This window comes from Agromyces mediolanus, assembly GCF_023715325.1.
GTDB lineage: Bacteria > Actinomycetota > Actinomycetes > Actinomycetales > Microbacteriaceae > Agromyces > Agromyces mediolanus_A.
On the sequence record NZ_JAMBNX010000003.1, the window covers coordinates 168,611 to 224,603 of the forward strand.

Annotated in this window: 56 protein-coding genes (2 of these 56 cut by a window edge); 7 read left to right on the forward strand and 49 right to left on the reverse strand. The window is 71.6% G+C overall.

Going from position 1 to position 55,993, the window contains the following annotated elements; translation table 11 throughout:
- From trpB to pyrR, 24 genes are all read right to left on the reverse strand, one after another.
- Nucleotides 1–1,114: the 5' portion of a tryptophan synthase subunit beta gene (gene trpB, locus M3147_RS06990; protein ID WP_251202751.1), read on the reverse strand. It extends 92 nt beyond the left edge of the window; only the first 1,114 of its 1,206 coding nucleotides appear in the window; the start codon lies at nt 1,112–1,114; the stop codon falls past the left edge of the window.
- 1 nt (nt 1,115) lies between these two features.
- Entirely contained in the window at nt 1,116–1,886 is a 771-nt protein-coding gene (trpC, locus tag M3147_RS06995) for an indole-3-glycerol phosphate synthase TrpC (RefSeq protein WP_251202752.1), read from the reverse strand.
- 2 nt (nt 1,887–1,888) lie between these two features.
- On the reverse strand, nt 1,889–2,119 hold the full coding sequence (locus M3147_RS07000) for a DUF6704 family protein (RefSeq protein ID WP_251202753.1): 231 nt from the start codon (nt 2,117–2,119) through the stop codon (nt 1,889–1,891).
- A 31-nt stretch (nt 2,120–2,150) separates the two neighbouring features.
- On the reverse strand, nt 2,151–2,858 hold the full coding sequence (locus M3147_RS07005) for a Trp biosynthesis-associated membrane protein (protein ID WP_251202754.1): 708 nt from the start codon (nt 2,856–2,858) through the stop codon (nt 2,151–2,153).
- The gene (locus M3147_RS07010; protein WP_251202755.1) at nt 2,855–4,384 is read right to left on the reverse strand and encodes an anthranilate synthase component I; all 1,530 of its coding nucleotides are present in this window, start codon (nt 4,382–4,384) and stop codon (nt 2,855–2,857) included. The genes M3147_RS07005 and M3147_RS07010 overlap by 4 nt, the downstream gene beginning before the upstream one ends.
- On the reverse strand, nt 4,381–4,761 hold the full coding sequence (gene hisI / locus M3147_RS07015; RefSeq protein ID WP_251202756.1) for a phosphoribosyl-AMP cyclohydrolase: 381 nt from the start codon (nt 4,759–4,761) through the stop codon (nt 4,381–4,383). Before hisI ends, M3147_RS07010 begins: the two co-directional genes overlap by 4 nt.
- The gene (gene hisF, locus M3147_RS07020; RefSeq protein WP_251202757.1) at nt 4,758–5,519 is read right to left on the reverse strand and encodes an imidazole glycerol phosphate synthase subunit HisF; all 762 of its coding nucleotides are present in this window, start codon (nt 5,517–5,519) and stop codon (nt 4,758–4,760) included. Before hisF ends, hisI begins: the two co-directional genes overlap by 4 nt.
- A 10-nt stretch (nt 5,520–5,529) precedes the next feature.
- Nucleotides 5,530–6,369: an ATP phosphoribosyltransferase gene (hisG, locus tag M3147_RS07025; protein ID WP_251202957.1), complete on the reverse strand. Its 840-nt coding sequence runs from the start codon at nt 6,367–6,369 to the stop codon at nt 5,530–5,532.
- A 44-nt stretch (nt 6,370–6,413) separates the two neighbouring features.
- A complete protein-coding gene (locus M3147_RS07030) occupies nt 6,414–6,677 on the reverse strand; it encodes a phosphoribosyl-ATP diphosphatase (protein WP_251202758.1) in 264 nt (87 codons plus the stop codon).
- Nucleotides 6,678–6,686: 9 nt separating this feature from the next.
- Nucleotides 6,687–7,355: a ribulose-phosphate 3-epimerase gene (gene rpe, locus M3147_RS07035; protein ID WP_251202759.1), complete on the reverse strand. Its 669-nt coding sequence runs from the start codon at nt 7,353–7,355 to the stop codon at nt 6,687–6,689.
- A gap of 38 nt (nt 7,356–7,393) precedes the next feature.
- Nucleotides 7,394–8,818, reverse strand: coding sequence for a transcription antitermination factor NusB (locus M3147_RS07040; protein ID WP_251202760.1), 1,425 nt, complete (start codon nt 8,816–8,818; stop codon nt 7,394–7,396).
- A 57-nt stretch (nt 8,819–8,875) separates the two neighbouring features.
- Nucleotides 8,876–9,802 carry a methionyl-tRNA formyltransferase gene (gene fmt, locus M3147_RS07045; RefSeq protein ID WP_251202958.1) on the reverse strand — a complete coding sequence of 309 codons (927 nt, stop codon included), beginning with the start codon at nt 9,800–9,802 and terminating at the stop codon, nt 8,876–8,878.
- Nucleotides 9,803–9,896: 94 nt separating this feature from the next.
- Nucleotides 9,897–11,852, reverse strand: coding sequence for a primosomal protein N' (locus M3147_RS07050; RefSeq protein ID WP_251202761.1), 1,956 nt, complete (start codon nt 11,850–11,852; stop codon nt 9,897–9,899).
- A 1-nt stretch (nt 11,853) separates the two neighbouring features.
- The gene (metK, locus tag M3147_RS07055) at nt 11,854–13,047 is read right to left on the reverse strand and encodes a methionine adenosyltransferase (protein ID WP_251202762.1); all 1,194 of its coding nucleotides are present in this window, start codon (nt 13,045–13,047) and stop codon (nt 11,854–11,856) included.
- A 2-nt stretch (nt 13,048–13,049) separates the two neighbouring features.
- Nucleotides 13,050–14,294 (reverse strand): bifunctional phosphopantothenoylcysteine decarboxylase/phosphopantothenate--cysteine ligase CoaBC, encoded by a 1,245-nt coding sequence (gene coaBC, locus M3147_RS07060; protein ID WP_251202959.1) that lies wholly within the window; start codon nt 14,292–14,294, stop codon nt 13,050–13,052.
- Nucleotides 14,295–14,324: 30 nt separating this feature from the next.
- A complete protein-coding gene (gene rpoZ / locus M3147_RS07065; protein WP_189084914.1) occupies nt 14,325–14,582 on the reverse strand; it encodes a DNA-directed RNA polymerase subunit omega in 258 nt (85 codons plus the stop codon).
- 78 nt (nt 14,583–14,660) lie between these two features.
- Nucleotides 14,661–15,575: a guanylate kinase gene (gene gmk / locus M3147_RS07070; protein WP_251202763.1), complete on the reverse strand. Its 915-nt coding sequence runs from the start codon at nt 15,573–15,575 to the stop codon at nt 14,661–14,663.
- Nucleotides 15,568–16,446, reverse strand: coding sequence for an orotidine-5'-phosphate decarboxylase (gene pyrF / locus M3147_RS07075; protein ID WP_251202764.1), 879 nt, complete (start codon nt 16,444–16,446; stop codon nt 15,568–15,570). The genes gmk and pyrF overlap by 8 nt, the downstream gene beginning before the upstream one ends.
- Nucleotides 16,443–19,733: a carbamoyl-phosphate synthase large subunit gene (gene carB / locus M3147_RS07080; protein WP_251202765.1), complete on the reverse strand. Its 3,291-nt coding sequence runs from the start codon at nt 19,731–19,733 to the stop codon at nt 16,443–16,445. The genes pyrF and carB overlap by 4 nt, the downstream gene beginning before the upstream one ends.
- A complete protein-coding gene (carA, locus tag M3147_RS07085) occupies nt 19,733–20,887 on the reverse strand; it encodes a glutamine-hydrolyzing carbamoyl-phosphate synthase small subunit (protein WP_251202766.1) in 1,155 nt (384 codons plus the stop codon). The genes carB and carA overlap by 1 nt, the downstream gene beginning before the upstream one ends.
- The gene (locus M3147_RS07090) at nt 20,880–21,428 is read right to left on the reverse strand and encodes a PH-like domain-containing protein (protein ID WP_251202767.1); all 549 of its coding nucleotides are present in this window, start codon (nt 21,426–21,428) and stop codon (nt 20,880–20,882) included. Before M3147_RS07090 ends, carA begins: the two co-directional genes overlap by 8 nt.
- Nucleotides 21,421–22,758, reverse strand: coding sequence for a dihydroorotase (locus M3147_RS07095; RefSeq protein WP_251202768.1), 1,338 nt, complete (start codon nt 22,756–22,758; stop codon nt 21,421–21,423). The genes M3147_RS07090 and M3147_RS07095 overlap by 8 nt, the downstream gene beginning before the upstream one ends.
- Entirely contained in the window at nt 22,755–23,708 is a 954-nt protein-coding gene (locus M3147_RS07100) for an aspartate carbamoyltransferase catalytic subunit (RefSeq protein ID WP_251202769.1), read from the reverse strand. Before M3147_RS07100 ends, M3147_RS07095 begins: the two co-directional genes overlap by 4 nt.
- Nucleotides 23,705–24,262: a bifunctional pyr operon transcriptional regulator/uracil phosphoribosyltransferase PyrR gene (gene pyrR, locus M3147_RS07105; RefSeq protein WP_251202770.1), complete on the reverse strand. Its 558-nt coding sequence runs from the start codon at nt 24,260–24,262 to the stop codon at nt 23,705–23,707. Before pyrR ends, M3147_RS07100 begins: the two co-directional genes overlap by 4 nt.
- Nucleotides 24,263–24,447: 185 nt before the next feature.
- On the opposite strand from pyrR, the gene M3147_RS07110 reads away from it, so the two are divergent.
- Complete coding sequence (locus M3147_RS07110) at nt 24,448–25,806, forward strand: 8-oxoguanine deaminase (protein WP_251202771.1); 1,359 nt, start codon at nt 24,448–24,450, stop codon at nt 25,804–25,806.
- A gap of 70 nt (nt 25,807–25,876) precedes the next feature.
- Here M3147_RS07110 and nusB read toward each other — a convergent pair whose 3' ends face one another.
- The 13 genes from nusB to M3147_RS07175 all read right to left on the reverse strand — a co-directional run bounded on the left by nusB (nt 25,877) and on the right by M3147_RS07175 (nt 38,472).
- Nucleotides 25,877–26,290: a transcription antitermination factor NusB gene (gene nusB, locus M3147_RS07115; protein ID WP_251202772.1), complete on the reverse strand. Its 414-nt coding sequence runs from the start codon at nt 26,288–26,290 to the stop codon at nt 25,877–25,879.
- Nucleotides 26,290–26,853: an elongation factor P gene (efp, locus tag M3147_RS07120; RefSeq protein ID WP_189084903.1), complete on the reverse strand. Its 564-nt coding sequence runs from the start codon at nt 26,851–26,853 to the stop codon at nt 26,290–26,292. The genes nusB and efp overlap by 1 nt, the downstream gene beginning before the upstream one ends.
- A gap of 74 nt (nt 26,854–26,927) precedes the next feature.
- Entirely contained in the window at nt 26,928–27,365 is a 438-nt protein-coding gene (aroQ, locus tag M3147_RS07125; protein ID WP_251202773.1) for a type II 3-dehydroquinate dehydratase, read from the reverse strand.
- Nucleotides 27,366–27,408: 43 nt separating this feature from the next.
- Nucleotides 27,409–28,503, reverse strand: coding sequence for a 3-dehydroquinate synthase (gene aroB / locus M3147_RS07130; protein WP_251202774.1), 1,095 nt, complete (start codon nt 28,501–28,503; stop codon nt 27,409–27,411).
- Complete coding sequence (locus M3147_RS07135; RefSeq protein ID WP_251202775.1) at nt 28,500–29,033, reverse strand: shikimate kinase; 534 nt, start codon at nt 29,031–29,033, stop codon at nt 28,500–28,502. The genes aroB and M3147_RS07135 overlap by 4 nt, the downstream gene beginning before the upstream one ends.
- On the reverse strand, nt 29,030–30,259 hold the full coding sequence (gene aroC / locus M3147_RS07140; RefSeq protein ID WP_251202776.1) for a chorismate synthase: 1,230 nt from the start codon (nt 30,257–30,259) through the stop codon (nt 29,030–29,032). Before aroC ends, M3147_RS07135 begins: the two co-directional genes overlap by 4 nt.
- A gap of 87 nt (nt 30,260–30,346) precedes the next feature.
- Nucleotides 30,347–31,192 carry a shikimate dehydrogenase gene (locus M3147_RS07145; RefSeq protein WP_251202777.1) on the reverse strand — a complete coding sequence of 282 codons (846 nt, stop codon included), beginning with the start codon at nt 31,190–31,192 and terminating at the stop codon, nt 30,347–30,349.
- On the reverse strand, nt 31,189–32,628 hold the full coding sequence (gene mltG / locus M3147_RS07150) for an endolytic transglycosylase MltG (RefSeq protein ID WP_251202778.1): 1,440 nt from the start codon (nt 32,626–32,628) through the stop codon (nt 31,189–31,191). The genes M3147_RS07145 and mltG overlap by 4 nt, the downstream gene beginning before the upstream one ends.
- Nucleotides 32,625–33,104, reverse strand: a complete 480-nt coding sequence (gene ruvX, locus M3147_RS07155; protein ID WP_251202779.1) for a Holliday junction resolvase RuvX — start codon at nt 33,102–33,104, stop codon at nt 32,625–32,627. Before ruvX ends, mltG begins: the two co-directional genes overlap by 4 nt.
- Nucleotide 33,105: 1 nt before the next feature.
- The gene (alaS, locus tag M3147_RS07160) at nt 33,106–35,763 is read right to left on the reverse strand and encodes an alanine--tRNA ligase (RefSeq protein ID WP_251202780.1); all 2,658 of its coding nucleotides are present in this window, start codon (nt 35,761–35,763) and stop codon (nt 33,106–33,108) included.
- Nucleotides 35,764–35,833: 70 nt separating this feature from the next.
- Nucleotides 35,834–36,028: a hypothetical protein gene (locus M3147_RS07165; protein ID WP_251202781.1), complete on the reverse strand. Its 195-nt coding sequence runs from the start codon at nt 36,026–36,028 to the stop codon at nt 35,834–35,836.
- Nucleotides 36,029–36,177: 149 nt separating this feature from the next.
- Nucleotides 36,178–36,801 (reverse strand): 30S ribosomal protein S4, encoded by a 624-nt coding sequence (gene rpsD / locus M3147_RS07170; protein WP_251202782.1) that lies wholly within the window; start codon nt 36,799–36,801, stop codon nt 36,178–36,180.
- A gap of 180 nt (nt 36,802–36,981) precedes the next feature.
- Nucleotides 36,982–38,472, reverse strand: a complete 1,491-nt coding sequence (locus M3147_RS07175; RefSeq protein ID WP_251202783.1) for a replication-associated recombination protein A — start codon at nt 38,470–38,472, stop codon at nt 36,982–36,984.
- Between the two features lie 114 nt (nt 38,473–38,586).
- Here M3147_RS07175 and M3147_RS07180 point away from each other — a divergent pair, with 114 nt between their 5' ends.
- From M3147_RS07180 to M3147_RS07190, 3 genes are all read left to right on the forward strand, one after another.
- Nucleotides 38,587–39,366 (forward strand): peptidylprolyl isomerase, encoded by a 780-nt coding sequence (locus tag M3147_RS07180; protein ID WP_251202784.1) that lies wholly within the window; start codon nt 38,587–38,589, stop codon nt 39,364–39,366.
- Nucleotides 39,367–39,489: 123 nt separating this feature from the next.
- A complete protein-coding gene (locus M3147_RS07185) occupies nt 39,490–40,722 on the forward strand; it encodes a DUF349 domain-containing protein (protein WP_251202785.1) in 1,233 nt (410 codons plus the stop codon).
- A gap of 94 nt (nt 40,723–40,816) precedes the next feature.
- A complete protein-coding gene (locus M3147_RS07190; protein WP_251202786.1) occupies nt 40,817–41,362 on the forward strand; it encodes a hypothetical protein in 546 nt (181 codons plus the stop codon).
- A gap of 9 nt (nt 41,363–41,371) precedes the next feature.
- On the opposite strand, the gene M3147_RS07195 is transcribed toward M3147_RS07190, so the two are convergent.
- From M3147_RS07195 to pdxS, 11 genes are all read right to left on the reverse strand, one after another.
- Complete coding sequence (locus M3147_RS07195) at nt 41,372–43,618, reverse strand: RelA/SpoT family protein (protein ID WP_251202787.1); 2,247 nt, start codon at nt 43,616–43,618, stop codon at nt 41,372–41,374.
- Between the two features lie 67 nt (nt 43,619–43,685).
- Nucleotides 43,686–44,690, reverse strand: coding sequence for a protein translocase subunit SecF (gene secF / locus M3147_RS07200; RefSeq protein ID WP_251202788.1), 1,005 nt, complete (start codon nt 44,688–44,690; stop codon nt 43,686–43,688).
- Entirely contained in the window at nt 44,690–46,414 is a 1,725-nt protein-coding gene (gene secD, locus M3147_RS07205; protein ID WP_251202789.1) for a protein translocase subunit SecD, read from the reverse strand. Before secD ends, secF begins: the two co-directional genes overlap by 1 nt.
- A 63-nt stretch (nt 46,415–46,477) precedes the next feature.
- On the reverse strand, nt 46,478–46,888 hold the full coding sequence (yajC, locus tag M3147_RS07210) for a preprotein translocase subunit YajC (RefSeq protein WP_251202790.1): 411 nt from the start codon (nt 46,886–46,888) through the stop codon (nt 46,478–46,480).
- Nucleotides 46,889–46,959: 71 nt separating this feature from the next.
- On the reverse strand, nt 46,960–48,015 hold the full coding sequence (gene ruvB / locus M3147_RS07215) for a Holliday junction branch migration DNA helicase RuvB (RefSeq protein ID WP_251202791.1): 1,056 nt from the start codon (nt 48,013–48,015) through the stop codon (nt 46,960–46,962).
- Nucleotides 48,012–48,632, reverse strand: coding sequence for a Holliday junction branch migration protein RuvA (gene ruvA / locus M3147_RS07220; RefSeq protein ID WP_251202792.1), 621 nt, complete (start codon nt 48,630–48,632; stop codon nt 48,012–48,014). The genes ruvB and ruvA overlap by 4 nt, the downstream gene beginning before the upstream one ends.
- Complete coding sequence (ruvC, locus tag M3147_RS07225; protein ID WP_251202793.1) at nt 48,629–49,249, reverse strand: crossover junction endodeoxyribonuclease RuvC; 621 nt, start codon at nt 49,247–49,249, stop codon at nt 48,629–48,631. The genes ruvA and ruvC overlap by 4 nt, the downstream gene beginning before the upstream one ends.
- Nucleotides 49,250–49,259: 10 nt before the next feature.
- Entirely contained in the window at nt 49,260–50,015 is a 756-nt protein-coding gene (locus M3147_RS07230; RefSeq protein ID WP_251202794.1) for a YebC/PmpR family DNA-binding transcriptional regulator, read from the reverse strand.
- Nucleotides 50,016–50,102: 87 nt separating this feature from the next.
- Nucleotides 50,103–50,639 carry a DUF1697 domain-containing protein gene (locus tag M3147_RS07235; protein ID WP_251202795.1) on the reverse strand — a complete coding sequence of 179 codons (537 nt, stop codon included), beginning with the start codon at nt 50,637–50,639 and terminating at the stop codon, nt 50,103–50,105.
- Between the two features lie 9 nt (nt 50,640–50,648).
- Complete coding sequence (pdxT, locus tag M3147_RS07240; protein WP_251202796.1) at nt 50,649–51,284, reverse strand: pyridoxal 5'-phosphate synthase glutaminase subunit PdxT; 636 nt, start codon at nt 51,282–51,284, stop codon at nt 50,649–50,651.
- Nucleotides 51,281–52,171 carry a pyridoxal 5'-phosphate synthase lyase subunit PdxS gene (gene pdxS / locus M3147_RS07245; RefSeq protein ID WP_279399732.1) on the reverse strand — a complete coding sequence of 297 codons (891 nt, stop codon included), beginning with the start codon at nt 52,169–52,171 and terminating at the stop codon, nt 51,281–51,283. The genes pdxT and pdxS overlap by 4 nt, the downstream gene beginning before the upstream one ends.
- Nucleotides 52,172–52,253: 82 nt before the next feature.
- Between pdxS and M3147_RS07250 the strand changes: the two genes are divergently transcribed.
- Together M3147_RS07250 and pdxY are read left to right on the forward strand one after the other, a co-directional pair.
- On the forward strand, nt 52,254–53,645 hold the full coding sequence (locus M3147_RS07250; protein ID WP_251202797.1) for an aminotransferase class I/II-fold pyridoxal phosphate-dependent enzyme: 1,392 nt from the start codon (nt 52,254–52,256) through the stop codon (nt 53,643–53,645).
- A 7-nt stretch (nt 53,646–53,652) separates the two neighbouring features.
- Nucleotides 53,653–54,504: a pyridoxal kinase PdxY gene (gene pdxY, locus M3147_RS07255; protein WP_251202798.1), complete on the forward strand. Its 852-nt coding sequence runs from the start codon at nt 53,653–53,655 to the stop codon at nt 54,502–54,504.
- A 71-nt stretch (nt 54,505–54,575) separates the two neighbouring features.
- On the opposite strand, the gene M3147_RS07260 is transcribed toward pdxY, so the two are convergent.
- A complete protein-coding gene (locus M3147_RS07260; RefSeq protein WP_251202799.1) occupies nt 54,576–55,052 on the reverse strand; it encodes a hypothetical protein in 477 nt (158 codons plus the stop codon).
- Between the two features lie 161 nt (nt 55,053–55,213).
- On the opposite strand from M3147_RS07260, the gene M3147_RS07265 reads away from it, so the two are divergent.
- On the forward strand, nt 55,214–55,993 hold the 5' portion of the coding sequence (locus M3147_RS07265; RefSeq protein ID WP_251202800.1) for a sensor histidine kinase. Its footprint extends 426 nt past the window's final position; 780 of the gene's 1,206 nt are visible here — the first part of the coding sequence; it begins with the start codon at nt 55,214–55,216; the stop codon falls past the right edge of the window.

The following is a 55,993-nucleotide window of genomic DNA, read 5'->3' on the forward strand; positions in this document are numbered from 1 at the left end:
CCTCCGGGCCGAGCTCGCGACCGAGCTCGAGCGCGCCCGCGAGCGCGTGCGCCGACTCGATCGCCGGGATGATGCCCTCCGTGCGCGTCAGCAGTCGGAGCGCCTCCATGGCCGCCGCATCGGTCACCGGACGGTACTCGGCACGGCCGAGCGCTGCGAGCCAGGAGTGCTCCGGGCCGACGCCCGGGTAGTCGAGGCCGGCGGAGATCGAGTGCGACTCGATCGTCTGACCGTCTTCGTCCTGCAGGAGGTAGCTCCGCGCGCCGTGCAGCACGCCGGGGCGTCCCTTCGTGATGGTCGCCGCGTGCCGCGGGGTCTCGGCCCCCTCGCCGCCGGCCTCGAAGCCGACGAGCCGCACGTCGGTGTCGTCGAGGAACGCGTGGAAGATGCCGATCGCGTTCGAGCCGCCGCCAACGCAGGCCGCCACCGCGGTCGGAAGGGCGCCGGTCAGCTCGAGGACCTGCGCCCGCGCCTCCTCGCCGATGATCTTCTGGAAGTCGCGCACCATCTCGGGGAACGGGTGCGGGCCGGCGACCGTGCCGAAGACGTAGTTCGTCGTCTCGACGTTCGTCACCCAGTCGCGCATCGCGTCGTTGATCGCGTCCTTCAGCGTGCGCGAACCGGTCTTCACGGCCACGACCTCGGCGCCGAGCAGCCGCATCCGCGCGACGTTCAGCGCCTGACGTTCGGTGTCGACCTCGCCCATGTAGATCGTGCACTCGAGACCGAACAGTGCGGCCGCGGTCGCGGTCGCGACGCCGTGCTGGCCCGCCCCGGTCTCGGCGATGACGCGCTGCTTGCCGATGCGCTTCGTGAGCAGCGCCTGTCCGAGGACGTTGTTGATCTTGTGCGAACCCGTGTGGTTCAGGTCCTCGCGCTTCAAGATGACGCGCGCGCCGCCGGCATGCTTCGCGAACCGGGGAGCCTCGGTGATGATCGACGGCCGGCCGGTGTAGCTCCGGCCGAGCTCGGCGAGCTCCTCGTCGAAGGCCGGGTCGAGCTTCGCGAGCTCGTAGGCCTCCGACAACTCGTCGAGGGCGGCGACGAGGGACTCGGGCACGAAACGCCCGCCGAAGTCGCCGAAGTACGGACCGTGGGCGTCTCGAAGCGCCATGTCACACCGCCAGGAATGCAGAGAGGGTGGCCACCGGGTCGCTCGTGACGAGCGCCTCGCCCACGAGCACGGCGTCTGCGCCGGCCCGGCGGTAGTGCGCCACGTCGTCGGGCGAGAGCACCGCGGACTCCGCGACGCGGATCGCGCCGTCGGGGAAGCGGTCGACGAGCCGGCCGAACAGGTCGCGGTCGAGCTCGAAGGTGTTGAGGTCGCGCGCGTTCACCCCGATGAGCCCCGCACCGAGCGCGGCGGCCCGGTCGAGCTCTTCGGCCGAGTGCGCCTCGACGAGGGCCGTCATGCCGAGCTCGGTGATGAGCGCGTACAGCTCGGCCAGGGTCGCGTCGTCGAGCGCGGCGACGATCAGCAGCGCGAGGTCGGCGCCGGCCGCACGCGCCTCGAACACCTGGTACGGCGTCGAGAGGAAGTCCTTGCGCAGCACCGGCAGCGCGACCGCGTCGCGCACGGCCTCGAGGTCGTCGAGGGAACCGCCGAATCGACGCCCCTCAGTGAGCACGCTGATCGCGCTCGCGCCGCCGAGCTCGTAGTCGCGCGCGAGCGCGGCCGGGTCGGCGATCGAGGCGAGCGCGCCCCTCGACGGGCTCGATCGCTTGATCTCCGCGATCACCTTCACCCGATCGGCAGGCCGCAGCGCCTCGAGCGCGTCGATCGCGGCCGGGCGTGCCAGCGCCGCGCGCTCGACCTCGGCGAGCGGGCGGGTCTGCCGGCGCGCCTCGGCGTCGGCGAAGGCGTTCGCCGTCAGCTCGGCGAGCACGGTCAGTGCGAGCTGACGGAGCTCTTGGCCCCGCCGACGCCGTAGCCGGCCTTGGCCAGCGCCCAGCCGACCAGGACGCCGGCGACGAGCAGGCCCGCGGAGGCCCAGACGAGCCACTCCACTTCGAAGAAGAACGCGACCGTACCGATCGTGAACGCGACGAGCATGATCACGACGGCCGTCCACGCCGCGGGCGAGTGTCCGTGGCCGGGGTCTGCGTGCTCAGTGGTCATGGTGCTCCTTCGTTGCGGGGTCTTGACAAGTCTACCGGTCGGACGCGCCGGGCTCGTCGCCCCGCACGCCCGGTCGACCGGTCGGGTCGGTCGGGTCGTCAGCCAGCTCGGGTCCGTCGCCGGACGCGTCGTCCTCGTCGGTCGGGTCGTCGCCGCGGCTCAGATCGTCCCATTCCTCGACGGCACGGTCGCGGCTCGACAGCTCGGCGCGCCCGTCCTGGCGGAGCTTCGTGCTCCCGTAGCGGCTCGACGAGGACGGCCACGTCGATCCCGTCAGGAACACGAGCAGTGCCGAGAGCAGGAGCAGGGCCCCGCCGACGAACGCAGCGACCGGCCAGAGGCTCGCGTCAACGCCCGCCACGAGGGCGGCGGTCGGCTCGGCGCCCGTCACCCCGGTCGCCTCCGTCACGGCGGGCGCCACGGCGGCCACCGGATCGGCGAGGGTCAGCGAGGCGGCGAGCACGACGCAACCGCCGAGCAGGAACTCGAGCACGCCGAGGACGATGCGCAGCCCCGGACCGGCGAGGGCGAGCGCCGCGGCCAGCGCGAGCGCCGCGAGGCCGAGCGCCGCGAGGGCCGGGGAGGCGAGCTGGCCGCTGACGGCGATGGCCGTGCCGTCGCCGCCCGCTCCGGGGACGAGGAGCAGCTCGAACCACGTCTGGCTCCAGCTGAGCATCGCGAGCCCGCCGCCGCCGATCGCGCCGAGGAGGGCGGTGAGCTTCCTGCGCCCCGGGGTCATGCGCCGACCCGCTGCATGGCGTTCGCGACCGCGACCGCCTTGAGCGGTGCGGCGGCCTTGTTCACCGATTCCTGGAATTCGGCCTCGGGCACCGAGTCGGCGACGAGTCCGCCGCCGGCCTGCACGCGGGCGACGCCGCCCTGGATGAGCGCGGTACGGATGGCGATCGCGAGATCGGCGTCGCCGCCGAAGCCGAAGTAGCCGACCACGCCGCCGTACACGCCCCGCTGCGCGGGCTCGAGCTCGTCGATGATCTCGAGTGCCCGCGGTTTCGGGGCTCCGGACAGGGTGCCCGCGGGGAACGTGGCGCGGAACACGTCGACCGCGTTCCGCCCGGCCGCGAGGTCGCCCTCGACGGAGGACACGATGTGCATGATGTGACTGAACCTCTCGATTCGCATGAACTCCGTCACCTCGACCGAACCTGCCACGCACACCTTCGCGAGATCGTTGCGCGCCAGGTCGACGAGCATGAGGTGCTCGGCTCGCTCTTTCGGATCGGCCCCGAGCTCCGCCTCGAACGTGGCGTCCTCCTCGGGGGTCGCCCCTCGGGGGCGGGACCCGGCGATCGGGTGCGTGTAGACCCGGCCGTCCTCGACCTTCACCAGCGCCTCCGGCGAGGAGCCGACGATCCAGTAGGGCTCCCCCGACGGGTCTTCCAGGTGGAGCAGGTACATGTACGGACTCGGGTTGAGACTCCGGAGCACGCGGTACACGTCGACCGGGTCCGCCGTCACCTCCTGCTCGAAACGCTGCGAGATGACGACCTGGAACACGTCGCCGTCGCGGATGTACTCCTTCGAGCGCTCCACGGCGGCGAGGAAGTCGGACCGTTCGGTGCGGTGGCGGGGCGCCGCGGTCAGCTCGAGGTCGACCCGCGCCAGCCTCGCCTCGGCCGGCCGGGCGAGTTCCGTCTGCATCCGGTCGAGTCGCGCCTGCGCGTCCGCCCAGAGCGCCTCGGCGTCGTCGACGCCGTCGTTCAGCGCCGAGGCCACGAGCTGCACCGTGCCGGTGCGGTGATCGATGACCACGAGCTCGGAGACGAAGGCGAACGCCTGGGAGGGCACCTGGAAGTCGGCCGCCGGCTGGTTCGGCAGCCGCTCGATCTGGCGGATGGCCTCCCAGCCGATGAAGCCGACGAGTCCGCCGGTGAGCGGCGGCGCGCCCGGCACGTCGTCAGTGGCCCACCGCTCGTACAGCGCCTCGAGCGCGGCGAGCGGTGCGAGGTCCGTCGCGTCGCCGAGGGCGCGCTCACGGGGCAAGCCGTGGTCGAGCCACTCGACGTGCCCGTCGCGCTCGGTCAGCACGCCGTGCGAGGCCACACCGACGAAGGAGTAGCGCGACCAGATGCCGCCCTGCTCGGCGGACTCGAGCAGGAAACTGCCCGGCCGGCCCTCCGCGAGCTTCCGGTAGATGCCGACCGGCGTCTCGCCGTCGGCGAAGAGCTCGCGCACGACCGGCACGACTCGGCGTCCGTCGAGCATGCCCCGGAAGCCCTCGAACGTGGTCGTCGCCGTGCTGGTCATGCGTCGCCTCCCGAGGCATCCGGCGCGTCGCCCACGGTCACCGGCACGGGGTAGCCGTCGAAGCAGGTCCTGGTGCCCGTGTGGCACGCGACGCCGATCTGGTCGACGCGCACGAGCAGGGTGTCCGCGTCGCAGTCGAGCGCGGCGCTCTTCACGTACTGCGCGTGGCCGGAGGTGTCGCCCTTGCGCCAGTACTCCTGACGGGAGCGGGACCAGAAGGTCACCCGGCCCTCGCTGAGCGTGCGACGGAGCGCTTCCCGGTCCATCCAGCCGAGCATGAGCACCTCGCCGGTGTCCCACTGCTGGATGATCGCGGGCAGCAGCCCGTCGGCGTTGAAGGCGGCCCGCTCGATCGCGGCGTCCGTCGTGCTCGTCATCGCACGGTCCTCCCGTCTGCGGCCAGCGCCGCCTTCACCTCGCCGATGGTGACCTCGCCGTTGTGGAACACCGAGGCGGCGAGCACCGCATCGGCGCCGGCGGCGATGGCCGGCGCGAAGTCGGACACCCGGCCGGCCCCACCCGAGGCGATCACCGGCACGCTCGACAGCTCGTGCATGAGCGCCGTCAGCTCGAGGTCGAAGCCGGCCTTGGTGCCGTCGGCGTCGATCGAGTTCACGAGCAGTTCCCCCGCACCGAGCTCGATCGCCCGACGGGCCCAGTCGAGGGCGTCGAGCTCGGTCTCGGTGCGACCGCCGTGCGTGGTGACGACGAAGCCGGAGGGGGTGCCCTCCGAGCGCTTCACGTCGAGCGAGAGCACCACGACCTGCGCGCCGAAGCGATCGGCGATCTCGGCGACGAGCTCGGGGCGCGCGATCGCCGCGCTGTTCACGCCGATCTTGTCGGCGCCGTGGCCCAGGAGGCGCGCCACATCCTCGGCCGAGCGGACGCCGCCGCCGACCGTGAGCGGGATGAAGACCTGTTCGGCGACCTGCTGCACCATGTCGTACGTCGTCGAGCGGTCGTCGACCGTCGCGGTCACGTCGAGGAAGGTGAGCTCGTCGGCACCCTGCTCCGCGTAGCGGGCGGCGAGCTCGACGGGGTCGCCCGCGTCGCGGAGGTTCTGGAAGTTCACGCCCTTGACGACGCGGCCGGCGGCCACGTCGAGGCACGGGATCACCCGGACGGCGAGGCTCATCGTGCCACCGTCACAACCGGGCCGCGTGGATCGCGGAGACCAGGATGGCGCGGGCGCCGATCTCGTACAGCGCGTCCATGACGTGGTTCATGTCGGTGCGCGGGATCATCACTCGCACCGCGACCCAGTCCGGGTCGTGCAGCGGCGAGACCGTGGGCGACTCGAAGCCGGGAGCCGCGGCGGTGGCCTGCTCGAGGTGCGCGACGGGCACGTCGTAGTCGAGCAGCACGTACTGACGCGCGACGAGCACGCCCTGCAGACGGCGCACGAGCGTGCCGGTGCCGGGCTTGTCGATGCCGGAGCCGATCAGCACGGCCTCCGACTGCAGGATCACCGGTCCGAAGATCTCGAGCCCCGCCTTGCGGAGCGTGGAGCCGGTCGAGACGACATCCGCGACCGCGTCGGCGACGCCGAGGCGCACCGCCGACTCGACGGCGCCGTCGAGCTTCACGAGCTTCGCGGTCACGCCGTGGCGGGCGAGGAAGTCACCCACGAGGCCCGGGTAGCTCGTGGCGACGCGAACGCCCTCGAGGTCTTCGAGCGTCGCGAAGCCGCCCGCAGGCGCCGCGAAGCGGAACGTGGAGTCGCCGAAGCCGAGCGAGGCGATCTCGGTGGCGTCGGAGCCGGAGTCGAGCAGCAGGTCGCGGCCCGTGATGCCGACGTCGAGCGCGCCCGAGCCGACGTACGTCGCGATGTCGCGCGGGCGGAGGTAGAAGAACTCGACCCCGTTGCGCGGGTCGGCGGTGTGCAGGTCGCGCGGGTCGCGACGGCCGGTGTAGCCCGCCTCCCAGAGCATCTGGGCGGCGGTGTCGGAGAGCGAGCCCTTGTTGGGCACGGCGATGCGGAGCATGTGCTGGCTTTCGTGTCGACGGTTCGGATCGGGCATGGGCGCGATCACAGATGTCGGTACACGTCGGCCGGCGCGAGGCCCTTGGCCAGCATGAGCACCTGGAGGTGGTAGAGCAGCTGCGAGATCTCCTCGGCCGTCTGCTCGTCGCTCTGGTACTCGGCAGCCATCCAGACCTCGGCCGCCTCCTCAACGATCTTCTTGCCGATGGCGTGCACGCCGGCGTCGAGCTCGCGCACCGTGCCGGAACCCGCCGGGCGGGTCCTGGCCTTCTCGCTGAGCTCGACGAAGAGGTCGTCGAAGGTCTTCACCCTTCTAGGCTACCGGTGCGCGTGACCGTGCGAGGACGCCGCGGCCCGTAGCGCCGCGATCTGTTCCTCGGGGACGCCGCGGAACACCGCCGAGCCGGCCACGAACGTGTCGGCTCCCGCCTCGGCGGCCACCCCGATGGTGTCGACCGTGATCCCGCCGTCGACCTGGAGCCAGACGTCGAGACCGGCAGCGCGCACCGCGTCGGCCACGCGCCGCAGCTTCGGCATCGTCTCCGGCATGAAGGACTGGCCGCCGAAGCCGGGCTCGACCGTCATCACGAGCACCTGGTCGAACTCCGGGAGCAGCTCGAGGTACGGCTCGGCCGCGGTGCCGGGCTTCAGCGCGATACCGGCTCGAGCGCCGATCTGGCGGAGCCGTCGGGCGAGCCCCACCGGGTCGGCGACGGCCTCGGCGTGGAAGGTGACGCTCGCCGCGCCCGCCTCGGCGTACCCCGGCGCCCAGCGATCGGGGTCGTCGATCATGAGATGCACGTCGAGCGGGATCGGGCTCACCTGCTGCAGCCGCTCGACCATCGGCAGGCCGAAGGTCAGGTTCGGCACGAAGTGGTTGTCCATGATGTCGACGTGCACGAGATCCGCCGTCGCGATCCGATCGAGCTCCCGCTCGAAGTTCGCGAAGTCGGCGGCCAGGATGCTCGGGTTGATGCGCGTCGTCATGGCTCGAAGCCTAGCGAGCGGCCACGCGGGACGACGACTCAGGCGACCCGGCGCACCAGCGCGATGAACATGGCGTCGGTGCCGTGCCGATGCGGCCAGAGCTGCACGGTCTCGGGCGCGCCCGAGAGGTCGAGCTCCTCCCGTGCGACGGCCGCCACGGCGGCGCGGGTGTCGACAGCCTCCACGGACCCGGCCCAGCGACGCATCGCGGCGGCGAGGGTCCCGTGCGTCTCGGCCGCGTGCGGCGAGCAGGTGACGTAGGCGAGGAGCCCGCCGGGCGCGAGGAGCTCGACCGCGTGGTCGAAGAGCTCGCCTTGCAGGGCCGTGAGCTCGCCGACATCGCTCGGCTGCTTGCGCCAGCGCGCCTCGGGGCGGCGGCGGAGTGCGCCGAGGCCGGTGCACGGGGCGTCGAGCAGGATGCGGTCGAATCCGGCGGACGAGCCGAGCTCGGCCGCGGCGACCGTGCGCCCGTCGCCGACCCGCACCGGCACGTCGAGCGGGACGCCCGCCACGGCCTTGCGCACGAGTTCCGCCCGGGTTTCGCCGAGCTCGTTCGCGACGAGCACCGCGTCGGCCGCGAGGGCCTCGGCGGCGAGCACGGCGGTCTTGCCGCCGGGACCGGCGCAGAGATCGAGCCAGCGCTCCCCCGGTTCGACCGGGCGCGCCCGGCTCAGCGCGAGCGCCGCGAGCTGCGAACCCTCGTCCTGCACGCGGATCCGCCCCTCGTGCGCCGCGATGAGCTCGAACGGCGCCGCGGCCGTGAAGCCGATCGGCGAGAAGCGGTTCGGTTCGCCGAGCTCCTCGACGGACTCGTCGCCGAGCCCCGGCAGTGCGACGAGGTTGACCCGGGGCGCCGCATTGTCGGCTGCGAGGAGCGCCTCGAGCTCCTCGGCGCGCTCCTCGCGCTCGAGCGCCTGGGCGAAGGCGCGCACGATCCATTCGGGATGACTCTCGAGCACCGACATCCGTTCGAACTCGCCGCCCGCCGTCTCATCGGCGACCCAACCGCGCCACTCCGCGGGCGTCGAGCGGGAGATCGTGCGCAGCACGCCGTTCACGAAGCCGCTCGCCGCGGGGGCGAGGCGCTTCGCAAGCACGACCTGCTCGTTCACGGCGGCGTGCACGGGCACCCGGGTCGCGAGCAGCTGATGCGCGCCGAGGCGGAGGATGTCGAGCACGATCGGGTCGATCGCCGTGCGATCCCGCTCGGAGACGAGCTCGATGATGCGGTCGTAGTAGCCCTGCATCCGCAGGGTGCCGTACGTGAGCTCGGTCGCGAGCGCGGCGTCCGCGTGGCTCAGCTTGGAGCGCTCGATCCGTTTCGGCAGCAGGAGGTTCGCGTAGGCCTCGTCGTCGCGCACCGCCTCGAGCACCTCGTACGCGACGATTCGGGCGGGCGACACCCGCACCTGGCGGGGCGCCGCCCCTCGGTCGCGTCCACCGCGCTCCTGCTTCCTGACCACCCGTCAACTGTACGGGGCCGGACACGGCGCCGAGGACCGGGGGGCGGACGACGCCGCTCAGACCTCGAAGCTCGCGCCGGCCGCCAACCCCCGGCCCCAGTCGGCCGCCGCCATGGCGCTGCGGCCCGCGGGCTGCACACGGACGAGCTCGATCGGTGCGTCGCCGGTGCCGACGAGCAGTCGGCGACGCTCGGGCGCCAGCTCACCGGGCGCGAGCGCGGTCGCCCCCTCGGCGGGCTCGACGCGGCGGGCCTCGAGGATCTTCACCCGCGCCCCATCGAGCATCCCCCACGCGCCGGGCTCCGGCGTGACGCCGCGATACCGGTCGAGCAGGCGGCCGGCGGGCTGCCTCCAATCGAGGCGGCCGTCGTCCAGTGAGAGCTTCGGGGCGAAACTCGGCTCGCCGCGCTGCGGCTGCGCGACCGCTGTGCCGTCGGCGAGGGCGTCGACGACGGCGGTGAGCAGCTCGGCGCCCTCCACGGCGAGACGGTCGAGCGTGTCGCCCGCCGTGGCATGCCGGTCGACCGGGCGTCGGAGTTCCGCGAACACCGCTCCGGCGTCGAGCTCGGGCACGAGCTGGAAGACGGCGGCGCCGTGCTCCTCGTCGCCGGCGATGATCGAGTGCTGCACGGGCGCGGCGCCGCGCCAGGCCGGCAGGAGCGAGAAGTGCAGGTTGATCCAGCCGAGGCGGGGCGCGCTCAACAGCGGCTCGCGGACGAGCCCGCCGTACGCCACGATCACTCCGAGATCGGGCTCGAGCGCCGTGATCGCGGCGGTGGCCGCGGCGTCCAGGCGCGCGGCCTTGATCACCGGCAGCCCGAGTTCCTCCGCGGCGGCAGCCACGGGCGACGCGGTCAGCACCCGCTTGCGTCCGAGCGGCGCATCGGGCCGGGTCACGACACCGACGATCTCGTGCGGGGAATCGGCCAGCAGCCGGAGGCTCGGAACGGCGACGGCGGGCGTGCCGGCGAAAACGAGGCGCAGGGAGGTCACCCGGCCATTCTCCCGGATCGCCGGGCTTCCGGATGCTCCGGCCGCCCGGGTGCGCGAATCGTGCGGATGCCGGGCCGCGACCCGCTCAGGGCACCTCGGGATCGTCGAAGCGCACCCGGAGGATCGGCCGCTTGGCCTGACGCCCGGCCACCGGCTTCCGCCGCTCGGTCGCCGCGCGGATCATCTCGGCCTCGAGGGTTCTCGCGACGGCGGCACCCTGCGCGTAGTCGAAGCGGACGAGCGCACGCTCCAGCCCGTCGTCGACCGGCACCGGCCCGAGCACATCCGCCCCGGGCACGGCCGCGGTGACCGCGTCGAGCGCCCGCGCGAGCCGATCCCGGACGCTCGTGACGCTCGCCACCCGGACCGCCGGCGGGAAACGCAGCGTACGCCGCGCGGCGAGCTCATGCGCCGCCCACTCCGGCTGCCGCCAGGTCGCGAGCGCGGACGCGAGCTCGCCGGCGACCCCGACGAGGAACACCGATGCCCCGGGCGCCGCCAGCGCCGCGGCGTTCGACCACCAGCGCAGGCAGTCCTCGGCGACCCGCAGGGTCTCGCGCAGCAGCATCCGCTCGCCGTCGAGGAGCAGCACCGCCCGGTATCCGCCGTCGGCGAAGGGCTCGGCGCCCCGGGTCGCGACGACGAGCGACGGCTCGGGCCCCACTCGAAGGATCGGCCGCTCGCCGTCGGAGAGGATGATCCTGGTGCGCGGGAACGCCCGCCCGAGCTCCTCGGCCGTGCGACTCGCGCCCACGGTGGCCGCTCGCAGCTTGGTGCCTTCGCAGACCGGGCAGCGCCACGCGTTCGCCGCGGTGCCGCAGAGTGTGCAGACGGCCGCCCCACCCGAGCGCGGGATCGCCAGCGGCCCGCGACAGGCGGTGCATTTGGCCTGTTCGCGGCAACGGTCGCACACGAGCAGCGGCGCATTGCCGGGCCTGGCGACCTGCACGAGCACCGGGCCGAGCCCGGCGGCCTCCTGCGCCTCGCGCCAGGCCGCCGAGGGGATACGCGCCGAGCCCGGTTCCGTCTGCGCCTGCTGCTCGGTGACGACGACCCGTGGCCGAACGGGCTTCTGCACCGGCACGTCGTGAACCCAGCCGAGCTCCACGAGGCGCTGCACCTCGACGCTCCGGGTGTGGCCGGCGAAGAGCAGCGCGGCACCCGACTGCTCCTGCCTGATGAGCGCGGCGTCGCGCGGATGGACGCCCGGTGAGAGCGGCTCGTTCATGAGCCCGTCGCCGTCGTCCCAGAAGGCGATGAGGCCGAGCCTCGACGCGGGCGCGTACACGGCGGACCGGTTGCCGACGACGATGCGGGCGGCCTCGCCGGTGGCGTCGAGGAAGGCGCGATAGCGCGCGGGGCCGGTCTGCCGGGCGTCGGTCCGGAGCACGCGGCGCGGGTCGACGAGCGCCCCGAGCGCCGCCTCGAGCTGCTCCTGGTCGCGATAGTCGGGCACGACGAGGATGACGCTCCGATCCGCCGCGAGCACCGTCGCCGCAGCCAGGGCGAGCTCGCTCGCCCACGCGCCGATCCACGTGCCGTCGGGCAGCCGGACGGGGCGGGCGTCCGCGGCGAGGGCCATCCGCTCCCCCGTGCCGAGGCCCCGCGCGAGCGCGCCCTCCGCTCCGCCGGGCGGAGCGGGCGGGTCGACGGGCAGCGGGCCCGGATCGGGCTCGGCGGCGAGCCAGGCGCGTTCGGCACGGACGTAACGACCCGGGATCGCCACGCGCAGGATGTCGCTCGCATTGCCGGCCGCACGGTCGGCCGCCGCACGGGCGAGACGCCACACCTCCGGCGTGAGCATCGCGGTCTCGGAGACGACGTCCTCGAGTTCGCTCAGCCGACCGTCGTACGCGCTGTGGTCACTGAGCTCGACGAGCCAGGCGTTGGCGATGCGGCCGCCCGTGCGCAGCGGCACCCGCACGCGCATGCCGGCGCGCACGGACGCTCGCAAACGCTCGGGCACGCGGTAGTCGAAGAGCTGGTCGAGCTGCGGCAGGGGCGAGTCGACGAGCACTCTGGCGACGAGGTCGCCGGGCATCTCAGATCCCGGCGGCCGAGCGGAGCGCATCGACGCGATCGAGTCGCTCCCAGGTGAAGTCGGGCAGCTCCCGGCCGAAGTGGCCGTAGCTCGCCGTCTTCGCATAGATCGGCCGAAGCAGGTCGAGGTCGCGGATGATGGCGGCCGGGCGGAGGTCGAACACCTCGCGGATCGCCCCGATGAGGCGCTCTTCGGGGACGTGCGCGGTGCCGAAGGTCTCGACGTACAGTCCGACCGGCGCCGCCGCACCGATCGCGTACGCGACCTGCACCTCGAGCCGGTCGGCGAGCCCCGCGGCCACGGCGTTCTTCGCGACCCAGCGCATCGCGTAGGCGGCCGAGCGGTCGACCTTCGAGGGGTCCTTGCCGCTGAACGCCCCACCGCCGTGCCGGCTCGCCCCGCCGTAGGTGTCGATGATGATCTTGCGGCCGGTGAGCCCGGCGTCGCCCTGCGGGCCGCCGATCTCGAAGCGACCGGTCGGGTTGATGAGGACGCGCAGCTCCGGGCGGGCGAGCTCCACCGTGTCGAGGACCGGGCGGATGACGAGCTCCTCGACCTCGGCACGGAGCTGTTCGGTCGACACCTTGGGCGAGTGCTGCGTCGACAGCACGACGGTCTCGATGCTGCGCGGCGTCTGCCCCTCGTAGCCGACCGTCACCTGGGTCTTGCCGTCCGGGCGGAGGTAGTCGAGCTCCCCCGCCTTGCGCACGTCGGCCAGCCGTTCGGCGAGCCGGTGCGCGAGCCAGATCGGCACGGGCATGAGCTCGGGGGTCTCGCGCACGGCGTAGCCGAACATGATGCCCTGGTCGCCGGCGCCCTGCCGGTCGAGCGCGTCCTCGCTCGCGTGCTCGCGCGCCTCGAACGCGTGGTCGACTCCCTGGGCGATATCGGGCGACTGCCCGCCGATCGACACGGAGACGCCGCAGGAACGGCCGTCGAACCAGACATCGGACGAGTCGTAGCCGATCGACGTGACCCGCTCGCGCACGATCGCGGGGATCTCGACGTAGCCGGACGTCGAGACCTCGCCCGCCACGTGCACGAGCCCCGTCGTGACGAGCGTCTCGACGGCGACGCGGGCGGTCGGGTCGGTGGTGAGCAGCGCATCGAGGATCGAGTCGGAGATCTGGTCGCAGATCTTGTCCGGGTGCCCCTCGGTGACCGATTCGGACGTGAAGAGGCGGAGTGCGCTCATGTTCAGCTCGACGTTCCTTCTGGGGTGCGTGCGGCCTCGGCCGCGGGATTCAGCTTCGAGACAATCACGTCGAGGATGGCATCCGCCACCGACGCCTTGCTTCCGTGTGCTTGTGTGACGACCGCGTCGTCACGACCGATGATGATGACCCGGTTCTCGTCGGCGGCGAACCCCTCGGTCCAGCCGACCCGGTTCACGACGAGCAGGTCCGCGCCCTTCGCCCGACGCTTGCCGCGGCCGAGTTCGAGCAGCCGCTCGTCGTCGGGCTCAGTCTCTGCGGCGAAACCGACGAGCAGCGTGCCCGCGTGCGGGGCGGCGCCGAGCCCGGCGAGGATGTCGGGGTTGCGCACGAGTTCGAGGGTCAGCCCGTCTCCCGAGCCGTCCTTCTTGATCTTCTGCTCGCTGACGGCGGCCGGGCGGTAGTCGGCGACCGCTGCGGCCATCACGACCACGTCGGCGCCCACTGCGGCGTCGACGAGCTCTCGCTGCAGTTCGAGCGCCGTGCTGACCTCCCGGATGTCACAGCCCTCGGGGCGCGCGACCTCGAGGTTCGCGGCCACGAGCGTGACCTCCGCCCCACGGGCGCGGGCCGCCTCGGCGATCGCGATGCCCTGCTTGCCGCTCGAACGGTTGCCGAGGAAGCGCACCGGGTCGAGGGGCTCGCGGGTTCCCCCCGCGCTCACGACGACGCGACGGCCGGCGAGTTCGCCGGCCGAGGACACCGCGGCGTAGCGGGCGAGCGCGGCCTCGACGATCACCTCGGGCTCCTCGAGGCGGCCGGGACCGCGGTCGGTGCCGGTGAGCTGCCCCTCGGCCGGTCCCACGATCGTCACGCCGCGCTCGCGCAGCAGCGCGACGTTCGCCCGAGTCGCGGGGTGCTCCCACATCTCGGTGTGCATGGCCGGCGCGACGACGAGCGGGGCGCGGCTCGCGAGCACGGTGTTGCCGAGCAGATCGTCGGCGAGCCCGGCTGCCAGCTTCGCGATCGTGTTCGCGGTCGCCGGGGCGATGACGATGAGGTCGGCGGCCTGGCCGATGGCGACGTGCCGCACCTCGGCGACGCCCTCGTACAGCTCGGTGTGCACCGGGTTGCGCGAGATCGCCTCGAGCGTCGGCCGACCGACGAAGCGGAGCGCCGCCTCGGTCGGCACGACATGCACGTCATGTCCGCCGAGCACGAGCTGTCTCACGACCCCGACCGCCTTGTACGCGGCGATGCCGCCGGTGATGCCGACGACGATGTTCAGCCGGCCCGTCGTGCTCGCCACGCGGTCGACTTACTCGCTGATGGGGCGCAGGCGCAGCTTGTCCTCGTTGATCTCGTGCATCGCCACGGTGAGCGGCTTGTCATCGATCGACGAGTCCACGAGCGGGCCGACGTTGTCGAACAGGCTGCCCTCGTGCAGATCGGCGTAGTAGTCGTTGATCTGGCGGGCACGCTTCGACGCGAAGATGACCAGCTGGTACTTGGAGTCGACCTTCGACAGCAGGTCGTCGATGGGCGGGTCGATGATGCCGGACAGCTTCTCAGCCATGGAGTGACTCCTCGCTTCGGTGGTGCGCACGCGGTGTGCGCGAAAGATCGTGGCCCGGTCGCCCGAACTGCGGGCAGCTCAATGACGACCCTTGCGGGGCCGCATCAAGTCTACGACCTTTTGCGCGGCCTCGCGGACCTCGTGGTTCACCACCTGGTAGTCGAACTCGTCGGCCGACGCGAGCTCGACCTTCGCGGTCTCCAGCCGGCGCTGCTGTTCGGCGGGCCCCTCGGTGCCGCGCCCGACGAGCCGCCGGACGAGCTCGTCCCAGCTCGGCGGCTGCAGGAACACGAGCGTGGCCTCGGGCATGGCACGGCGGACCGAGCGGGCGCCCTGGATGTCGATCTCGAGCAGCACGCTGTCGCCGGCGGCGATCGCCCGCTCGACCGGGCCGCGCGGCGTGCCGTAGCGGGACGCGTTGTGCACCGTCGCCCACTCGAGCAGCTCCCCCGTCTCGATCATGCGGTCGAACTCGGCGTCGTCCACGAAGAAGTAGTGCTCGCCGTCGATCTCGCCGGGCCGCGGCGCGCGCGTCGTCGCGGAGACCGAGAGCCTCACCTCGGGGTGATGGTCGCGGATGTACCCGGCGACGGTGCCCTTGCCGACCGCCGTGGGCCCCGCGAGCACCACCAGCCGGTCGCCGGTGCCGCCGTGCGAGGCGACCCAGTCGGCGACGAACCCGCGCAGCCTTCGCCGCTGCAGTCGGCCGAGCCCGCCGAGGCGCTTCGCGGGCGAGATCTGGAGCTCGTCCATGATCCGCTCGGTCTTCGTGCGGCCGATCGCGGGGATGGCCCCCAGGAACTCCGTGACCCGGAGCCGACCCTCGACGCCGTCGGGGTCGTCGAACGCGACGCGGAGCACGTCGAGGGGGCTCCGGCGCCCGTCGGCGACCTCCTGCTTCACGATGGCGCGGGCCCGGCGGGCCGCGACGGCGGCACGGGACGCGGCGACTCGGTCGACCTCTGGCGGGGTGGTGGGGGTCCGATCAGACACCGAGCGATCCTACCTCCCCGGCGCGGCGCCGGACGGCCTCGCCGATCTCGTCGGGCCCTGCCGCGAGCACCGAACGGGACTCGTTCACGATGACGCCCGTGGCCAGACGGCCGAACAGCTCGCCGAGCTGCGAAGCGTCGCCGCCCTGATGGCCGAAGCCCGGCGCGAGCACCGGCAGTCCCGGCAGCTGACCGTACGCGTCGGGGTCGATGCCGACCGCGCGGAGGTCGACCGTCGCCCCGATCACGACCCCGGCGTCGCCGAGCGTGCGGGTGGAGGCATCCGGGCGCGCGCGGTTCCACGCGTCCACGCCGTCGACCATCGCCGAGGCGATGGTGCGCCCCGCCCGGCTGGACTGCCGGAGCTCGGCCGTCTGCACGGGCGCCGACTCCGGGTTCGAAGTGGCGGCCAGCACGAACACGCCCTTGCCGACGGCGGCGGCCCGTTCCATGACCTGCGCGAGCGTCGCGAGCCCCTGGTACGGGTTCAGGGTGAGCGCATCGGCCTCCAGCGTCGAGCCCGGGCGGAGCCAGGCATCCGCGTAGCCTTCGAGCGTCGAGCCGATATCGCCTCGCTTCGCGTCGGCGATCACCAGCAGGCCAGCCTGCCGCGCCTCGGCGAACACCCGCTCGAGGGCCGCGTACCCCGCTGCACCGTGCCGCTCGTAGAACGAGACCTGCGGCTTCACGATGCCGATCTGCCCGGCCGCCGCGTCGACGACGCGCAGGCCGAACTCCCGGACGCCCGCTCCGCTGTCGGGCAGTCCCCAGCTCTCCAGGAGCTGCGCGTGGGGGTCGATCCCCACGCACAGCCGGCCGTAGGCGGCGAAGGCCGCCGCGAGGCGGTCGCCGAACGAGACGGGCTCGCTCACGCGGCCCCCTCCCGGCGGCGACCGTACTCCTGCAGGCTCGTCACCTCGAAGCCGTCGCCGACCACGTCGAGCGAGGCGACCGCGGCGGAGAGCTCCGCGATCGTGGTGAACAGCGGGATGCCGGCGGCAACGGCGGCGGCCCGGATCTCGTAGCCGTCGGCGCGCGCCGAGCGACCGCTCGGGGTGTTCACGACCACGTCGACCTCGCCGCGGTGGATGAGCTCCACGACGCTCGTCGCCTCGGCGTCGGGCTTGTCGTGGAACTTCAGCACCTCGCTCGCCCGGATGCCGTTGCGGCGCAGCACCTCGGCGGTGCCCTCGGTCGCCGCGATGTCGTAGCCGAGCTGCTGGAACCGGAGCACCGGCAGGATCGCCGCGCGCTTGTCGCGGTCCGAGACGGAGACGAACACCGTGCCGCTCGCCGGCACACCGCCGTACGCGGCGAGCTGGCTCTTCGCGAAGGCGGTCGGGAAATCGCGGTCGATCCCCATGACCTCACCCGTCGAACGCATCTCCGGCCCGAGCACCGAGTCGACCATGCCGCCGTCGCGGGTGCGGAACCGGTGGAACGGCAGCACGGCCTCCTTCACCGCGACGGGGGCGTCGAGCGGCACCCGCGAACCATCGGTCTCGGGCAGCAGGCCCTCCGCCACGAGCTCGCGGATCGTCGCGCCGACCATCACCCGGCTCGCCGCCTTCGCGAGCGGGATGCCGAGCGCCTTGGAGACGAAGGGCACCGTGCGGCTTGCCCGGGGATTCGCCTCGAGCACGTAGAGCACGCCGGCGCCGATCGCGAACTGCACGTTCAGCAGGCCCTGCACGCCGATGCCCTCGGCGATCGCGCGCGTCGCCTCGCGGACCCGGTCGACCTCGGCACGGCCGAGGGTCACGGGCGGGAGGGTGCAGCTCGAGTCGCCGGAGTGGATGCCGGCCTCCTCGATGTGCTCCATGACGCCGCCGATGTAGAGCTCGGTGCCGTCGTACAGCGCGTCGACGTCGATCTCGATGGCGTCGTCGAGGAAGCGGTCGACGAGCAGCGGATGGCTCGGGCCGACGATGCCCTGCCCCTCGATGCGGTCGAAGTACTCCGCGAGGTTCGTGCTGTCGTAGACGATCTCCATGCCGCGGCCGCCGAGCACGTAGCTCGGGCGCACGAGCACCGGGTAGCCGATGCCCTCCGCGATCTGCTGCGCGCCCGCGAGGTCGACGGCGGTGCCGTTGCGCGGGGCGAGCAGGCCCGCGTTCTCGAGGATGCCGGCGAAGAGGCCGCGCTCCTCCGCGAGGTCGATCGCCGACGGCGAGGTGCCGAGGATCGGCACGCCGGCCGCCTCGAGCCCCTTCGCGAGTCCGAGCGCGGTCTGCCCGCCGAGCTGCACGACGACGCCGACGAGCTCGCCGGACTGCGACTCGGCGTGGATGACCTCGAGCACGTCCTCCAGGGTGAGCGGCTCGAAGTAGAGCCGGTCGCTCGTGTCGTAGTCGGTCGACACCGTCTCGGGGTTGCAGTTGATCATGATCGTCTCGAAGCCGGCGTCGTGCAGCGCGAAGGACGCGTGCACGCACGAGTAGTCGAACTCGACGCCCTGCCCGATGCGGTTCGGACCGGAGCCGAGGATGACCACCTTGCGGCGGTCGCTCGCGGCGACCTCCGTCTCCTGGTCGTAGCTCGAGTAGTGGTACGGCGTGAGCGCCGGGAACTCGCCGGCGCAGGTGTCGACCGTCTTGTAGACCGGGCGGATGCCGAGGATGTGCCGCACCTCGCGGGCGTCCTGCTCGCTGCCGAAGCCGCGGAGCTGCGCGATCTGCGCGTCGGAGAACCCGTGGTCCTTGGCCAGCAGGATCGTCTCGGTGTCGAGGGCCTCGGCGGCGGCGACGGTCGCCGCGACCTCGTTGATGAGCACGATCTGGTCGAGGAACCAGGGGTCGATCTTCGTGGCCTCGAACGCCTGCTCGATCGTCGCGCCCTTGCGGAGCGCCTGCTGCACGAGCACGATCCGGCCGTCGGTCGGCGTCTGCGCCTGCTCGAGGAGCTCCTCGGCGCTGCGCGGCTCCTCGCCCCAGTGGAACGAGGAGCCGCGCTTCTCGAGCGAGCGCAGCGCCTTCTGCAGCGCGGTCGCATAGTTGCGGCCGATCGCCATGGCCTCGCCGACCGACTTCATGGTGGTCGTCAGCGTCGGGTCGGCCGCCGGGAACTTCTCGAACGCGAAGCGCGGCACCTTCACGACGACGTAGTCGAGCGTCGGCTCGAAGCTCGCCGGCGTCACCCGGGTGATGTCGTTCGGGATCTCGTCGAGCCGGTAGCCGATCGCGAGCTTCGCCGCGATCTTCGCGATCGGAAAGCCCGTCGCCTTCGAGGCGAGCGCCGAGGAGCGGGAGACGCGCGGGTTCATCTCGATCACGATGACGCGGCCGTTCGACGGGTCGATGGCGAACTGGATGTTGCAGCCGCCGGTGTCGACGCCGACCGCGCGGATGATGTCGATGCCGATGTCGCGGAGCCGCTGGTACTCGCGGTCGGTGAGCGTCAGGGCCGGGGCGACCGTGATCGAGTCGCCGGTGTGCACGCCGACCGGGTCGACGTTCTCGATCGAGCACACGACGACCGTGTTGTCGTGCGTGTCCCGCATGAGCTCGAGCTCGTACTCCTTCCAGCCGAGGATGGACTCCTCGAGGAGGACCTCGGTCGTGGGCGAGTCGTGCAGCCCGGCGCCCGCGATGCGGCGGAGGTCGGTCTCGTCGTACGCGAACCCCGAGCCGAGGCCGCCCATCGTGAACGAGGGGCGGACGACGAGCGGGTAGCCGAGGTCCTCGGCCGCCGCGAGCACCTCGTCCATCGTGTGGGCGATGTGCGAGCGCGCCACATCGGCGCCGCACTCGAGCACGAGTTCCTTGAACAGCTGGCGGTCCTCGCCCTTGCGGATGGCCTCGACCTTCGCACCGATGAGCTCGACGCCGTGCTTCTCGAGGATGCCCGCGTCGTGCAGCGCGATCGCGGCGTTCAGCGCCGTCTGGCCGCCGAGGGTCGGCAGGATGGCGTCGGGGCGCTCCTTGACGATGATCGACTCGATGATCTCCGGGGTGATCGGCTCGATGTAGGTCGCGTCGGCGAAGTCCGGGTCGGTCATGATCGTGGCGGGGTTCGGGTTCACCAGGATGACCCGCACGCCCTCGGCTCGGAGGACCCGGCAGGCCTGGGTGCCCGAGTAGTCGAACTCGGCCGCCTGCCCGATGACGATCGGGCCGGAGCCGATGACGAGAACGGAAGTGATGTCGTCGCGCTTGGGCATTAGTCGCGGTTCTCCTTGCTCGCGATGACCAGCTCGCGGAAACGATCGAAGAGGTAGTTCGCGTCGTGCGGGCCGGCAGCCGACTCCGGGTGGTACTGGACGCTGAACGCGGGGATGTCGAGGCAGTTGAGGCCCTCGACCACGTCGTCGTTGAGGTCGACGTGGCTGACCTCGACGCGGCCGAAACCTTCGCTCGACTCGCTCACGCGGTCGATCGGGGCGTCGACGGCGAAGCCGTGGTTGTGCGCCGTGATCTCGACCCGGCCAGTGGCCTTGTCGAGCACGGGCTGGTTGATGCCGCGGTGGCCGAACGGCAGCTTGTACGTGCCGAAGCCGAGGGCGCGGCCGAGGAGCTGGTTGCCGAAGCAGATGCCGAAGTACGGGCGCCCGTCGCGGAGCGACTCGCGGAGCAGCTCGACATGCCGGTCGCTCGCGCTCGGGTCGCCCGGACCGTTCGAGAAGAAGAGCGCGTCGGGCTCGAGCGCCCGCACCTCCTCGATCGTGACCGTCTGCGGGAGCACCTCGACGTCGAAGCCGCGCTCGGCGAGGAAGTTCAGCGTGGACGTCTTGACACCGAGATCGAGCACCGCGACGGTGCCGACCTTCTCGCCCGTCGCCGGCAGCGAGTAGCGCTCCCCCGTCGACACCTCGCCGGAGAGGTTCTGCCCGGACATCTCAGCTCCGCCGAGCACGAGATCGAGCTGCTCGCCGGCGGTGAGGCCGGCCTCCTCACCCGAGAAGATGCCGGCGCGCATCGCACCGGCATCGCGGATGCGGCGCGTCACGGCGCGCGTGTCGATGCCGGAGATGCCGACGATGCCGGCGTCGGCGAGGTCGTCGTCGAGGCTCCGCTGCGAGCGGAAGTTCGACACGACCCGGGACGGGTCGCGCACGACGAAGCCGGCGACCCAGATCTGCGCGGACTCCATGTCTTCGTCGTTCATGCCCGTGTTGCCGATGTGCGGCGCGGTCATGAGCACGATCTGCCCCGCGTACGACGGGTCGGTCAGCGTCTCCTGATAGCCGGTCATGCCGGTCGCGAAGACCGCCTCGCCGAGCGTGCGGCCGAGCGCGCCGTACGCGCGTCCCTCGTACCGGGTTCCGTCCTCGAGGACGAGCACGGCGGGGGCCGTGCGGGTCGTGGTCTCAGTCACCAGAGGCCTCGCCTTCCTGTTGCGACCGTGGCGCCTGGGCCGCGGTGATGTCCGTGACGGCGTCGATGATCCGGGCGGTGTCGCCCGGGTATCGCGCCCGAAGATAGCTGTCGATGCGCACCGGCACCTCGCCGGGTTCCGACTCGTGCGGCTGCCAGGTGAGGGCCACGAGACCCTCCGCCTCGACCCCGCGGTCGATGGCGTGGCTCGCGGAGCCGATCCCGACGATGCGCTCGACGGGGACGAAGCTCGCCGGTTCGCCCGCGATCCTGAGCAGCACCCCGGCGTCGTACACCTCGAGGTGCGCCGCTCCGCGGAACGCGAGACCGTCGACCGCGAGCCGCTCGAACGGCTCGTCCTCCGGCGTCGAGGCGACGTAGAGCACCTCCGTCTCGAGGAGGGCGGCGGCGAGTGTCACCGGCACGGGGTAGGCCGCGAGCCGCGCGTCCCGCGCCCGTCGTCGACGCCACGACCGGACCATGAGCCAGATCACGACGGCGACGACGATGACGGCGACGATCGCGCCGATGAGCTTATCCATCGTCGCCCCCCGCCGCGGCGAGCCGGGCCACCTCGTCGGCTGCGCGCACCTCGCCGTCGCGCACCGTGGCGTAGCCCTGGTGGAACGTCCAGCGCACGGAGCCGGGCAGGGTCTCGCCGAGGTAGGGCGAGTTCGTGCTGCGGCCCGCGAGCCGGGCGAGGTCGAACTCCCCCGTCGCCGACGGGTCGTAGAGGACGAGCTCGGCGGGCGCACCGGCCTCGATGGCACCGCCCTGGCCGGCGAGCCGACCGATGCGGGCCGGGGCCTGGCTCAGCACTCGGGCGACGTCGGCCCAGCCGAGGCGGCCGGGCTCCACCATCGTGCGGTGCACGACGGAGAGGGCGGACTCGAGCCCGACCATGCCGTTCGCCGAGGCATCCCACTCGCCTTCCTTCGCCTCGACCGGATGCGGGGCGTGGTCGGTGGCGACGATGTCGATGGTGCCGTCGGCGAGCGCCGCGCGGAGCGCCTCGACGTCCTCGCCGCGGCGCAGGGGCGGGTTGACCTTGAAGCGCGGGTCGTAGCCGGCCACCCGGTCCTCGGTGAGGAGCAGGTGGTGGGGCGTGACCTCGGCGGTCACGTCGATGCCGCGGGCCTTCGCCCACCGGATCACCTCGACCGAGCCGGCCGTCGAGACGTGGCACACGTGCAGTCGGCTGCCGACGTGCTCGGCGAGCAGCACGTCGCGCGCGATGATCGACTCCTCGGCGACCGCGGGCCAGCCGGCGAGACCGAGCTCGCCGGAGAGGGCGCCCTCGTTCATCTGCGCGCCCTCGGTGAGCCGCGGCTCCTGGGCGTGCTGGGCGATGACGCCGCCGAAGGCCTTCACGTACTCGAGGGCGCGACGCATGAGCAGCGGGTCGTGCACGCAGAAGCCGTCGTCGGAGAAGACGCGGACCCGGGCGCGCGACTGGGCCATGGCACCGAGCTCCGCGAGGCGCTCACCTGCCAGACCGACCGTGACGGCGCCGATGGGCTGCACGGTCGCGTAGCCGGCGGCGTGGCCGAGGCTGAGCTCCTGCTCGACGACCCCAGCCGTGTCGGCGACCGGCGAGGTGTTCGCCATCGCGAAGACCGCGGTGAACCCGCCGGCGGCGGCGGCACGGGTGCCGGTGAGGACCGTCTCGCTCTGCTCGTAGCCGGGCTCGCGGAGGTGGGTGTGCAAGTCGACGAGGCCGGGCAGCACGAGCAGCCCGTCGGCATCGATGCGTTCGGCGCCGCGCGCGTCGACGCCCGTGCCGAGTTCCGCGATCCGACCGTTCTCGAGGAGCAGGTCCGCGCGCTCGCCGGTGGGCAGCTGCGCGCCGACGATCAGGTGCCGCTCGCTCATGCGGCGGACCCCCGTTCGCCGGACAGCAGCAGATAGAGGGCGGCCATTCTCACTGATACTCCGTTCGCGACCTGCTCGCGCACCGTGGACTGCGGCGAGTCGGCCGCGCGGGCGGCGATCTCGAGGCCGCGGTTCATCGGTCCGGGATGCATGACCATCGTAGTGTCGGGGAGCGCATCGAAACGCGCGTCGTCGAGTCCCCAGGTCCGTGCGTACTCCCGGCTGTTCGGGAAGAACGCGCCGTGCATGCGCTCCGCCTGGATCCGCAGCGTCATGACGACATCGGGCCGTCGTCCGAGCGCCGCGTCGAGGTCGAAGGAGGTCACGACCGGCCAGCGACTCGTGTCGACCGGCAGCAGCGTCGGCGGTGCGACGAGCTCGACCTCGGCACCGAGGGCGGGCAGCAGCCACGCGTTCGAGCGCGCGACCCGCGAATGCAGCACGTCGCCGACGATGACGACGCGCGCCCCGTCGAGGCCACGCCCGCGGGAGGCCGCGCCGTGCAGACGACGACGCATCGTGAAGGCGTCGAGCAACGCCTGGGTGGGATGCTCGTGCGTGCCGTCGCCGGCGTTCACCACGCCAGCGTCGATCCAGCCGCTCGTCGCGAGCGTGAGCGGGGCGCCGGAGGCGGGATGGCGGATGACGACCCCGTCCGCGCCCATCGCCTGCAGCGTCTGGGCGGTGTCCTTCAGACTCTCGCCCTTCGAGACGCTGGAGCCCTTCGCGCTGAAGTTGATGACGTCGGCGGACAAGCGCTTGGCCGCCGCCTCGAAGGAGATCCGCGTGCGGGTGGAGTCTTCGAAGAACAGGTTGACCACGGTCTTGCCCCGCAGGGTGGGCAGCTTCTTGACCTCCCGTTCCTGCACGGCCGCCATGTCCTCGGCGATGTCGAGGAGCTCGATCGCCTGCTCGCGGGAGAGCTCGCGGGTGCCCAGCAGATGGTTCACTTCGCGTCTCCCTCGCCGCGGGCGGTCTCGATCGCGACCCCCTCGTCGCCGTCGATCTCGACGAGGCGGACGTTGATCCGCTCGTCGTGCGACGACGGCAGGTTCTTGCCGACGAAGTCCGCGCGGATCGGGAACTCGCGGTGACCACGGTCGACCAGCACGGCCAGCCGAACGGCGCGGGCCCGGCCGAGGTCGGACAGGGCGTCGAAGGCTGCACGGATGGTCCGGCCGGAGTAGAGCACGTCGTCGACGAGCACGACGGTGCGGCCGTCGATCCCGCCGGGCGGCACCTCGGTGGGCTGCGGGGTCCTGGTGCGCGTCCGGGACAGGTCGTCGCGGTACATCGTGACGTCGATCGAGCCGACGGGAACCGGTGCCGCCTCGGGCTCGATGTGAGCGATCGTCTCGGCGATCCGCCGGGCGAGGATGACGCCGCGGGTCGGGATGCCGAGGATGACGAGGTCGCTCCCCCCGCGGTTCGATTCGAGGATCTCGTGCGAGATGCGGGTCAGCGCCCGTTGGATGTCCGCCTGGGTGAGCACGGCGCGTGCCACGGCGGCCTCCCTTCTCCGCCTCACAGGACGGCCTTAAAGGTTGCCAAACTCCGTCGAGTTTAGCAGCGCCCGGCCCGACGCGTTGACGGGCCGGCGCCCGCGCCCGTAGTCTGGCGCGACCTGGATCAGCAGACAGGTCAACACTGAGCTGGCACCACTCCTCCACCGTCGAAGGGATGCCGCTCATGGCACGAGTCTGGATCAAGAACCCCGCCGCCGTCTTCACCGCCGCCGACCAGGCGCCCGGCGCCGCCGCGGGCGGGATCGTCGTCGACGCCGGCCGCATCGTCGAGCTGCTGTCCGCCGGTGGTGCACCCTCGGCCGCGGTCGACGAGGTCTTCGACGCGGCGAACCACGTCGTGCTCCCCGGCCTCATCAACACCCACCACCACTTCTTCCAGACCCTCACCCGGGCCTGGGCTCCCGTCGCCGACGCGAAGCTCTTCCCCTGGCTGCAGGGCCTGTACCCGGTGTGGGCCCGGCTCACGCCGGAGAGCCTCGAACTCGCCGTGACCGTCGCACTCGCCGAGCTCCTGCTCTCCGGCTGCACGACCGCGGCCGACCACCACTACGTGTTCCCCGAGGGCCTCGATGAGGCGATCGACCTGGAGGTGGAGGCCGTGCGGCGGCTCGGCATGCGCGCGACGCTCACCCGCGGCTCGATGACGCTCGGCCAGCGCGACGGCGGGCTGCCGCCGCAGTCCGTCGTGCAGGACGGCGACGTCATCCTCGCCGACTCGGAACGGCTCATCGACCGCTACCACGGGACCGGGCCGGATGCCGACATCCAGATCGCGCTCGCGCCGTGCTCCCCGTTCTCGGTGACCCGGGAGATCATGTCCGACAGCGCGGAACTCGCCGCACGGCGCGGGGTCCGGCTGCACACCCACCTCGCCGAGACGCTCGACGAGGAGGAGTTCTGCCGGGAGCGGTTCGGGCTGCGCACGGTCGACTACCTCGAGAGCGTCGGCTGGCTCGGGCCGCAGAGCTGGCTCGGCCACGGCATCCACTTCGACGAGCAGGAGATCGCGCGGCTCGGCGCCGCGGGCACGGGCGTCGCGCACTGCCCGACCTCGAACATGCGGCTGGCCTCGGGCATCGCGCGCGCGATCGAGCTGGAGGACGCCGGCGTCCCCGTCGGGCTCGGCGTCGACGGCTCCGCCTCCAACGACTCCTCGAACCTCATCCAGGAGGTGCGCCAGGCGCTCTACCTGCAGCGCCTCCGCTACGGCGCCGACGTGCCCGTCGCGCGCGCGCTCGGCTGGGCGACCCTGGGCTCCGCGCGGGCGCTCGGCCGCGACGGCGAGCTCGGCTCGATCGAGCTCGGCAAGCAGGCCGACCTCGCGCTGTTCACCCTGGACGAGCTGCGCTTCTCGGGCAGCCACGACCCGATCGCCGCCCTCGTGCTCTGCGGGGCGGACCGGGCCGACCGCGTCATGGTGGGCGGCGAGTGGCGCGTCGTCGACGGCCGCATCCCCGGGCTCGACCTGGACGGACTCATCCGCGCCCACTCCGCCGCCGCCCGGCGACTCGTCGTCGGCTGAGCTCCGGAACACGGACGGCGGGCCGCCGGTGGCGGCCCGCCGTCGCGGGTGGATCGTGGGAGCCCGCGGGTCAGGCCTGCGCGTGCGCGACGGCGGCGAGCAACCCGTTCACGAACCCCGCGGAATCGTCGGTCGAGAGCACCGTCGCCGCTTCGACGGCCTCGGCGATGGCGACCGCATCGGGAACCTCGTCGTTGTAGACGATCTCCCAGACGCCGATGCGCAGCAGCGCACGGTCGACCGCGGGCATGCGCTCGAGCGTCCACCCGCGCGAGTGCGTGGTGATGAGCTCGTCGATCTCCGCCCGGTGGTCGACGATGCCGTCGACGATCTCGCGGGCGTACAGCCAGGAGGCCTGGCGTTCCGGTTCGCCGGCCGCCTTCTCAGCCTCGACGACGAGCAGCTGCTCGACGGGCATGCCGCGCATCTCCGCAGCGTAGAGCAGGTCGAGCGCGCGCTTGCGAGCCTTGGTGCGAGCGCTCACTAGTCGTTCACGCGGCCGAGGTAGTCGCCCGTGCGGGTGTCGACCTTGACCTTGGTGCCGGTCTCGAGGAAGAGCGGCACCTGGATCTCGTAGCCCGTCTCGACCGTGGCGGGCTTGGTGCCGCCCGTCGAACGGTCGCCCTGCAGGCCCGGCTCGGTGTACGTGATCTCGAGCACCACCGAGGCGGGGAGGTCGACGTACAGCGGGTTGCCGTTGTTCAGGGCGATGGTGACGGCCTGGTTCTCGAGCATGAAGTTGGCGGCGTCGCCGACGGTCGCGGCGGGGACGGTGATCTGGTCGTAGTCGACTGCGTCCATGAAGACGAAGCCGTCGCCGTCGTTGTAGAGGTAGGTGAAGTCGCGGCGGTCGACGTTCTCGATGTCGACCTTCGCGCCCGCATTGTAGGTGCGGTCGACGGTCTTGCCCGTGACCACGTTCTTCAGCTTGGTGCGGACGAACGCGCCGCCCTTGCCGGGCTTGACGTGCTGGAACTCGATCACGCTCCAGAGCTGGCCGTCGATGCTGAGGACGACGCCGTTCTTGATGTCTGCGGTCGATGCCATGCGCGTGGATTCCGTTCCGTTTCGGTGAAGTCGTTCGGCCGGCTGCGGTGGCGCACGCGGGCCGACGAACGATTCTAGACGATGCGCAGCAGCTGCTGCACGGCGAGACGATAGGAGTCGCTGCCGAAGCCGGCGATGACCCCCGTCGCGACGGCCGAGATGACGCTCGTGTGGCGGAAGCGCTCCCGCGCGTGGGGGTTCGAGAGGTGCACCTCGATGAGCGGCACACCGGCCTGCTTCAGCAGCGCCGCCGCGTCCCGCAACCCGTAGCTGTAGTGCGTGAACGCCGCGGGGTTCAGCACCACCGGAGTCCCCCGGTCGACCGCCTCGTGGATCCAGCGGATGAGCTCGCCCTCGTCGTCCGTCTGCCGGAGCTCCAACTCGACGCCCGCCGGCACCCCCTCGCGCAGCGACGCCTCGATGTCGGCGAGCGTCTCGCTGCCGTACACCTCGGGCTCGCGGCTGCCGAGCCGACCGAGGTTCGGCCCGTTCAACACGAGGATCGTCGTCATGCGCTCAGCCTAGTGGCGGCCCGGATGCCTCGGCCGCTCCGGCTCACGAGCCGATCTCCTGGTAGGCCGCGAAGAGCATCGACTGGTCGGGGGCCTGCATCACCGTCGGCTTCGCGAGGTCGTCGAGCACGATGAAGCGGAGCTGCCCGCCGCGCGACTTCTTGTCGCGCTGCATGGTGGCGAGCAGCGTGTTCCACCGGCCCGCCGGGTAGCTCGTCGGCAGGCTCAACAGCTCGAGCACGCGGCGGTGCCGGTCGGCGACCTCGTCGGAGAGGCGCCCGGAGAGCCGGCCGAGCTCCGCCGCGAACATCATGCCCACCGCGACGGCCGCGCCGTGCCGCCACTGGTAGCGCTCGGCGTGCTCGACCGCATGGCCGAGCGTGTGCCCGTAGTTCAGGATCTCCCGGAGGCCCGCCTCCTTGAAGTCCTCGGTCACGACGTCGGCCTTCATCTGGATCGCGAGCTCGACGACGCGCCGGAACTCGGGAGTCGCCGGGTCGGTGGCGCGCTCGGGGTCGGCTTCGATGGTGTCGAGGATCTCGGGGTAGCGGATGAACCCCGCCTTCACGATCTCGGCGAAGCCGGCGAGGATCTCGTTCTTCGGCAGAGTGTCGAGCAGGTCGAGGTCGCAGATCACCTCGGCGGGCGCGTGGAACACCCCGACGAGGTTCTTGCCCTCGTTCGTGTTGATGCCGGTCTTGCCGCCGACCGCCGCGTCGACCATGCCGAGCACGGTCGTCGGTACCTGCACCACGCGGACCCCGCGCAGCCAGGTCGCCGCGACGAAGCCGGCGAGGTCGGTGACGGCGCCGCCACCCAGGCCGACGACGGCGTCGCTGCGGGTGAAGTCGGCCTGTCCGAGGATCTGCCAGCAGAACGCTGCGACCTCGACGCGCTTGCCGGCCTCGGCGTCGGGCACCTCGGCGAGGATGACCTCGAAGCGATCGAGCAGCGACTCCCGGAGCTCGGCCGCCCGCGCGCCGAGCGTGGCCGGGTGCACGAGCAGCACCTTGCGCACCGCCGGTCCGAGGGCGTCGCCGATGCGCGCGACCACGCCGCGGCCGACGACCACGTCGTAGCCCTCGTCGCCGCCGACCCGGATCACGGTCGGTTCGGCCTGCGGCTCGCCTGCGGTCATGCTGTTCCTCCGAAGTGCTCGGTGATGTCGGCGACGATCCGCGCGACCGAGCGGCGCGAGGTGTCGATGGCGAGGTCCGCGAGTGAGGCGTAGATCGGCGCGCGCTCGTCACGGATGCGGATCCAGGCGTCGAGCCCGCCCTGGGCGATGAGCGGCCGCGCGCTGCCCGCGAGCCGCGGCGCGACCGCCGCGGCGCTCACCTGCAACCAGACGACCGGGAGCGCCGCGAGATCGACCCGGGTCGCCGGATGCAGGACGGCACCGCCGCCCAACGAGACGACCGCCTCCTCCGCGAGGGCCTCGGCGACGATCTCACGCTCCACGACCCGGAAATACTCCTCGCCTTCGCGGGCGAAGATCTCCTCGATCGGCCCGTACCGCTCCGTGATGCGGGCATCGGTGTCGATGAAGGGCACGCCTGCCTCCGCGGCGAGCTTCTGTCCGACGCGGGACTTGCCGGCACCCATCGGCCCGATGAGCACGATGGGCAGCCCCAGTGCACCGGGCGGGACGGCACCCGCCCCGGTCATCCCGCCGCGCCGGCCGCGTGTCCGGCGCCGCCGTCGGCCCCGGCGCTCGCGAGCGCATCGGGGATCGCGGCGAGGTACGCCTCGAGATTGCGTCGGGTCTCGGGGAGCGAATCGCCGCCGAACTTCTCGAGCACCGAGTTGGCGAGGACGAGCGCGACCATCGCCTCGGCGACGACGCCCGCGGCGGGCACGGCGCAGACGTCCGAGCGCTGGTGATGCGCCGGCGCCGGTTCGCCCGTCGCGACATCGACGGTCGGCAGGGCGTGCGGGATGGTCGCGATCGGCTTCATGCCCGCGCGGACCCGCAGCACGGTGCCGGTGGACATGCCGCCCTCGGTGCCGCCGGCCCGGTCGCTCGCCCGGACGATGCGACCTCGGTCGAGGTGCAGCTCGTCATGTGCCTCGGAGCCACGGCGGCGGGTGGTCTCGAAGCCGTCGCCGACCTCGACCCCCTTGATCGCTTGGATGCCCATGAGCGCGGCGGCGAGCTGGCCGTCGAGGCGGCGGTCCCAGTGGACGTGCGAGCCGAGGCCCGGGGGCACGCCGTACGCGAGCACCTCGACGACGCCGCCGAGCGTGTCGCCGGACTTGTGGGCGTCGTCGACCTCCGCGACCATGCGCGCCGAGGTCTCGGGGTCGAAGCAGCGCAGCGGGTCGGCGTCGACCGTCGCGAGATCGGCCGGAAGTGGCAGGGCGGCGCCCTCCGGAACGCGGACCGGACCGATCGACAGGGTGTGCGCGATGGTGCGGATGCCGAGCTCCGCGAGGAACGACTTCGCCACGGCACCGAGGGCGACGCGAGCCGCGGTCTCGCGGGCACTCGCGCGCTCCAGCACCGGGCGGGCCTCGTCGAAGCCGTACTTCTGCATGCCGACGAGGTCGGCGTGGCCCGGTCGCGGCCGGGTGAGCGGCGCACCGCGGCCACGGCCGAGGCGGTCCGCCTCGATCGGCTCGGGGCTCATGACCTCCTGCCACTTCGGCCACTCGGTGTTGCCGACGCGCAGGGCGATCGGGCTGCCGAGGCTGAGACCGTGGCGCACCCCGCCCGAGATGGCGAGTTCGTCCTGCTCGAACTTCATGCGCGCGCCGCGGCCATAGCCGAGCTTGCGCCGTGCGAGGTCCTCGCGGACCTGATCGAGCGAGACGGGGATGCCGGCGGGGAGGCCCTCGAGGATCGCGACGAGTTCGGGGCCGTGCGACTCACCGGCAGTGAGCCAACGAAGCATGGCTCTATCCTTCCACAGCGGAGGGGGCCCGACTCTCGCGTGACGTCGCCGCCGGGGGCGCCGTCGGGCAGTGCCGCAGCGGATGCCTCAGGCGATCGCCGCCCGCATGGCCGCGAGCACCTCGTCCTCACCCGGCAACGCCTGCTCGGGGTCGCCGTTCGCGAAGACGCGGACCTGCAGCAGGGCCTGGTGCAGGAGCATGCCGAGCCCGTGCACGACGGTGCCGCCGGCATCGAGCCACCTGGTGGCGAGCGGGCTCGGCCACGGGTCGTAGGCGACCTCCAGCAGCGTGGCCTGCGCCGTGAGCGCGGCGCTCGGCTGCACCCCGAGTTCGGTGCCACCGGGCACCGTGGCCACGACCAGATCGAGGCCCTCGGCGCCCGAGAGCTCGTCGAGGCGCCGCACGAGCACTCTGAGCCCGAGCGAAGCGGCGAGCGGCTCGAGCGCCGCCGCACGAGCCGGCGTGCGCACGAAGACCTCGACCTCGCTCGCCCCGAGTTCCGCGATCGCGGCGATCGCCGAGGCGGCCGTCGCTCCCCCGCCGACGACGCCGGCACGCGAGGACTGGGTCGTCCCGGCGTCCGCGAGCGCACCGACGATGCCGCCGACGTCGGTGTTGAACCCCAGCCGCCGGCCGCGGTCGAAGCGCAGCGTGTTCGCGGCTCCGGTGAGTCGCGCGCGCCGGTCGAGCTCGTCGACGAGCGGAAGCACCTCCTGCTTCAGCGGCATCGTGAGCGAGAGCCCGCGCCACGAGGCGTCCCGCGAGCCGACGAACTCGGCGAGCCCTGACGAGGCGACCTCGACCGCCTCGTACTGCCAGTCGAGCCCGAGCGCGCGGTACGCGGCGCGATGGAGCGCCGGCGACTTCGAGTGCGCGATCGGCGAGCCGAGCACCGCGAGCCGGTGCGGCTGGGAGGCGTTCACGGCGGTCACTGGTACTCCGGGTTCTCGTCCATCCACGCGAGCCACTTCTCGACCGCCGCATCGTGCTCCTCGACCGTGGTCGAGAAGATCGTCTCGCCCGTGTCGAGGTTCCACGTCACGAAGAAGAGCCAGGTCCCGTCGGCCGGGTTCAGCGCGGCGTCGATCGCGAGGTCGCCGGGGTTGGAGATCGGCCCGACCGGCAGCCCGGGGTGCACATAGGTGTTGTACGGGTTGCCGGCGTCGGCGCGCTCGGCGTCGGTGGTGCTGACGCGGTGCGTGTTGCCCGTGCCGTAGGCGACCGTCGCGTCGGACTGCAGGAGTCCCGACTCCCACTGCGCCGGGTCCAGACGGTTCAGGAACACGCGGGAGACCTTGTAGTAGTCGTCGCGCAGCCCGGCCTCGCGCTGGATGAGCGAGGCGAGCACGATCGTGCGCCAGCGATCCGCCGGGGCGACGCCGGCTTCGTCGAGCGCCTGGAACTGCCGGTCGACGAGCGTCTGCAGCACGCCGCGAGCGTCGGACGCCGGGTCGACGGTGTAGGTCGCCGGGAACAGGAAGCCCTCCAGCGACTGCGCCTCGGCCGGCAGCCCGTAGCTTTGCGGTGGCTCCGCCGCCGCCGCCTGCAGTTGCTCGAGGGCCATCCCCGTGCCCTCGGCGATGATCGGCAGCGCATCGACCGTGGCCGTGCCCTCGGGGATCACGAAGGTGTTCTCGAGCTTGTTCGCCGGATCCTCGAGTGCGTCGAGCGCCGCCTTGGCGCTCATCTTCTCGGCGAGCCGGTAGGCGCCGGGGTGGAACTCCGGTTCGGGCTCTTGCTGCAGCAGGAGCTCGTAGAAGGCCTCCGAGGACGCCACGACGCCCTCATCGTAGAGGTTCTCGGCGATCGAGGAGCCGGTGTCGCCGTCGTGGATCATGAAGGTGACCTCGCCCGAGCCGGTGCCCTTGTAGTCGGCCGCCGGCTGGAACCGCTCGATGACCGCGGAGATCGGCCCCTGCAGGAAGAAGAACGCGCCGGCGCCGAGCGCCACGACGATGAGCAGGGCGATGAGGCAGCCCCAGGCACCGCGACGCTTCGGCTTCCTCGGCACGTCGGGGTCGTCGATGCCGGCCGACTCGCGCCGTTCCGCCCGACTCGGCCGCTGCACCTCGGCGGGCCCGGTCGACGGACCGGTCTCGAGCTGGGACTGTCGTTCTTCCAGCTCTCGACGCTCGCGCCGGGTGAGCGGCACCTCGTCACCCGAGGCGAAGGGGTCATTCGTCCGCGGTGCCACGGGGCGGTCGGGATGCGCGAACGGGTCTACGCCGTCCCCCTCGGGCTCGTGCCCGTGCGGCCCGCCCGTCCGGGCGTCCCGCCGTGGTCGGGACTCGTCGCCGGAAAGGATCGCGTCCCAGTCGAGACCGGTGCGCTCGCGCGACGCGCGCTGCTCAGGGGGGAGCTGAGTCACAGGGGTGGTGGCCCTTCGTCGGTGCCGAGGAGCTGCCCCGGCGGCTTGCCCGACGCGCGTTCGGCGTCGATGGCGTGTTGCAGAATGATAACGGCTGCAGCTTGGTCGATGATGGACCGCTGCTGCTTGGCGCGTTTCCCACTCGCACGGAGCGCCTGCTGCGCGCTCACCGTCGACATCCGCTCGTCCACGAGCCGCACCGGAACAGCGGCGCCCACGAGTCGACCGGCGAAGGCGACGGCGTCGTCGGTCGAGGGCGTCGCGTGTCCGGAGAGCGAGAGCGGATGGCCCACCACGAGCTCGACCGCGCCGAACTCCTCGGCGAGCTCGAGGATACGGCGGATGTCGGCGTCGGAGCCCTCCGGCGCGCGCGGCACGGTCTCGACCGGGACCGCGAGCATCGCCGAGGGGTCGCACCGGGCGACCCCGATGCGGGCGCGGCCCACATCGACGCCGAGCCGGACACCCTCACGCACGCTAGCGGCCGAGCTCGTCACGAACCGCCGTGAGCGCCGCCGGGATCGCTGCGACGTCCGTGCCGCCGCCCTGAGCCAGGTCGGGCTTGCCGCCACCGCCACCGCCGAGCACCGACGCCATCCGCTTCGCGAGCGCGCCCGCGTTCGCGCCCGCCTCGCGCGCTGCCGGCGAGGTCGCGGCGATCGCGAGCGGCTTGCCGCCGACCTCGGCGGTCAGCGCCACCACCGCGGCCGCGTCGCCGAGCTGCGAGCGCACGGCGAGCGCGAGCTGGCGCAGCTCGTCGCCCGAGCCGAGCGCACCGACGTGCTCCGCGACGAGCAGGACGTCGCCCGCGCGGGTTGCCGTCGCGGCCAACGCCGGCACGCGCTCGTTCAAGGCCTTCGCCTCGTACGCCTGGATCTTCTTCTCGGCGGCCTTCAGGTTCGCCACGAGTTCACCGACCCGGTCGACGAGCTGCTCGGGACGGGTCTTCAGCGAGCTCGTGAGCTCGCCGACGAGTGCGCGCTCGGCCGCGAACTGCCGGAAGGCCTCGATGCCGACGAGCGACTCCACGCGACGATTCGTGGCACCGACCGAGGACTCGCCGATCAGGTTGATCATGCCGACCTCGGCGCTCGTGCGCACGTGCGTGCCGGCGCAGAGCTCGCGCGACCACGGGCCGCCGATGTCGACGACACGCACGACGTCGCCGTACTTCTCACCGAAGAGCGCCATGGCACCGAGCGCCTTGGCCTCCTCGAGCGGCAGTTCACGGGTGACGACCTCGAGATTGTCGCGGATCGCGGCGTTCGAGATCTCCTCGATCTCGGAGCGGGTCTCGGCCGAGAGGGCCGTGTTCCAGCCGAAGTCGAGGCGCAGGTAGCCGGCCTTGTTGAAGGAGCCGGACTGGTGCGCGTTCGGCCCGAGCACCTGCCGGAGGGCGGCGTGCACGAGGTGGGTACCGGAGTGCGCCTGGGTGGCGCCGCGGCGGTAGTCCTCGTCGACGAGGCTGGTGGCGGTCTCGCCGACGCCGACCTCGCCGCGGACGACCCGCACGGTGTGACTGATGAGGCCCTTGACGGGGCGCTGCACGTCGAGCACCTCGAGCTCGAAGCCGTCGCCGACGATGCGGCCGCGGTCGGGCGCCTGCCCGCCGGACTCCGCGTAGAGCGCGGTCTCCGCCAGGATCACCTCGGCGGTCTGCCCCGCGGTGGCCCGCTGCACGGGCCGGCCATCGACGAGGAGACCGAGGACCGAGGACTCCGTCTGCAGCTCGGTGTAGCCGGTGAAGATCGTCTCGCCCTTGGCGCGGTAGTCCGCGTAGACCGAGAGATCCGCGAGCACCCGCTTCTTCGATTTTGCGTCGGCCTTCGCGCGATCGCGCTGGTCCTTCATGAGGCGGTCGAACTCGCCGCGGTCGACCTCGAGCCCCGCCTCGTCGGCCATCTCGAGGGTGAGTTCGATCGGGAAGCCGTAGGTGTCGTGCAGCAGGAACGCCGTGTCGCCCGCGAGCTCGCCGGAGCCCTGCGCCTTCGTCTTCGTCACCGCGACGTCGAGGATCGTCGTGCCCGACGCGAGTGTACGGAGGAAGGTGTCCTCCTCGCCGAGGGCGAGCTGCTCGAGGTGCGAGTAGTCGGTCGCCACCTCGGGGTACGCCGACTTCATCGCGTCGCGGGAGGCCGCGAAGAGCTCGCGGAAGCTCGGGCCCTCGACGCCGAGGAGACGCATCGCCCGGATCGAACGGCGCAGCAGGCGCCGCAGGATGTAGCCGCGGCCCTCGTTCGACGGCGTGACCCCGTCGCTCATGAGCATGAGCGAGGAGCGCACGTGGTCGGCGATGATGCGCATGCGCACATCGTCCTCGTGCTCGGCGCCGTAGCGCCGGCCGGAGAGCTCGGCGGCGCGGTCGAGCACCGGGCGGACCTGGTCGATCTCGTACATGTTCTCGACGCCCTGCTTGATGAACGCGACGCGTTCGAGGCCCATGCCGGTGTCGATGTTCTTCTTCGGCAGCGGGCCGACGACGTCGAAGTCGACCTTCGACCGGACCTCGCTCAGCAGCTCCTGCATGAACACGAGGTTCCAGATCTCGATGAAACGGCTGTCATCGACGGCCGGGCCGCCGTCGCGGCCGTACTTCGGCCCGCGGTCGAAGAAGATCTCCGAGCTGGGGCCGCCGGGGCCGGGCTGGCCGGTGTGCCAGTAGTTGTCCGCCTTGCCGAGCCGCTGGATGCGCTCGGCCGGAAGCCCGATGAGCTTCTGCCAGAGCTCCGCCGCCTCGTCGTCGGTCTCGTAGACCGTGACCCAGAGGTCGCGCTCGTTGAAGCCGAGCCCGCCGTCGGCCTCGGAACGGGTCAGGAGCTCCCACGCGTAGGTGATCGCCCCCTCCTTGAAGTAGTCGCCGAACGACCAGTTGCCGAGCATCTGGAAGAAGGTGCCGTGGCGCGCGGTCTTGCCGACCTCCTCGATGTCGTTCGTGCGGATGCACTTCTGCACGTCGACGGCGCGGGGGTACGGTGCCGGGACGACGCCGGTCAGGTACGGCACGAACGGCACCATGCCGGCCACCGTGAAGAGGAGCGTGGGGTCGTCGGAGACGAGCGAGGCCGAGGGGACGACGGTGTGTCCGCGGTCGGCGAAGTAGTCGATGTAGCGACGGCTGATCTCGGCAGTCTGCATGGTTCCGTTCCGGGTCGTTGCACCCCGCAGCCGCGGGGCGAGAACTGTGCGCGCGAAAGGCGCGGAGTGGTCAGCGCTCGTCGTCGGCGTCGGCGCGGAGCTCGGCGTCGCGCTCGTGGTACCCCTCGGCGATGGCCTGGCCGAACGCCCGGGCCTTCGCGTCGAGCGAGGCGAAGAACTTGCGACCCTCGACCGTCTGGTTCACCTGATGGGCCACGACGAACCCCGCCGCGATACCCGCGACGAACCACAGCACGCTCTTCACCGTTTGCTCCTCTGGTCGAACTCTCTGTTCGAGGGACCTCGGCCCCTGACGCTTCCGTCCAGTCTAGGCGAGCCGGGGGCCCGCCCGCCGGGACGACGGAGGGGCCGCGGGCGAACCCGCGACCCCTCCGGCCTGCACGCGACGCTGGGTCAGCGGGCGGCGTAGTACTCGACGACGAGCTGCACGTCACAGGTGACGGGGACCTCGGCGCGCTTCGGGCGGCGAACGAGGGTCGCCTCCAGCTTGTCGAGCTGGACCTCGAGGTAGCCCGGCGTCTTCGGCAGCACGTCGACGTGACCGCCGGCCGCGGCGACCTGGAACGGCTCGGTGCCCTCGGAGCGCTGCTTGACGCCGATGTGCTGGCCGGGCTTCACGCGGAACGAGGGGCGGTCGACGATCTTGCCGTCGACGACGATGTGGCGGTGCACCACGAACTGGCGGGCCTGCGCCATGGTGCGCGCGAACCCGGCGCGCAGCACGAGCGCGTCGAGACGCATCTCGAGCAGCTCGACGAGGTTCTCACCGGTCTGGCCCTCGGTGCGCTTCGCCTCGTTGTAGGCGATACGGAGCTGCTTCTCGCGGATGCCGTACTGGGCGCGGAGACGCTGCTTCTCACGGAGACGGACGGCGTAGTCGCTGTCGGCCTTGCGCTTGGTGCGGCCGTGCTCGCCGGGAGCGTAGGGGCGCTTCTCGAGGATGCGGGCGGCCTTCGGGGTGAGGGCGACGCCGAGCGCGCGCGAGAGGCGGGTCTTGCTACGTGCACGATTCGACACGAATGGTCCTTTCGGAGGTTCTGAAACGGGGTTCCGGCGCGCGTCAACGCGCTGGAAAGCTCTAGTCAGAGGGATTCGCCATGGGCCGACCGGCTACAGGTCGCGCCACTTCGCCGTCGGAGTCCGCGCAGCCGCACGCGAAAACCTGGCTTCAGGCCATCAGCAATCGTAGCACGGGGCTCAGTCCTCGCCGCGCACGATGCGGCGGAGCTTCGCGAGCCGCGCCGAGAGCTCGCGCTCGTGCCCGTGCTCGGTCGGCTCGTAGTAGCGGGCGCCCCGGAGGGGGTCGGGCAGGTACTGCTGCGGCACCACCCCGATGTCCGCGTCGTGCGGGTACCGGTAGCCCTTGCCGTGCCCGAGTCGCTTCGCCCCGGCGTAGTGGGCATCGCGGAGGTGCTTCGGCACTCGACCGGCCTTGCCGGCGCGCACGTCGGAGATCGCCTGGTTGATGCCGAGGTAGGCGGCGTTCGACTTCGGCGCGGTCGCCAGGTGCACGACGGCCTGCGCGAGCGGGATGCGCCCCTCCGGCATGCCGATGAGGGCCACCGCATCGGCTGCGGCGACGGCCACGCCGAGCGCCGTCGGGTCGGCCATGCCGATGTCCTCCGAGGCGAGCACGATGATGCGGCGGGCGATGAACCGCGGGTCCTCGCCCGCCTCGATCATGCGAGCCAGGTAGTGCAGCGCCGCATCGACGTCGCTCCCCCGCACCGATTTGATGAAGGCGCTGATGACGTCGTAGTGCTCGTCGCCGTTGCGGTCGTAGCGGAGCAACGCGCGGTCGACGGCCCGCGCCACGGTCTCCGCGGTGATCGTCGGCTTCGCCGCCGCGGATGCCTCGCCCTCGACGTCGGCAGCGTCTGGCGGCGCCGCATCGTCTGGTGATGCCACATCGTCGGGTGCCGCCACATCGTCGGGCGCGTCGGCATCCCCCTCCGCCGGGCCATCCCCCTCGGCCTGGCCATCGCTCGCGGCCTGCGCGGCGGCGAACTCGCCGACCGCGGAGTTCGCCGAGGCCTCGAGCGCGGTGAGCGCGCGACGCGCGTCGCCGGAGGCGAGCCGGACGATCGCCTCCCGAGCCTCGGGCTCGAGCACGAACGCATCGGCGAGACCACGAGGATCGGTCGCAGCGCGATCGACCAGCGTGCCGAGGTCGGCATCGCTCAGCAGTTCGAGCGTCAGCAGGAGTGAGCGGGAGAGCAACGGCGAGATGACGGAGAACGAGGGATTCTCGGTGGTCGCCGCGACCAGGATGACCCAGCCGTTCTCGACGCCGGGCAGCAGCGCATCTTGCTGCGCCTTGGTGAAGCGATGGATCTCGTCGAGGAACAGCACGGTGGAGAGGCCGTAGAGGTCGCGGCTCGACTGCGCCTCCTCCATCACCTGACGGACGTCCCGTACGCCCGCGGTGACGGCCGACAGCTCGACGAAGCGACGGCCGGAGCTGCGGGCGATCGCTTGTGCCAGCGTCGTCTTGCCCGTGCCGGGCGGCCCCCACAGGATGACCGACACGGATCCGCTCGTGCCCGAGCGGTCGCTCGCGAGGGCCACGAGCGGCGAGCCCGGGCTCAGCAGATGCCGCTGACCGGCGACCTCGTCGAGCGTGGTCGGCCGCATGCGAACCGCCAACGGAGTCGCGCCGGAGCGCAGCCCCGTACCGGTGTCCACCATGCCTTCCAGCGTAGCGACGTCCACCGACACGACGCCCTCGCGAGGCCCAGGTGATTGGCACGGCGCACGGGCCTTGCGTAGAGTCGGCTCGCAGGATTCCCCAGAAGGAGCAGCGTGGCATCGAACGACCGTCAGGCGCGCGAGGAGCGCGCGAGGCTTCGCACCTATCAGGCACGGCAAGAGGTTCACACGCGCAAGCAGCGCCGTCGGGTCCGTGACAATGTGATCGCCGCACTCGCGCTCGTCGTGGTGCTCGTGCTCGCGACCGCGGCGCAGCTGTTCTATTTCAGCGGCGGCCCCGGCGCTCCGGAAGCGGCCCCGAGCGAGACCCCTCCGGCCACCGAGCCGGCCGGCGCGAACCAGGGCGATGTCCCGTCCGCCGATCTCGCCGAGGGGCGCACCTGGACCGGCACACTCACCCTGAACGGCATCCCGCTCGGCGTCGAGCTCGACGGGGCCGCCGCGCCCCAGGCGGTGTCGTCGGAGATCAGCCTCGCCCAGTCCGGCTTCTACGAGGGGGTCGGCTGCCACCGCCTCACCACTTCGGGTCTGTTCGTGCTCCAGTGCGGCGACCCGAACGGCGACGGCACGGGCGGGCCCGGGTACACCTACGGTCCGGTCGAGAACGCGCCGGCCGACAACGTGTACCCGGCCGGCACCATCGCGATGGCCCGGCAGACCCAGAACGGCTACAGCCAGGGCAGCCAGTTCTTCCTCGTCTACGACGACACCACGCTCCCCACGGACTCGGCGGGCGGCTACACGATCCTCGGCACCGTGACGAGCGGGCTCGATGAGCTGCGCTCCGCCGTGATCGACGCCGGCACCGTCGACGGGGGCGGCGACGGCGCGCCCGCAGTGCCGGTCACCATCGACTCCTTCACGGTGCAGTGAGCGGTCCGCGGCGTGCGCGATCCGGCGCCGCCGCGACCGGCACCCCGCACCGGAGGTGCAATAGGCTTGATGTCGCACCGCCGCCGTCAGGCGGCATCTACCGACCTACGACAGGGTGAGGCCGTGACCGAATCAGATCAGCAACCGTGGGGCCGCGTCGACGAGACGGGCACGGTCTTCGTTCGGACCGCCGACGGCGAACGGGCCGTGGGCGAGTACCCCGACGGCACCGCTGAGGAGGCTCTCGCCTACTTCGAGCGCAAGTACGCCGATCTCGCCGGGGCCGTCGGTCTGCTCGAGCAGCGCGTCCGTCGCGGCGCTCCCGCCGCCGATGTCGCCAAGGCCGTCACCGCACTGCAGGAGTCCATCGCCGAGGCGCGTGCCGTCGGCGACCTCGACGCCCTCCGCACGCGGCTCGACGCCCTGTCCGGCACCACGCAGGAGCTGAGCGAGCAGCAGCAGGCCGAGGCGAAGGCGCAGCTCGCCGAGGCGATCGCCGAGCGCACGGCCATCGCCGAAGCCGCTGAGGCCCTCGCCGCGCAGGACCCGTCGAAGACCCAGTGGAAGCAGACCTCCGCCGAGCTCGACGCGCTCTTCGCCCGCTGGCAGCAGCACCAGCAGGACGGCCCGCGTCTCCCGAAGAACGAGGCCAACGAGCTCTGGAAGCGGTTCCGCACCGCTCGGTCGACGATCGAGTCGCACCGCAAGGCGTTCTTCGCCCAGCTCGACAGCGCGCACCGCGAAGTCCGCGCGCGCAAGCAGCAGCTGATCGAGCGGGCCGAGGCGCTCGCCCCGCGCGGCGCCGACGCGGTCGGCGACTACCGCGCACTCCTCGACGATTGGAAGGCCGCCGGCCGCGCCGGCAAGAAGGTCGACGACGCGCTCTGGGCGAAGTTCAAGGCCGCCGGCGACGTGCTGTTCCATGCCAAGGCCGAGGTCGACGCGCGCGACGACGCCGAGTACCGGGAGAACCTCGAGCAGAAGCTCGAGCTGCTCACCGAGGCCGAGGAGCTCCTGAAGCAGAAGGACCCGAAGCGCGCCCGCCCCGCCCTCAACGCGATCCAGCTGCGCTGGGACGAGATCGGCCGGGTGCCCCGCGACCAGGTCCGCGTGATCGAAGACCGGCTCCGCAAGGTCGAGACGCACGTGCGCCAGCTGGAGGACGAGCGCTGGCAGCGCGAGGACCCCGAGAAGAAGGCCCGGTCCGAAGGCATGCTCGGCCAGCTCCAGGACGCGATCGCGAAACTCGAGGCCGAGCTCCAGGCCGCCGAGGCCGAGGGCGACGCGAAGGCGATCGCCGAGGCGCGCGAGGCGCTCGAGGCCCGTCAGGCCTGGCTCAAGGCCGTCGGCGGCTGACCCGCGGTCCACACCTCGTCCGACGGCCGGGGCGTTCTCCACAGAACGCCCCGGCCGTCGCCGTCGAGCCGCCCGAGACCGGCAGACTCGGCGGATGCCCCGACTCCCCGACGTGCTCGACACGGACGAGCTCTCACTGCCCGAACTCTGCGCCGCCCGGCTCGACGGCGAGGTGGTCGCCGTGCTCGATCGATGGATCCCCATCGATGCGCCGGATCTCCCCGAGCTGCGCGCCCGGGCCCTCGGCGCCGCGGCGAACGGGCCCGTCATCGCCGGCTGGTCGGCGGCCTGGGTGCATGGGGCGACCCCTGTGCCGCCGAAGGTCGCCGAGTTCTGCGTGCCGCACGGAGCTCGGGTCGCCCGTTCGCGCGACCCGCGCCGCCGCATCCGCGAGGTGGCCATCGACGAGTCCGAGATCACCATGGCGGGTGGCTGCCGCTGCACCTCCGTGGAGCGCACCGCCTTCGACCTGCTGCGCGATCCCGCACTCGACGAGCACGGGGTGCTCCCCGTCGTCGAGAGCCTGCTCCGGAGCGATCCGATCCACCTGGCCGAGCGTCTCCGCGACCGCTTCGCGCCGGCAACGCGAGTCCCCCACCGCCGCCTGGCGCTCGCCCGGCTCGCTCGAATCCTCGGCTGAGCGGCCGTCTCAGCCGTCGCTGACGCGGTAGACGTCGTAGACGGCGTCGATGCGCCGCACCGCGTTCAGCACCCGGTCGAGGTGGGTGGTGTCGCCCATCTCGAAGACGAAGCGGCTGAGCGCGAGACGGTCGGTCGAGGTCGTGACGTTCGCCGAGAGGATGTTCACGTGGTGCTCCGAGAGCACGCGGGTGACGTCCGAGAGGAGCCCCGCGCGATCGAGCGCCTCGATCTGGATCTGCACGAGGAAGACGCTCTTCGAGCTCGGCGCCCACTCCACGTCGATCATGCGCTCGGGCTCGCGCAGCAGCGACTGCACGTTGTGACAGCTCGCCTGGTGCACCGAGACGCCCGCGCCCCGGGTCACGAAGCCCACGATCTCGTCGCCCGGTACCGGAGTGCAGCAGCGCGCGAGCTTCACGAGGATGTCGGGAGCCCCGCGCACCAGCACCCCGGAGTCACTGTTCCGCGGCAGCGGCCGGGACCGCACCGGGATGGCCAGCTCGGGCTCGTCGCCGCCCTCGACGTCGCGCACGAGCGCGACGACCTTCTCGAGCACCGACTGCGTCGAGACGTGCCCTTCGCCGACCGCGGCGTAGAGCGCGGAGACGTTGTCGTACCGCAGCTGCGCGGCGACCTCGGCGAACGACTCCTGACTCATGAGCTTCTGCAGCGGCAGATTCTGCTTCCGCATGGCGCGGGCGATGGCGTCGCGCCCCTGCTCGATCGCCTCGTCGCGCCGTTCCTTCGTGAACCACTGGCGGATCTTGTTCCGCGCCCGGGCGGACTTCACGAAGTTCAGCCAATCCTGGCTGGGGCCGGAGTCGGGGTTCTTCGAGGTGAACACCTCGACGACATCGCCGCTCGAGAGCTCGCTCTCCAGCGGCACCAGACGGCCGTTGACCTTCGCGCCCATCGTGCGGTGGCCGACCTCGGTGTGCACCGCGTAGGCGAAGTCGATGGGAGTCGCCCCGGAGGGAAGGCCGACCACGCGCCCCTTCGGCGTGAAGACGTAGACCTCCTTCGCGCCGATCTCGAACCGCAGCGAATCGAGGAACTCCCCCGGGTCGGCCGTCTCGGCCTGCCAGTCGGAGATGTGCGCGAGCCACGCCATGTCGGTGCTGCTCTGCTTCTCGTCGACGCGGCCGCTCGTCATCCGCTCTTTGTACTTCCAGTGCGCCGCGACACCGTACTCCGCGCGCTGGTGCATGTCGTGGGTACGGATCTGGATCTCGACTGCACGGCCCTTCGGGCCGATCACGGTCGTGTGCAACGACTGGTACAGGTTGAACTTCGGAGTGGCGATGTAGTCCTTGAAGCGACCGGGCACCGGCGTCCACCTGGCGTGGATCGCGCCGAGCACGGCGTAGCAGTCGCGCACGGAGTTCACGAGCACACGGATGCCGACCAGGTCGTAGATCTCGTCGAAGTCGCGTCCGCGCACGATCATCTTCTGGTAGATCGAGTAGTACTGCTTGGGTCGGCCCATGACCTTGCCGCGGATCTTCGCGGCTTTCAGGTCGTCGTTCACGAGGTCGATGACGTTCTGCACGAACTCCTCGCGCTGCGGGGTGCGCTGTCTCACGAGGCTCTCGATCTCGGCGTAGAGCTTCGGGTAGAGCACCGCGAACGAGAGGTCCTCGAGCTCCCACTTGATCGTCTGGATGCCGAGCCGGTGCGCGAGCGGGGCGTAGATCTCGAGGGTCTCGGTAGCCTTCCGGGTCGCGGACGCCGCGGGCACGAAGCCCCAGGTGCGGGCGTTGTGCAGCCGGTCGGCGAGTTTGATGATCAGCACGCGGATGTCCTTGGACATCGCGACGATCATCTTGCGGACCGTCTCGGCCTGCGTCGAGTCGCCGTACTTGACCTTGTCGAGCTTCGTGACCCCGTCGACGAGCATCGCGATCTCGTCACCGAAATCGGCGCGCACCTGGTCGAGCGTGTAGGCGGTGTCCTCGACGGTGTCGTGCAGGAGCGCGGCGGCGACGGTCTTCGAGCCGATCCCGAGATCGGCGAGGATCTGCGCGACCGCGACCGGGTGGGTGATATACGGCTCGCCGCTCTTGCGCTTCTGGCCCTCGTGGGCCCGGTCGGCGACCTGATAGGCGCGCTCGATGAGTGCGAGGTCGGCCTTCGGATGGTGCATGCGCACCGTGCGGATCAGGGTTTCGACCGCACCGGAGGGCTGGGCCTTGGAGAAGATGCGCGGAACGAGACGGCGCAGCGACGCCGTGGAGTTCACTCCCGTCTCGGTCATCTCAGCACCTCCAGGGTTCCATTCCTACCACTGTCGGAGCCCCCTGGAGCCCGCGCGGCGTTCCGGGCTACGCTTCGACGGCGACCGATGACCCCGCCCGCTCGCGCTCCTTCATGACCTTCAGGTCGTGGCGCTTGATCGCCGGCTCGCCCTCGCGCAGCTGCGAGTACAGCGGCGCGGCGACGAACACCGTCGACCACGTGCCGACCAGGATGCCGATGAGGAGCGACAGCGAGATGTCCCGCAGCGTGTCGGCGCCGAGCACCCCCGCACCGATGAAGAGGATCGCCGCGACGGGCAACGCCGCGATGACGCTCGTGTTGATCGAACGCACCAGCGTCTGGTTCACCGCGAGGTTCACCGACTCCGCGAACGTCCGTCGCGACTCGTCGCCGTCATCCGCGGTGTTCTCGCGGATCTTGTCGAACACCACGACCGTGTCGTAGAGCGAGTAGCTGAGGATCGTGAGCACACCGATCATGGCCGCCGGCGAGATCTCGAAGCCGACCGCCGCGTAGACGCCGACCGTGACGATGAGATCGCCGATCAGGGCGAGGATGGCCGCGAGCGACATCTTCCACGTGCGGAAGTAGATCGCCATGATGACGCCGGCGAGGAGGAGGAACGCGATGAGGCCGACGATCGCCTGCCGTGTCACGTCGGCACCCCAGCTGGGCCCGATGAAGCTCGAGGTGACCTCGCTCACCGGCACGTCGTACGCCTCCGCGAGCGCGGCCGACACGTCGTGCGAGTCCTGCTGCGAGAGCTGGTCGGTCTGCACGCGGACGCCACTGTCGCCCACGATCGTGACCTTCGCCGCGGCGTCCGGAACGACGCTCGCGACGGCCTCCGTCGCAGGCTCCGGAGTGGCGTTCTGCACGTTCGTGATCTGGAACTGCGATCCGCCGAGGAACTCGATGCTGAAGTTCACCCCGCGCACGAGCGGCACGATGACCGAGAGGATCACGAGCACGGCGGCGATCACGTACCACTTGCGGCGTCCGCCGACGAAGTTGAACGAGCGCTTGCCCGTGTAGAGGTCGTTGCCGAAGGTGGTGAGACGGCTGGCCATCAGGACTCCTTGCCTTCGCCCGTGGAGGTGAGTTCGGCGGCCTTGCGTTCCGCGATGGTCTGCCGGCGCTGCGCCTCCTTGGCGCTCGAGGCGGCCTTCTTGGCGGGCACCGCGGACGGCTTCCGGAACTCCGCTCGACCCCGGTAGACCGCGCCGAGCGCGTTCGGGTCGAGGCCGGACCACGGGTTGCCGCCGGAGAAGAACCGCGTCTGGGCGAGCAGCTGCAGCATCGGATGCGTGAAGAGGATCACGATCACGACGTCGATGATCGTCGTGAGCCCGAGCGTGTAGGCGAAGCCCTTCACGCTGCCGACCGCGAGGATGAACAGCACGATGGCGGCGAGGAGGTTGACGCCCTTCGACGCGAGCACCGTGCGGAACGCGCGCTTCCAGCCGGCCTCGACGGCCCCGACGAGCGGTCTTCCGTCGCGCAACTCGTCTCTCACGCGTTCGAAGTAGATGATGAACGAGTCGGCTGTGAAGCCGATCGCGACGATGACGCCCGCGATGCCCGCGAGCGAGAGGCGGTACCCCTCGCGCCAGGACAGGATCGTGAGCATCAGATACGTGATGATGCCCGCGATGATGAGCGACGCCACCGTCACCGAGGCGAGTGCGCGGTACTGGAAGATGCTGTAGAGCACCACCAGGATGAGGCCGATCAGGCCTGCGATCAGGCCGTTCTGCAGCTGCTGGGTGCCGAGCGTCGGCGAGATGGTCTCGGACGACTGCACCGTGAAGCTGATCGGCAGCGCACCGAACTTCAGCTGGTCGGCGAGGGCCTTCGAGGTCTCCTGGGTGAAGGATCCGGTGATCTGCGGACGGCCGTCGGTGATGACCCCGTTCATGGACGGCGCGGAGATGACGGCGCCGTCGAGCACGAACGCGAACTGGTCGCGCGGAGCCTGCCCCTTCAAGCCGTAGAGGCGGGTCGAGACGTCGGCGAAGGCCTTCGTGCCCTCGTCGTCGAAGACGAGGTTCACCGCCCACTGACCCGTGGACGCGCCGTTCTGGGTCGTGACGACGCCGTTCGTGGCGTCGACGATGTTCGCACCGCTCACCTCGACCGGGCCGAGGATGTATTTGCCCGTGCGGCTCGCGTCGCACGTGACGAGCGGCTGGTCCGCCGGGGCGACGTTCGCGTCGGGGTCGTCGAGGCTCGAGCACTGGAAGGTCTCGAATTCCTGCTGCAGGGCCGGAGTGATCCATGAGGGGTCGCTCGGGTCGGTGGGCTCCACGGTCGGCGTGGCCTCGAGCGCTGCGTCGTCCGTCGGTGCCGGAGACTCGCTCGGGCTCGCCGACTGGTCGGTCGCCGCGCTCGCGACCAGGACGGGACGGAGCTCGAGCTTCGCCGACTGCTCGATGCGGTTGCGGGTCTGCTCGTCGAGCTCGCCCGGGATGCGGACGACGACGTTCGATCCCTCGGTGTTGATCTCGGGCTCGGCGACACCGGAGGCGTCGACGCGCTGCCGGATGATCGACACGGCCTGGTCGAGCTGCTCCTGCGAGGCGGTCTGACCCGACTCGAGCTTCGGCTCGAGGATGATCTGGGTGCCGCCCTCGAGGTCGAGCGCGAGCTTCGGCGTCCACGACCCGCCGCCCCAGATCACGCCGGCGGCGTTGATCGCGAACAGACCGACGATGATCACGCCGAGCCAGCTCAGCGACCGCCAGGCCTTGCGAACGGGGGTCGGCCGTGATGACCGCTTCGGTGCTGCAGCCACGTGCTCTGCTTTCTCTGCGTCGGCCCGCGCACGAGTGCGCGGGCCGAGCCAGTGGGAACGGGTTTAGTCCTCGGACTTCTTGGGCGACTCGTCGCCCTTGGGAGCCTCGTCGGACGCCTTCGGCGTCTCATCGCTCGCCTCGTCGATCCGCTCGCCGAACTCCGGCTCGCCCTCGATCGACTCGATCGCCGGGGCCTCGACGCCCTCGGCGGGCTCGACCACGCGGGCGATCGTCTGGCGGTGCAGCGTGAGCACGGTGCCCGGGCTCACCTCGAGCTCGGCGCGGTTCTCTTCTTCGTCGATCGACACGACCGTGCCGAAGACGCCGAAGTTCGTCATCACCTTCGCGCCCGGCTGCACCTTCGACTGCAGCTCGCGCGCCTCGGCCTGGCGCTTCCGCGAGTTGCGGAACATGAAGAAGATCAGCACGGCCAGGACGGCGAGCATGATGAGAGTCAGCGGATCGAAGGGCATGAGCTGGGAAACCTTCCGGTGCGCGCGACGGCGCGCGAAGTCAGAGACAAGGGGGCCGAAGCCTCCTTGGATTATAGGTCATCGATGGGGAGAGCCTGCTCGACATCCGTCGCGTGCTCCGACAGCCCGAAGTGCCGCCAGGCCGCGGGCGCCGCGACTCGGCCCCGCGGAGTGCGCATGATGAGGCCGATCCGCACCAGGAAGGGCTCCACCACGGCCTCGATGGTCTCGGCCTCTTCACCCACCGAGACGGCGAGGGTGTTGAGTCCGACCGGCCCGCCGCCGAACCGCTCGAGAAGGATCGTCATCACGGCCCGGTCGAGCCGGTCGAGCCCGAGGGCGTCGACGTCGTAGAGCTCGAGCGCCGCGCGCACCGCGCCGAGGTCGGCTCGCCCGCTTTCGCCTCCGGAGTGCACCAGCGCGTAGTCGCGGACACGACGGAGCAGGCGATTCGCGATGCGCGGCGTGCCGCGGCAGCGCCCTGCGATCTCGGCGAGGGCCTCCCGATCGATCCCGAGGCCGAGCATGCGCGCGGCCCGCTCGAGGACCTGCTCCAGCTCGCTCCGGTCGTAGAACTCGAGGTGCGCGGTGAATCCGAACCGGTCGCGCAGTGGATTCGGCAACAGCCCGGCGCGCGTGGTGGCGCCGACGAGGGTGAACGGCGCGAGGTCGAGCGGCACCGACGTCGCGCCCGCGCCTTTGCCGACCATGATGTCGATGCGGAAGTCTTCCATCGCGAGATACAGCATCTCTTCGGCCGAGCGAGCCATGCGGTGGATCTCGTCGATGAAGAGCACCTCGCCGGGTACGAGCGAACTGAGGATGGCTGCGAGGTCGCCGGCGTGCTGGATGGCCGGGCCGCTCGACATGCGCAGCGGCCGTCCGCCCTCGTGGGCGACGATCATGGCGAGCGTGGTCTTGCCGAGTCCCGGCGGGCCCGCCAGCAGAATGTGGTCGGGGGTGCGCTGCTGCAGCTGGGCGGCCGTCAGGAGCAGCTGCAGCTGACCGCGCACCTTGCTCTGCCCGACGAACTCCTGCAGGCTCTTCGGCCGCAGCGCCCCCTCGAACGCGAGCTCGGCCTCGGAGGCGAGCTCGGGGTCGGTGAGGTCGAGGTCGTCGTGGTTCATCGCGCTCGACCGCCCTGCTGGGCCGGGCCCAGCCGCGCGAGGGTGAGCCGCAGCAGCGTCGGTACGGATGCCGCGTCGGTCTCGCTGACGGCGAGGATCGTCTCGTCGAGCGCCTCGGCCGCCACCTTCTCGGACCAGCCGAGCCCGGTGAGCGCGGCGAGCACGCTGTCGGCGATGCTGCCGCTCGCCACCGGCGCGCTCGCCGCGCGAGCGGCCGGCGCCGCGAGCTTGCCGGTCAGCGAGACGACGATCAGCTTCGCCGTCTTCGGGCCGATGCCGCTGACCTTGCGGAAGGCGGCGTCGTCCTCACGGTGCACGGCCGCGGCGACCTCGTCGGGCGAGAGCACCGAGAGGACCCCGAGCGCGGACTTCGGACCCACGCCGTTCACGCCGACGAGCAATTCGAACACCTCGAGCTCGTCGCGGGTGCCGAACCCGAAGATGGTGAGTGAGTCCTCGCGGACGATGAGCACCGTGTGCACGGCGAGCTCGTCACCGAGGCGGCTCGCCAGAACGAACGCGGGCGTCGTGTTGACGTGGAAACCGACGCCGCCGACGTCGATCACGAGCGTGTTGCCGGCGGCGACGAGCACGCGCCCGCGGAGGGAGGAGATCACTCCTTCAGCCTACGGGCCGCCCCCGACACCGCCGCGGAGCGCTCCGCGGCGAGCCACGCCCGCTGCGCCGGGGTGAGGCCCGAGGCATCCGAGGCCGCCGCGCTGCCCGGGGTCGACGCATCCCGGATCGCCGCGCCGGCGACGCCGCCCGTGCGCCAGGCGTGACAGATCGCGAGCGCGAGGGCGTCCGCGGCATCCGCCGGCGTCGGCACCGCCTCGAGTCCGAGGATCCGCGCGACCATCGCCCCGACCTGCTTCTTGTCGGCGCGTCCGTAGCCGGTGATCGCCGCCTTCACCTCGGACGGCGTATGCAGGGCCACCGGCAGCTCCCGACGCGCCGCGATCAGCATCGAGACCCCCGAGATCTGCGCGGTGCCCATGATCGTCGAGACATCAGACCGGGCGAACACGCGCTCGAGGGCCACGGCCTGCGGGCGATGCTCCTCGAAGATCGCCTCCAGGCCGTCGGCGATCCGCGCGAGCCGCCGTTCGATCGGCGCGTCAGTGGGCGAGCGCAGCACGACCACGTCGACGAGCCGGGCGCGCCGGTTCGGCTCGACGTCGACCACGCCGACGCCGCAGCGGGTGAGCCCGGGGTCGATGCCGAGCACCCGCATGGCGATCGGCCTACTCCGCCTCGAGCTCGGCCTGCACCTCGGCGGTGAGGTCGAAGTTGCTGTAGACGTTCTGCACGTCGTCGCTGTCTTCCAGGGCGTCGATCAGGCGGAAGACCTTGCGTGCCGTGTCCGCGTCGATCTCGACCTTGAGGTTCGGCACGAACTCGATGTCGGCGGACTCGTAGTCGAGCCCGGCCTCCTGGAGCGCCTTGCGGACCTCGACCATGTCGGACGGATCCGTGATCACCTCGAAGCCGTCGGCGTGGGGCTCGATCTCCTCCGCCCCCGCTTCGAGGGCCGCCATCATCACGTCGTCCTCGGTGGTGCCTTCGCCCGTCACCACGATGACGCCCTTGCGCGTGAAGTTGTAGGCGACCGAACCGGGGTCGGCGAGCGTGCCGCCGTTGCGGTTCAGCCCCGTACGCACCTCGGCGGCGGCACGGTTCTTGTTGTCGGTCAGCACCTCGACCATGAGGGCCACCCCCGACGGACCGTAGGCCTCGTACGTGATGCTCTGGTACTCGACCGCCTCGCCGCCGATGCCGGCACCGCGCTTGATCGCCCGATCGATGTTGTCGTTCGGCACCGAGGTCTTCTTGGCCTTCTGCACCGCGTCGTACAGGGTCGGGTTGCCGTTCAGGTCGGCGCCGCCGAGCTTCGCGGCGACCTCGATGTTCTTGATGAGCTTGGCGAAGGACTTCGCGCGACGCGCGTCGATGACGGCCTTCTTGTGCTTCGTCGTGGCCCACTTGGAATGCCCGGACATGCTGCTCCTGGATCGATTGCCCGGCGGGGGCGCCCGCCGGTCTCCCATTCTACGGCAGCACCGGAGCGGGGCCCGGGAAGCGCGCGCCTACTTCAGCAGCTTCTGCAGCGTGCGCAGATTGCGGTTCGTGGTGGTCGGCTTGAAGCGGGCCTTCGCGACGAGCTTCGAGAACGCGCTGTCGATGCCGACCGCGCGCCGGCAGTGCCAGTAGACGACCTGCTCCCCCGGTGCGATGGTCTCGTCGGCGGGATCGAGCGAGGGTGCGGCCTCGAGCAGCTCGGCGAGCGGCGCCGGATCGGAGGCGAAGAGGACGTACGGATGCCACCCCTCGAGCTCGGCGTCGAACGGGAAGGCGTCGACGATCTGCTGCATCCGATCGCGCGAGCAGAGCACGATCCACGCCTCGTAGCCGAAGCGATCCGACAGCCCGGCCTCGATCCGCTGCTTCAGTTCACGCTCGGCCGCCGCGCCGGACGCCTCGGCCTCGAACACGACGTTGCCGCTCGCGAGCACCGTGCGCACGCCTTCGAAGCCGAGCTCGGCGAAGAGGTCGCGCAGATCCGCCGAGCGGATCGTGATCCCGCCGACGTTCACGCCTCGCAGCAGTGCGATCCAGGTCCCCATGGGGTGACGCTACCGCGCTTCGACCATGCCGAGGAAGTACTCGTGGAAGCGGTGCTCCCCCGTGATCTCGGGATGGAAGCTCGTGCCGAGGAGCATGCCCTGCCGCACCGCGACGACCCGGCCGTCCGGCAGGGCGGCGAGCGGGGTCGCCCGTGGTCCGAGCGATTCGACGACGGGGCCCCGGATGAAGGCGGCGTGCACCGGCGCCCCGCCGAGCTCCGGCACGTCGAGCTCCGTCTCGAACGACTGGTTCTGCGAGCCGAAGGCGTTGCGCCGCACGACGATGTCGAGCCCGCCGAAGGAGCGCTGGCCGGGGCTCGCGTCGAGCACGGTGTCGGCGAGCATGATGAGGCCGGCGCAGGTGCCGTAGACCGGCATCCCCCCGCGGATCGCGGCGACCAGCGGCTCGGCGAGCCCGAAGGTGTGGGACAGCTTGTCGATCACGCTCGACTCGCCGCCCGGGATCACGATCCCGTCGACCTCGGCGAGCTCGGCCGGGCGACGGACCAGCGTCACCCGGGCGCCGAGCCCTGCGAGCACGCGGGCGTGCTCGCGGAAGTCGCCCTGGAGGGCGAGGACGCCGACGCGGGGGCCGGTCGCACCGGCTCCCGCGTCGAGCGATCCCTCGCGGAGGGTGATCGTCACCAGCCGCGCTCGGCGAGCCGGTGCGGGGCGGGCAGGTCGCCGACGTTGATGCCCACCATGGCCTCGCCGAGGCCGCGCGACACGTCGGCGATCACCGAGGCGTCGTCGTAGAAGGTGGTGGCCTTCACGATGGCGGCGGCGCGCTGCTCCGGGTTGCCGGACTTGAAGATGCCCGAGCCGACGAACACGCCGTCGGCGCCGAGCTGCATCATCATGGCCGCGTCGGCCGGGGTGGCCACGCCGCCCGCGGTGAAGAGCACGACGGGCAGCTTGCCGGTCTCGGCCACCTCGAGCACGAGCTCGTAGGGCGCCTGCAGCTCCTTGGCCGCGACGTAGAGCTCGTCGCGGGTCATCGACTTCAGCGCGTTGACCTCGCTCGTGATCTTGCGGATGTGCTTCGTCGCCTCGGAGACGTCGCCGGTGCCGGCCTCGCCCTTCGAGCGGATCATGGCCGCACCCTCGTTGATCCGGCGGAGGGCCTCGCCGAGGTTCGTGGCGCCGCAGACGAAGGGCACGGTGAACTGCCACTTGTCGATGTGGTTCACGTAGTCGGCGGGCGAGAGCACCTCGGACTCGTCGATGTAGTCGACGTCGAGCGCCTGCAGCACCTGAGCCTCGACGAAGTGACCGATGCGCGCCTTCGCCATGACCGGGATCGAGACCTCGGCGATGATCGCCTCGATCAGGTCGGGGTCGCTCATGCGGGCGACGCCGCCCTGCGCGCGAATGTCGGCGGGCACGCGCTCGAGCGCCATGACGGCGACGGCGCCGGCGTCCTCGGCGATGCGCGCCTGCTCGGGGGTGACGACGTCCATGATGACGCCGCCCTTCAGCATCTCAGCAAGGCCGCGCTTCACGCGGCTCGAGCCCGTCTCGGGTACCGTCACAGGGAATCCTCTCGATCGAGCGCGAGCGACCTCGCACTTCGAAACAGACCAACGGAATCATTGTCCTAGGCCAAAATGTAGCATGGGCGTAGGCCTGAGGAAGGACCATGATGTGATCGCCGAGATCGAAGGGCGTTCGGCCGCCGAGATCGCCGACAGCCTGCGCGCGCTCATCGAGCGCGGGCGGCTCCGCCCCGGCGATGCGCTGCCCCCGGTTCGCACCCTCGCCGAGCAGCTCGGCGTGAACCGCAACACCGCGGTGGCCGCCTACCGGCTGCTCGGTGCGTCCGGGCTGGTCGCCACGCGCGGCCGCGCCGGCACCCGCGTCGCCGGATCCTCCCCCGTCGCCCAGGAGGGCTTCGCCGCCGACACCGCGCTACGCGACATCGGCACCGGGAACCCGGATGCCTCCCGCATCCCCGACCCGTCGCGCGCCCTGCTCGGCATCGCCCGCCGCCCGGTGCTCTACGGTGAGCCGGTCATCGACCCGGGCCTGGAGCAGTGGGCCTCCGACTGGATGCGCGCCGACCTCCCGGCCGGCGTTCCGATGCAGCTCACGGTGACCTCCGGAGCGGGCGACGCGGTGGAGCGCCTGCTCACCCAAGCCCTCACCCGCGACGACGCGGTCGCGCTCGAGGATCCCTGCTTCCTGACCAGCATCCACACGGTCCGCATCGGCGGCTACCGGCCGGTGGCCGTGCCGGTCGACGAGGAGGGCATGACCGTCGAGGGGCTCCGCGCCGCGCTCGAGCAGGGCGTGCGCGCCGTCATCTGCACTCCGCGGGCTCAGAACCCGACCGGCGCGAGCCTCAGCGCCCGGCGAGCGGCGGCGCTCCGCGAGGTACTCGCCGAGCACCCGTACGTCCTCGTCATCGAGGACGACCACTACTCCCTGCTCTCGCAGCAGCCGTTCCACTCGCTCATCGGTCCGGAGCACCGGCGCTGGGCTCTCGTCCGCTCCGTCTCGAAGTTCCTCGGCCCGGACATGTGCCTCGCCGTGACCGCCTCGGACCCGGAGACGGCCGAGCGGCTCGCGATGCGGCTCACCCCGGGCACGACCTGGGTCAGCCACTTGCTCCAGCGCCTCGTGCACGCGCTCGCGACGGACCCGACGGTCGCCGCGGGTATCCGCGACGCCGGCGAGCACTACGCGTCGCGAAACCGCGTGTTCGCCGGGCTGCTCGCCGCGGAAGGCCTGCCGATCGACCCGGGCGATGGCCTGAACGTCTGGGTCGCGCTCGGCGCCCCGGCGCGCGCGGTGGTCGAGCAGCTGATGCGCCGGGGCTGGCTCGCCCGACCGGGTGACGAGTTCGCGCTCGCGGGCGGCGACCCGCCCGAGCGGCTGAGGCTCACCGTGCACGAGCTCGACGACGACGAGCTCCGCCGGCTCGCCTCGGACCTCGCCGCTTCGGTCCGGGCCGCGCGCGAGGCGCACGGTGCCGGCGAATCGCCCAGGCTCGCCGAAGTGGGATGATCGTCGGATGAAGATCCTCTCGATCCAGTCGGCGGTGGCCTACGGTCACGTGGGCAACTCCGCCGCCGTCTTCCCCCTGCAGCGCATCGGCGTCGAGGTGCTCCCCGTCTACACGGTGAACTTCTCCAACCACACGGGCTACGGCGCCTGGCGCGGACCGCTCATCGCGCCCGACGACGTCAGAGAGGTCATCGCCGGCATCGAGGACCGCGGGGTGCTCCCCCAGATCGACGTGGTGCTCTCGGGCTATCAGGGTGGCGAGGGCATCGCCGACGTCATCCTCGAGGCCGTCGCGAAGGTGAAGGCGGCGAACCCCTCGGCCATCTACTCCTGCGACCCGGTCATGGGCAACGCGCAGTCGGGGTGCTTCGTCGCCCCCGCCATCCCTGTGCTGCTGCGCGACCGCGTGGTGCCCGCGGCCGATCTCATCACGCCGAACCAGTTCGAGCTCGGCTTCCTCACCGGCACGGAGCCCGACACGCTGGAGTCCACGCTCGATGCCGTCGACCGCATCCGCGCCACGGGGCCGAGCACGGTCCTCGTGACGAGCCTCGAGCGTCCCGACCGCGCGCCGGACACGATCGAGATGCTCGCGGTCGACGACCGCGGCGCCTGGATCGTGCAGACGCCGCTGCTGCCGCTCAAGGCGAACGGCTCCGGTGACGTCACGGCCGCGCTGTTCACCGCGCACTACCGCAGCACCGGCGACGCCGCCGACGCGCTGGCGCGCACCACCTCGAGCGTCTTCGGGCTCCTCGAGCGCACGCACCGCTCCGGCGAGCGAGAACTCCAGCTCGTCGAGTCCCAGGAGGACTACGCGCATCCGGCGATGCAGTTCTCGGTGCGTCAGGTGCGCTGAGCCCCGACGACGACGGATGCCCCGGCGGGCAAGACCCGCCGGGGCATCCGTCGTCTCGGACGGGGTCCGACTCAGCGCATGAGCGAGACGCCGAGCGTCGCGAGCACGCCGAACACGACGCCCCAGAGCACGATCGAGACGATCTGCCACACGATGACGGCATTGCGGTTCGCACCGAAGGACACCATCGCCGCGGAGGTGATCTGGCTCGGCAGGATCGTCTGCCCGACGATGCTCACCCCGGCGACGCCGTACTTGTCGAAGGCGCGGCGCAGCTTCTCGCGGCGGGGCGACTCCTCCTTCGCCGCCTGCTTCCCGGCGACGACCTTCGAGCGCACGCCGTGCGCGGTCAGCACGAAGATCAGCATGGACACGATGTTGCCGATGACGGCGACGCCGATGGCCACCGCCGGAGGGAGCCCGATCAGCACGCCGACGACCGAGCCGAAGTACGACTCCACGAACGGGATGGCCGCCACCAGCATCACCCCGAACCACTGGAGGTAGGTGGGGAGGGAGCCGGCGAAGTCCTGGAGCGCGTCGATCATGGGGGGCCTTTCGTGCGGAGCGGGTCACCGCCGCGAGCTGCGGTGGGATGCCTCCAGCCTCCCCGCCCCGGCCGCTGCCCGGCAGTGCCGCGATGTCAGTGAACGTCGTGGAGATCCGCACGCCCGGACGTGACAAATGTCACTGCCATATGCTCGGATCCATGCCCCCGGAACCCGCCCGCAGCGTCCACGCGACCTGGCTCTACACCCTCGCGTCGCTCGTCTTCTTCTACGGGTTCTTCGACCTCATCGTGGGGCTCAGCCTCTTCGAGCTCGTCCTCGCCGAGCGAACCCCGCTCATCCTCACGATCCTCGTGCTGCAGCTCCTCGCCACCGCGACCCAGCTGCGCTACTGCTGGTTCCTGCGGGTCGGCCGCGGCGGAGGCCTGCCGCACCCGGCGTGGACGGTCGCACTCGTCGCGCCGGCCGCGCTCGTCTGGGTGCTCGGGCTCGCCGTTCCCGGCATCGCGGTCGCGAGCGCGATGCCGCTCTGGGCTGCCGCCACCCTCGTCGCACCGCTGCTCCCGAAACCGCGGCGCGGGCTGCTGCTGCTCGCCGGCACCGCCGCGAGGGCCGGACACGTGTGGGCGGCGTTCTCGCTGCACGGCGGAGCGCGTGCCGCGCCCGACGGCTCGACCGTCTGGATGATCGGCTTCTTCGCGGTCATGCTGCCGGTCATGGCGCTCACGAGCCTCTGGTGGTGGGAAGTGGTCGTGCGGCTCGACCGCAATCGGCGCACGGCCGGCGAGCTCGCCGTCGCACAGGAGCGACTCCGCTTCGCCTCCGACCTGCACGACATCCAGGGCCATCACCTGCAGGTCATCTCCCTGAAGTCCGAACTCGCCGAACGGCTCCTCGACCGGGAGCCGGAGCGGGCGCGGGAACTCGTCCACGAGGTGCGGCTCATCGCCAAGGAAGCGCTCGAGGAGACCCGCTCGCTC

What these genes read in the sequence shown, in the direction of transcription:
- aroC (WP_251202776.1), bottom strand. Translation starts at nt 30,259, where the DNA reads ATGCTTCGTTGGCTCACTGCCGGTGAGTCGCACGGCCCCGAACTCGTC.
- M3147_RS07110 (WP_251202771.1), top strand. Translation starts at nt 24,448, where the DNA reads ATGGCACGAGTCTGGATCAAGAACCCCGCCGCCGTCTTCACCGCCGCC.
- M3147_RS07195 (WP_251202787.1), bottom strand. Translation starts at nt 43,618, where the DNA reads ATGACCGAGACGGGAGTGAACTCCACGGCGTCGCTGCGCCGTCTCGTT.
- pdxY (WP_251202798.1), top strand. Translation starts at nt 53,653, where the DNA reads ATGAAGATCCTCTCGATCCAGTCGGCGGTGGCCTACGGTCACGTGGGC.
- hisF (WP_251202757.1), bottom strand. Translation starts at nt 5,519, where the DNA reads ATGAGCCTCGCCGTCCGGGTGATCCCGTGCCTCGACGTGGCCGCCGGC.
- M3147_RS07190 (WP_251202786.1), top strand. Translation starts at nt 40,817, where the DNA reads ATGCCCCGACTCCCCGACGTGCTCGACACGGACGAGCTCTCACTGCCC.
- ruvC (WP_251202793.1), bottom strand. Translation starts at nt 49,249, where the DNA reads ATGCGGGTGCTCGGCATCGACCCCGGGCTCACCCGCTGCGGCGTCGGC.
- M3147_RS07230 (WP_251202794.1), bottom strand. Translation starts at nt 50,015, where the DNA reads ATGTCCGGGCATTCCAAGTGGGCCACGACGAAGCACAAGAAGGCCGTC.
- hisG (WP_251202957.1), bottom strand. Translation starts at nt 6,369, where the DNA reads ATGCTCCGCATCGCCGTGCCCAACAAGGGCTCGCTCTCCGACACCGCC.
- secF (WP_251202788.1), bottom strand. Translation starts at nt 44,690, where the DNA reads ATGGCCAGCCGTCTCACCACCTTCGGCAACGACCTCTACACGGGCAAG.
- M3147_RS07050 (WP_251202761.1), bottom strand. Translation starts at nt 11,852, where the DNA reads ATGCCCGGCGACCTCGTCGCCAGAGTGCTCGTCGACTCGCCCCTGCCG.
- M3147_RS07250 (WP_251202797.1), top strand. Translation starts at nt 52,254, where the DNA reads ATGGGCGTAGGCCTGAGGAAGGACCATGATGTGATCGCCGAGATCGAA.
- carB (WP_251202765.1), bottom strand. Translation starts at nt 19,733, where the DNA reads ATGCCCAAGCGCGACGACATCACTTCCGTTCTCGTCATCGGCTCCGGC.
- M3147_RS07010 (WP_251202755.1), bottom strand. Translation starts at nt 4,384, where the DNA reads ATGACCAGCACGGCGACGACCACGTTCGAGGGCTTCCGGGGCATGCTC.
- aroB (WP_251202774.1), bottom strand. Translation starts at nt 28,503, where the DNA reads ATGACCGCAGGCGAGCCGCAGGCCGAACCGACCGTGATCCGGGTCGGC.
- M3147_RS07175 (WP_251202783.1), bottom strand. Translation starts at nt 38,472, where the DNA reads ATGGTGGACACCGGTACGGGGCTGCGCTCCGGCGCGACTCCGTTGGCG.
- yajC (WP_251202790.1), bottom strand. Translation starts at nt 46,888, where the DNA reads ATGCCCTTCGATCCGCTGACTCTCATCATGCTCGCCGTCCTGGCCGTG.
- M3147_RS07260 (WP_251202799.1), bottom strand. Translation starts at nt 55,052, where the DNA reads ATGATCGACGCGCTCCAGGACTTCGCCGGCTCCCTCCCCACCTACCTC.
- M3147_RS07000 (WP_251202753.1), bottom strand. Translation starts at nt 2,119, where the DNA reads ATGACCACTGAGCACGCAGACCCCGGCCACGGACACTCGCCCGCGGCG.
- metK (WP_251202762.1), bottom strand. Translation starts at nt 13,047, where the DNA reads ATGAGCGCACTCCGCCTCTTCACGTCCGAATCGGTCACCGAGGGGCAC.
- M3147_RS07135 (WP_251202775.1), bottom strand. Translation starts at nt 29,033, where the DNA reads ATGACCGGGGCGGGTGCCGTCCCGCCCGGTGCACTGGGGCTGCCCATC.
- M3147_RS07095 (WP_251202768.1), bottom strand. Translation starts at nt 22,758, where the DNA reads ATGAGCGAGCGGCACCTGATCGTCGGCGCGCAGCTGCCCACCGGCGAG.
- ruvB (WP_251202791.1), bottom strand. Translation starts at nt 48,015, where the DNA reads ATGAACCACGACGACCTCGACCTCACCGACCCCGAGCTCGCCTCCGAG.
- efp (WP_189084903.1), bottom strand. Translation starts at nt 26,853, where the DNA reads ATGGCATCGACCGCAGACATCAAGAACGGCGTCGTCCTCAGCATCGAC.
- rpe (WP_251202759.1), bottom strand. Translation starts at nt 7,355, where the DNA reads ATGACGACGCGCATCAACCCGAGCATCCTGGCCGCCGACTTCGCGAAC.
- M3147_RS07235 (WP_251202795.1), bottom strand. Translation starts at nt 50,639, where the DNA reads ATGGGGACCTGGATCGCACTGCTGCGAGGCGTGAACGTCGGCGGGATC.
- rpoZ (WP_189084914.1), bottom strand. Translation starts at nt 14,582, where the DNA reads ATGGCTGAGAAGCTGTCCGGCATCATCGACCCGCCCATCGACGACCTG.
- hisI (WP_251202756.1), bottom strand. Translation starts at nt 4,761, where the DNA reads ATGACGAGCACGACGGACGCCGCGATCGAGCGGGCCGCCTTCAACGCC.
- alaS (WP_251202780.1), bottom strand. Translation starts at nt 35,763, where the DNA reads ATGCAGACTGCCGAGATCAGCCGTCGCTACATCGACTACTTCGCCGAC.
- M3147_RS07005 (WP_251202754.1), bottom strand. Translation starts at nt 2,858, where the DNA reads ATGACCCCGGGGCGCAGGAAGCTCACCGCCCTCCTCGGCGCGATCGGC.
- M3147_RS07090 (WP_251202767.1), bottom strand. Translation starts at nt 21,428, where the DNA reads ATGGATAAGCTCATCGGCGCGATCGTCGCCGTCATCGTCGTCGCCGTC.
- aroQ (WP_251202773.1), bottom strand. Translation starts at nt 27,365, where the DNA reads ATGACGACGATCCTCGTGTTGAACGGGCCGAACCTCGGTCGGCTCGGC.